Raw genomic sequence first — 56,928 nt, forward strand, 5'->3', positions numbered from 1 at the left:
CCCGCGCCCAAGTGCTGCTGCGCGCCGTGGCCAAGGTGATCAACCAGTTGCCGAACCGCATCTCAATCACCGGACACACCAGCGCGGCACCTGGCTCCAGCCGCGCCAGCGCCCCTGCGGACTGGACCCTGTCGTCCGAGCGCGCCAACGGCTCGCGTCTGGTGCTGCAAGGTTCGGGCGTCGATCCCGACCGGGTCTATTCGGTGGCGGGCAAGGCGGGGTCAGACCCGCTCTATCCGGACGATCCGACCCTGGCCGGCAACCGCCGCATCGCCATCGTGCTGTTGCGCGAGGCGCCGGTCCTGCCGTCGGACACCTCGCTGTGACCCGGCTCGGCTGCAACGCGAACAGGCTTGCAGCCGGAACACGGATGACGCCAAAACGCGCGATGAGCGTTGTGTCGTCGCAATATTGGCAAGATCGGATGCGGACCTGAGGCCGTGACCCAGCACGTACCGACCCGACAGCTTCGCTTCTTCATGACCTCGGTCGCGCCCTGCCCCTATCTGCCGGGCAAGACGGAGCGGAAGGTCTTCGCCAACCTCCCCTTCTCGGACGGCGCGCACGTCAATGACGAACTGACGCTGGCCGGTTTTCGCCGCAGCCAGAACATCGCCTATCGCCCGGCCTGTGAGGCGTGCGACGCCTGCGTTTCGGTGCGGCTGCCGGTGCCGGAGTTCGCCTTCACCCGTTCGCAGCGCAAGGTTCTGGCCCGCAACGCCGACCTGTCGCGCGACCTCGTAGAAGCGGAGGCGACGACCGAGCAGTTCCAGCTTCTGCGCCGCTACCTGACCACGCGCCATCCGACCGGCGGCATGAGCGACATGGGCTGGCTGGATTACGTCGCCATGGTCGAGGACACGGCCGTGCGCACCCATCTGATCGAATACCGTCTGCCCTCCACCGATGGCGGACCGGGCGATCTGGTCGCCGTAACGCTGACGGACCTGCTGAAAGACGGGCTGTCGATGGTCTACAGCTTCTATGATCCGACGATGGAGCGGCGCAGCCTGGGCCGGTTCGCCATCCTGGATCACGTACGGCAGGCCGCCATCGTCGGCCTGCCGTTCGTCTATCTCGGCTATTGGGTCCAGGGCTCGGCCAAGATGGATTACAAGGCCGACTTCCGTCCGATGGAAACCCTCGGCAAGCTCGGCTGGTCACGCCGCGACGCCTGAGGCGCCCTTCGCCGCAGCCGGTTCAAATCGTCATCGAAGCATCCTATGTGGGCGGCGACATTACGGAGCCGCGTCTTGCTGATTGTTCTTTCCCCGGCCAAGCGCCTCGATTTCACCGAAGCCGATGCGGCTATTCCCGGCAGTGACCGCCGATTCGTCGAAGATACAGCCAGCCTGTCCAAGACCGCCAAGCGCCAGACCAAGGCGGATCTGCGTCGTCTGATGGGAATTTCCGACGATCTGGCGACCCTGAACGCCGCGCGCTTCAAGGCATTCGATCCAGAATCCACAGAGGGCGTTCAGGCAGCCTTCGCCTTTGCCGGCGATGTGTATGAGGGCTTGCGAGCGCGCGAAATGGACGCCGACGCCTTGGCTTTCGCCCAGAATCATTTGCGCATCCTGTCCGGCTTTTACGGCCTGCTGCGTCCATTGGACCGGATCCAGCCCTATCGGCTGGAGATGGGCACGCGGCTGAAGACGCGTCGTGGGGCCAGCCTGTACGACTTCTGGGGCGACCGGATTTCCAAACAATTGAACGAAGACGCCGAGGGCCAGTCGGATCCGACGCTGGTGAATCTGGCCAGCCAGGAATATTTCGGGGCCGTCGATGCAAAGGCTTTGAAACTGCCTGTCGTCACGCCCCAGTTTCGGGAAGAGAAGAACGGCGAGAGCCGCATCATCTCCTTCTTCGCCAAGAAGGCGCGCGGGGCCATGGCGCGGTTCGCGATCGACGAACGCGTGGAACGGGTCGCCGACCTGAAGGCTTTCGACCGCGACGGTTATGCGTTCGACAAGGCCGCCTCGACCGACGCCGAGTGGATATTCATCAGATCGGGAAATTCTTGATCCCGACATCGACCTCCCGCTAATCTCGCCAAAACAAACGAAGGGGCGGATTCATGTCGCAAGAGCCTAAGGACTCCACGGGCGCCGACAGTCGGACGGCACGCGGTATCGGCGATCTGAAAGGGCAGGTCGCGGTCATCACGGGCTCGACCTCTGGCATCGGGCTGGCTCTCGCGCGCGCCGTGGCGGCAGGCGGCGGTGAAGTCGTTTTGAACGGCCTGGGCGACCCGGCGGAGATCGAGCGCACTCGCGCCGATCTGGAGGCCTCATCCGGCGTTCGCATCCTCTATCATCCGGCGGACATGACGCGCAGCGAGGAGATCGCCGACATGATCGCCTTCGCTCAACGCGAACTGGGACGCCTGGACATTCTAGTCAACAACGCCGGCATCCAGCACGTCGAATCCATCGAGAAATTCCCCACCGATCAGTGGGAGAAGATCATCGCCATCAACCTGTCATCGGCCTTCTACGCCACGCGCGAGGCGATCCCGATCATGAAGGCGCAGGGGCGCGGCCGAATCATCAACATGGCCTCTGCGCACGGTCTGGTGGCCAGTCCGTTCAAGTCCGCCTATGTCGCGGCAAAGCACGGCGTCATCGGCTTCACCAAGACCGCAGCGCTGGAACTGGCGCGCGACAACATCACCTGCAACGCAATCTGCCCCGGCTTCGTCGAGACGCCGATCGTGACCAAACAGATCGCGGATCAGGCGCGCACGAGAAACATGACCGAGGAGCAGGTGCTGACGGACGTGATCCTGGCGGCTCAGCCGACAAAGCGGTTCGTCACGACGGAGGAACTGACCGGCATCTTCCTCTACCTGGTCAGCGACCTCGGCGCCTCGGCCAACGGGGCCAGCTTCTCCATCGACGGCGGCTGGACCGCGCAATAGCAAAGGAAGACGGCGGTCATGGCGATTTTCAAGCGCAAGACCGCCGAAGCGGCGAACATCGTTCCCGCCGCTCCCGCCAGACGGCCCATATGCCTTGCGCTTCAGGGCGGCGGCGCACACGGCGCCTTTCAATGGGGCGTGCTGGATCGTCTGTTGGAAGACGATCGGCTTGATATTCGCGCGGTGTCCGGCGTCTCAGCGGGAGCGATGAACGGCACGGCCTTGGTGTCGGGCCTCGCGTCAGGGGATGGCCGCGCCGCGTTGGACAAGCTCTGGCGAGAGGTCAACCAGTCCGGCGGTCGCAACGTCTTCGGCGACAGCGCGATCTGGAATGCAGCGCGGACGCCCGACTGGATCAAGGACAACCCATTCTGGCGCGCGGGCGAGACTCTGGCGATGTCGATGAGTCCGTATGAATTCAATCCGCTGAACCATAACCCTCTGAAACGGGTTTTGCAGGCCTCGGTCGATTTCGGCGCCGTCCAGGCCTCGGACATCCGGCTTTTCGTCGCTGCCACCGCTGTGCGCCAGGCGAAAGCGCGCATCTTCCAGACGAATGAGATCAACGCTGATGTCCTGATGGCGTCGGCGTGCCTGCCCCATCTGTTTCAAGCCTTGGAGATCGACGGCGAGCCCTATTGGGACGGCGGCTATCTGACCAATCCGCCGCTGTGGCCGTTGACCGGAGACGACACGCCGGACGACGTCCTGCTGATCACGCTCAATCCGATGGTGCGCGACGAGACGCCGAAAAGCGCAGGCGACATCGTCGATCGGCTGAACGAGATCGTCTTCAACGCGCCGCTGGTCGCAGAACTGCGCGCCATCGCCCTGGCGGGTGAACTGATCGAACACGGGCAGTTGAAAGGCGGCGGCGCCGGACCTTATCGGCACGTCCGACTGCACGCCATTGAGGCGGACGGCTGGCTTTCGGACCTGTCGCTACGATCCAAGTTCAACACCGAATGGGGTTTCCTCAACGATCTGAAGGCGCGGGGACGTGCGGCCGCTGACGATTGGTTGAACGCGTGCGTGAGCAGCGTCGGACGCCAGTCCAGCGTCGATCTTCAGGCCCGCTTCGGCTAACCGACGAAGCCTGCGGCGCGTCGCAGACGGTCGTTGATGGCTTCACCCAGTCCCGTCGTCGGGATCGGCGACACGGCGATACCCGTCGGCCGTGTGCGGTCGGCCTCGCGCAGCAGTCGGAACAGATTGGCGGCGGCTTCGCGCAGGTCGCCCGACGGGCTCAGACTCCAGCGCGGCTCACCGGCGTCAGGGCCAAAGCCGAGCAGGATCTCGCCGTCACGCGCAGCGCCGGCCTCGATCCGAACCGGAGCATCCGGCGCGTAATGCAGGGTCAGTCGCCCGGGCGAACGATGCCCCTCTACGCCCTCTTCAATGGGACCGACGACCGCCTCGATCTCGGATCGGGTGATGGCGCCTGGACGCAGCAGGGCGACCCGTCCCCCCAGCACCGACACGACCGTGCTTTCCAGACCAACCTGGCAAGGCCCGCCATCGACAGCCGCTGAGACGGCAAAGCCCGTCTCTTCGACAGCATCTGTGAAGGTCGTCGGGCTCGGTCGGCCGGAACGATTGGCCGAGGGGGCCACGACCGGGCCGCCGAACGCCGCCAACACTTCCCCCGCCACCGGATGCGCCGGAACGCGGATCGCGACGCTATCCAGTCCGGCGCGCGCCAGATCGCAGACCCTGCGCGTGTCCAGGATTGGCGTGATCAGGGTGAAGGGTCCGGGCCAAAAGGCGTCCGCCAAGGCAAGTCCGAGCGCGCCAAGCTCGCCAATCTTGGCCGCCGCATCGGCATCGACGACATGGGAAATCAGCGGATTGAACTTCGGCCGCCCTTTCGCGGCGAAGATGGCGGCGACCGCCTCGGCATTGCTCGCGTCGGCGCCCAGTCCGTAAACGGTCTCGGTCGGCAGCAGGATCAGATCGCCGTTCGCCAGTGCCAGGGCGGCTTGCAGCGGCGTTTGGCTCACGGTCGGCGCGGGATGATCGGGATCATCCGGTGCAGCACATTGTCCCGATCAATGAATTGGTGCTTCAGCGCCGCGATCACATGCAGGGCGATCAAGACATAGAGACCCTTCACCGCCAGTTCGTGCAGCCCCATCAGGCTGCGCGCCGCTTCACGCCCGCCGCCGACGGGCAGCAGAGGCCAGGAGAAGAGGCCGAACCACTCGATCGCGCGCCCGCCCGCCGATGATGCGAGCCAACCGGTCATCGGAATGACGATCAGAGCCAGGTAGAACAGGACGTGCGTCGCGCGCGCCGCCACCTTCTGCCAGCGCGGCAAAACGGATGGCAGAGGAATCGCCGGATGCGCCAGACGCCATCCGATCCGCGCAAGGGTCAGCACCAGGATCGTCAGACCCAGCGACTTGTGCAGCATGACGAACTGGCCCGAAATCGGCCCTTCCGTATTCTCATGCGCGGTGATCAGCAGCACCTGCGCCAGAACGGCGGCGGCGATGCCCCAATGCATCAGCAGGGAAACGACCGAATATCGATTGCGGGGCTCGCCCATGTCTTCCCTTCCGCGACGGCACGGCGTCACCATGCATTCAGCCACTTTGCACTGAGACGGGGCGCGTCGCCAAGACGCTTGCAGCGACAGGCCCCGACGCGGCACTTAGGCCGCAAAGACGATTGAGGAAACCCATGACCTATCGCGCGCCCGTTCGAGACCTGGCCTTCACTCTGGAATCCGTCGCCGGCATGGCCGACGTGGCCGCAACCGGCGCCTTTCCCGACTATGACGCCGACGTCGCCGGGGCGGTTCTGGAGGCGGCGGGACAGTTTTCCGAAGAGGTGCTGGCGCCGCTGAACCGGATCGGTGATCAGAAGGGATCGACCTACGCCAACGGCGCCGTCACCGCCGCGCCTGGATTCGCCGACGCCTATCGCCAGTTCGCAGCCGGCGGCTGGACCGGGCTCTCGGCCTCGACCGAAGCGGGCGGACAGGCCCTGCCCAAGGCGCTGGAACTGGCGGCCTATGAGACCGTCCATGCCGCCAACATGGCGTTCGGCCTGTGCCCCATGCTGTCGCTGGCCTCGATCGAGGCGCTGGAGCAGGTCGGAACTGAAGAGCAGAAGGCCAAATATCTGACCAAGCTGGTCAGCGGCGAATGGACCGGCGCCATGGTGCTGACCGAGCCGGGCGCCGGATCGGACCTGGGTTCGCTGATCACCACGGCGACGCCGAACGGCGACGGGACCTATGCGCTGAACGGGCAGAAGATCTACATCACCTGGGGCGACCACGACGCGACCGACAATATCGTTCATCTCGTGCTGGCTCGCCTGCCGGACGCGCCCAAGGGCCCCAAGGGCATCAGCCTGTTCCTGGCGTCGAAGTTCGCGGTGAAGGAGGACGGCACGCTCGGCGACCGCAACGCCTTCCGCCCGGTCGGCGTCGAGCACAAGCTGGGCATCCACGCCTCGCCGACCTGCGTCATGAGCTATGAAGGGGCGACCGCCGAACTGGTCGGTCAGCCGAACCAGGGCCTGGCCCATATGTTTGTGATGATGAACGCGGCGCGCCTGGCGGTCGGCGTCGAGGGCGTCGGTATCGCTGAACGCGCCTACCAGCATGCCCTCGCCTATGCCTTGGACCGTCGTCAGGGGCGCTCGGTCTGGACCGGCGAGGCCAACGCCCCGATCTTTGACCATCCCGACGTGCGCCGGATGCTCAGCGTCATGAAGGCCAAGATTTCGGCGGCGCGCGCCGTGTGCCTGTCGACCGGCGTCGCCGCCGATCTGGCCCGCCACGCCGGGACCGACGAGGAACGCCGCCATTGGAAGGGACGCGAGGACCTGTTCACCCCGATCGCCAAGGCCTGGTCCACCGATATCGGCTGCGAGGTCGCCTCGATGGGCGTTCAGATCCACGGCGGCATGGGCTTCATCGAGGAGACCGGCGCGGCGCAATACTATCGCGACGCCCGCATCGCCCCGATCTACGAAGGCACCAACGGCATCCAGGCCATGGATCTGGTGGGTCGCAAACTGTCGATGGACGGCGGCGATTCTGCCAAGGCGCTGATCGCGGACATGAAGGTGACCCTGGTCGATCTCGGAAAGCTCTACAGCGGCAAACCGGTCGAACGGTTCGCCACCGCCATCGAGGCCGTCGAGGACGCGACCCTGTGGCTGCTGGATCAGAAGGCCGATCCGAACGCCGCGGCGGATGTGCTGGCGGCGGCCGACGCCTATCTGAAACTGCTGGGCGATGTGGCCGGCGGTTGGATGCTGGCCAAGGGCGCGCTGGCGGCCAAGGCGAAGCTGGACGCCAACGACGGCGATCCGGTCTGGCTGCAGGGCAAGCTGGACCTCTACGAAGTCTATGCCGCCAATGTGCTGGGCCACGTCTCCAGCCGTCTGGCGGCCGTGGGTCAGGGCGGCGACCTGCTGCGGCGCATGACGGTGGACGCGCTGGCCGGATGATCGGCTTGGCGTTTCTTCGTTTGACGTAGAGGGGGCCGGACCTTCAAGGTCCGCCCTTCAAACTAGCAGGGAGCGTCCGATGAATCGTCGGCAACTGATCGTCTCCACGGCGGCGACCGCCCTCGCCGTCTCGGCCTCCCCCGCGCTCGCCCGTCAGTCCACCGGATCCCCCATGCCTCAGCCGCCCGTCGCCAAGAAAATCCCTGTCGTCATCAAACAGCTGGGCCGCACCCGGACCGACGACTATCAGTGGATGAAGGACGACAATTGGCAGGCGGTCCTGCGCGATCCGACCCTGATCAAGGCCGAGGTCAAGGAACACCTGACCGCCGAGAACGCCTACCGCGAGGCCATGATGGCCTCCACCCTGCCCTTGCAGGAGACGATGTTCAGCGAGATGCGCGGCCGCATCAAGGAAGACGACAGCTCGGTTCCGGCGCCGGATGGCGGCTGGAACTACTATGTCGAATACCAGACCGGCGATCAGCACCCCCGCTACATGCGCGTCGAGCGTCAGGGCACCTGGATGGTGGATGGTCAGCCGGTGACGAAAAACTTCGTCATGGCGCCTACCCCTCAACTGCTGCTGGACGCCAACGAACTGGCCAAGGGCAAGGCCTATTCGGAAGTGTCGGCCGCAAGCCACAGCCCGGATCACACGCTGTTCGCCTTTGCCGAGGACGCCCAGGGTTCCGAGGTTCACAAGATCTACGTCAAGGACCTGGCGACCGGCGAGGTGCTGCCCGAGGTGATCGACAGCGCCACCGGCGACTTTGTCTTCTCGCCGGACAGCCAGTGGATCTTCTGGACTAACCGCGACGACAACGGCCGCCCGGACAAGATCTTCCGTCGTCCGGCGCGCGGCGGCGAGACCACCCTGGTCTATGAGGAAGCCGACGACGGCATGTTCATCGGCGTCGGTCGCACCGCCGACGACCAGTTCATCGTCATCGGCATCCAGAACCAGGAAACGTCGGAGGCGCGCTACATTCCCGCCGCGACTCCGACGGCCGAGCCCGTTGTGCTCGAGCCGCGGGTGGTCGCCATTCGCTATGACGTCGATCACTGGGGCGACCGCTGGGTGATCCGCACCAATGCGGACGAGGCCATCGATTTCAAGATCGTCCAGGCCCCGACCGCGACGCCGGCCAAGGCGAACTGGACCGATCTGGTGCCGCACACTCCGGGCCGCTTCATCGAAGGCCTGGACCTGACCAACGCCCATCTGGCGCGCCAGGAGCGTGCCGACGCCAACACCCGCATCATCATTCGCGACCGCGAAGGCGCCGAGCATGAGATCGCAGTCGACGAACCGGCCTTCGCCCTGTCGCTGGCCGGCGCCTCTGAATACGAGACGACGACCACCCGCTACACCTACAACTCGCCGTCTACGCCGACGCAGACGTTCGACTACGACATGGCGTCGCGCGAGCGGACCCTGCGCAAGACGCAGCAGATCCCGTCCGGTCACAACATCGAAGACTATGTGGTCGAGCGGCTGAACGCGCCCGCCTCGGACGGCCAGTTGGTGCCGGTCACGGTGCTGCGTCGCAAATCGACGCCTGTCGATGGTTCGGCGCCCCTGCTGCTCTATGGATACGGGTCCTACGGCATCCCCATGCCGGCCAGCTTCTCGACCAACCGGCTGTCGCTGGTCGATCGCGGCTGGATCTACGCCATCGCCCATATTCGTGGCGGGTCCGACAAGGGCTGGGGCTGGTTCCTGGACGCCCGGAAGATGACGAAGAAGAACACCTTCACCGACTTCATCGCCTCCGCCGAACACCTGATCGACAAGAAGTACGCCACGGCCGGAAACATCGTCGCTCAGGGCGGATCGGCGGGCGGTCTGCTGATGGGGGCCGTTAACAATATGCGGCCCGACCTGTGGGCCGGGATCATCGGTCAGGTGCCGTTCGTGGACGTGATCAACACCATGAGCGATACCTCCCTGCCGCTGACGCCGCCGGAATGGCCCGAGTGGGGTAACCCGATCGAGGACCCGGCCGCCTACGATTACATGATGAGTTACAGCCCCTACGATCAGGTCGAGCCGAAAGCCTATCCGGCGGTACTGGCGACGGGCGGTCTGTCCGATCCGCGCGTCACCTACTGGGAGCCGGAGAAGTGGGTCGCCAAGCTGCGACCCGCGACCACCTCGGGCAAGCCCGTGCTGCTGAAGATCAACATGGAGGCCGGTCACGGCGGCGCGGCCGGGCGGTTCGACTATCTGAAGGAAGTCGCCCACGACTACGCCTTCGCGGTCTGGGCCATCCATAAGGGCTGGGAGCCCGCATGAGCGGACTGACGGTTCGCGACGCCTGTTCCGACGACATTGCGGCGATCACGGCCATCTATGCCGAAAGTGTCGCCAACGGACGCGGCACCTTCGAGCTGGAGGCGCCCGACGAGACCGAGATGGCCGCAAGGCTCGCCGCCGTCCAGGCGCTCGGCCTGCCTCGCCTTGTGGTCGAGATCGACGGCGCGGTCGCCGGATACGCCTATGCCGGGCCGTTTCGCACGCGTCAGGCCTATCGCTACATGGTCGAGGACTCGATCTACGTCGCGCCATGGGCCAGGGGACGCGGTGTCGCCGGCGCCCTGCTCGATGCGTTGATCGTTCGGTGCGAAGCGATGGGTCTTCGTCAGATGGTCGCGGTCATCGGTGATGCAGAAAACGTCGGCTCAATCGCCCTACACCGCACGCGCGGCTTCAGCGACGCCGGCGTGTTCAAGGCGGCCGGCTGGAAGCACGACGACTGGCGCGACGTGGTGTTCATGCAGCGGGCGCTGGGCGATGGCGGCGCCACTGCGGCCGACGCGGCGGGTCTGCCGCTTGTCGACAAGAAGCCGCCGCGCTGACGCATTGCGACGCCGTGACCCGACGCCTATCCTGACGCCGTGAAGATCGTTCAATCCCTGTTGCTGTTGTTCGGCGCCCTGTCGGTGCTGGCGCTCGGCGCGGTCGGCGCCTCGGCGTCGCCGGCGACCGCCGCGCCCTGCCATCAGACGGGCCATGAGACAGGCCAGTCTTCGCCTGACCAGACCCCGAACCATACGCCCAAGGCCATGAAGACTATGATCTGCTGCGTCGCCTGCGTGGCGACGCCGACGTTGGATCCTGCTCCCATGTCCGGCCCAACTCTTTCCCCGTCGCGCGTCGCCGCGGTTCCGTCCGCCTTTCCGACCGGTCAATTGCTGACGCCCGAACCCGGACCGCCCCGCCTCCTGATCGTCTGACACACCTCGCGCCTCTCGGAAGGCGCACTCCGTCACGATCATCAGAGGAGGCCTTGAATGGCTATCCGCACTCTCGTCGGCGCCTGCGCCGGCGCTTCCCTGCTCGCCCTGGCACAGGCCGCGGCGGCGCAGGATCACTCTCACCATGCGTCGAGCAAGCCCACTGCCGATCCGCACGCGGGTCACGACATGCCCATGTCATCCGCCGAACCGATGACCGATCACGCCAGCATGGGTCACACGATGACCAGCCCGTATGGACCCTGGCCCATCAACCGCGACGCCTCAGGCACCGGTTGGCAACCCGATGCGGGCGAGCACGGCGGCATCCACACCGTCCGTGGCGACTGGATGGTGATGACCCACGCCATGCTGAACCTGGTCTATGACACCCAGTCTGGGCCGCGCGGCGGCGACAAGACCTTCGTCGCCGGCATGCTGATGACCTCGGCGCGCCGTGACTTCGACGACGGTTCGACGCTGAACCTACGCGCGATGCTCAGCCCCGACCCGCTGATGGGCAAATCCGGCTATCCGCTGCTTCTCGCGGCGGGCGAGACAGCGGACGGGGTCAATCCTCTGGTCGATCGCCAGCATCCGCATGATCTGTTCATGGAGCTGTCGGCCAGCTATTCGAAGCGCCTGTCCGACAAGGACAGCGTCTATGGCTATATCGGCCTGCCGGGCGAGCCCGCCTTCGGCCCGCCCGCCTTCATGCATCGCATGAGCGCGATGGACAGTCCCGAGGCGCCGATCACCCACCACTGGCTGGATTCGACCCATATCGTCTTCGGCGTGACCACCCTGGGCTGGGCGCACGACCGCTTCAAGATCGAGACCTCGGCCTTCAAGGGTCGCGAGCCGGACGAGGAGCGCTGGGGCATCGATTCACCTCGGCTCGACAGTTGGTCCGTTCGCGCCGCTTGGAACCCGAGCGACGAATGGTCGCTACAGGCCTCCTACGCCGATGTCTCGGCACCGGAACAACTTGAGCCCGACGAGGACGAGACGAAATGGTCGGCCAGCGCCATCCACACCCGCCGTCTGGGCGATGACGGCTGGTGGTCCTCGACCCTGGCTTGGGGCCGAAAGACCAATGACCACGGTGAATCGAAGGACGGCTGGTTGCTGGAATCGGCGGTCCATCCCAACGACCGCTGGACGATCTTCGCCCGCGCCGAGCGGATCGAGACGGATGAACTGGTTCCCGGCGTCGGCGGCGGCCATGGCCCGCTCTATACGGTGGGCAAGGCGTCCGTCGGTATTGTCCGCGACTGGCGGATCGCCGAACACGTCCGGTTCGGCCTCGGCGGTCTCTATGCCATGAATCGCGTGCCGACGGCGTTGGAGCCTCTGTATGGCGGCGATCCCGACGGGGCGATGCTCTTCGTGCGGCTGAAGATCGACTGATCTAGCTCAAGGCCTGTCCGGCTTCGGCCGGGCGGGCCGGCGGCTGGTCCAGAAGGCGCAGCGCTTCATAACCGACCAAGACCACGCCGAGCACGAGCATCAGCGCCCCGGCGATCAGAACCAGCCGAACGTGCCTATGCAGATGATAAAGCAACTCGCCGATCATCGACGGTCCCGCCGCATTCGGATCGTGCCAATTCGATCCGTTCCGGACAGTCTACTGCAAAACGCGGACCTGATGGAGTCTGTGCGAACCGCGTTCCGTCAGACCAGGCGGCTCTGCACCACGGCCGCGCCGATGAAGCTGGCGAACAGCGGATGCGGCGCGAATGGACGGCTCTTCAGCTCGGGGTGGTACTGAACGCCGATGAACCAGGGATGGTCCGGGCGTTCGACGGTTTCGGGCAGGACGCCGTCAGGCGAGAGACCGGCGAAGACCAGACCGCCCTTCTGCTCGATCGCCTCGCGATAGTTGATGTTGACCTCGTAGCGGTGGCGGTGACGTTCGCTGATCGCGGTTGAGCCGTAGATCTCGGCGATCTTGGACCCGGCTGTCAGGGTCGAGTCATAGGCGCCGAGCCGCATGGTGCCGCCCAGGTCGCCGCCCTGCTGACGCAGGACGCGTTGGTTGCCTTGGGTCCATTCGGTCATCAGGCCGACGACCGGCTCGGCGGTCGGGCCGAACTCGGTGGAAGAGGCCTTGGGATAGCCGGCCAGGTTCCGCGCCGCCTCGATCACCGCCATCTGCATGCCGAAGCAGATCCCGAAGTAAGGAATGTTGCGCTCACGGGCGAAGCGGGCCGCCTCGATCTTGCCTTCCGAGCCGCGCTCGCCGAAGCCGCCCGGCACCAGAACGGCGTGCGCGCCCTGAAGACGCTCCTCACAGGCCTCGGGATCGCCTTCGAAGGTGTCGGCCTCGACCCAGTCGATGTTGACCTTGACGTTGTTGGCCACGCCACCGTGATGAAGCGCCTCGATCAGGGACTTATAGGCGTCCTTGAGGACCGTGTATTTGCCGACCACGGCGATGGTGACCTCGCCGTCGGGCTGCAGGCGGCGACGCGCGATCTCCTGCCAGCCGGTCAGATCCGGCTCAGGCGCATCGTTGATGCCGAAATGCGCCAGGACCTCGCGGTCCAGACCCTCGCGGTGATAGTCCAGCGGCACGGCGTAAATATCGGCGGAGTCCATCGCCTGAATGACGCCGCTTTCGCGCACGTTGCAGAACTGGCCGATCTTGCGCTTTTCCTCGGCCGGGATCGGCTGCTCGCAGCGGCACAGCAGGATGTCCGGCTGGATGCCGATGGAGCGCAGTTCCTTGACCGAGTGCTGAGTCGGCTTGGTCTTCATCTCGCCGGCCGTCTTGATAAACGGCAGCAGCGTCAGGTGAACGAAGCAGCTCTGGCCGCGCGGCAGGTCCTGCCCAAGCTGGCGGATCGCCTCGAAGAAGGGCAGGCCCTCGATATCGCCGACCGTGCCGCCGATCTCGACCAGAACGAAGTCGACGTCTTCGCCCGCGTCCGTCAGGGCAGGCGTCAGGCAAAACGATTTGATCTGGTCGGTGACGTGCGGAATGACCTGCACCGTGGCGCCCAGATAGTCGCCGCGACGCTCCTTTTCCAGAATAGTCGAATAGATTCGGCCGGTCGTGATGTTGTCGGACTTGGCCGCCGACACGCCGGTGAACCGCTCGTAGTGGCCCAGGTCCAGGTCGGTCTCGGCGCCGTCGTCGGTCACGAAGACCTCGCCGTGCTGATACGGGCTCATCGTGCCCGGATCGACGTTCAGATAGGGGTCGAGCTTGCGCAGGCGGACCTTATAGCCGCGCGCCTGCAAAAGAGCGCCGAGAGCGGCGGAGGCGAGGCCTTTTCCTAGCGAGGAAACCACGCCGCCGGTGATGAACACATAGCGAGCCATGGGGGGACACCTTACTCCATGATTCGCGGCTCGGTCATGCCGCCGTCGAATCGAACTGTTGATCAAAAGAAGAAAGCGCGCCCTGCGGCGCGCTTTCTGAAACCTGGGTCTCTGTCTGAGCCTTACTGCGCGGGCTGTTGGGCCGGAGCCGGCGTCGTGGAAGCCGACGGCAAGCTGGCTTCCAGATCATCCAGCGAGGGCGTCGCCGGTTTGGTCGGCGCAGCGGGCTGCTGCTGGGCGGGCTGCTGCGTCTGGGTCTGCGGCGTCGTGGCCAACGAACCCACAGCGTCGGCGTCGATGCCGGACACCGAGGCGCGATCCATATTGCCGACGACGGTCAGAATGATCGTCAGGGCGAACAGCGCGGCCGCAAGCCACCAGGTGGTGACGGTCAGAAGATTGCCTGCCCCGCGTGCGGTCATGAAGCCCGACGGACCGCCGCCCATGCCCAGGGCGCCGCCCTCGGACTTCTGAAGCAGGACGATGCCCGTCAGCGCGATGGCGACGATGATGATGGCGACGAGCAGGATGGTCTGGAGCATGGCGTCATTCATGTGGGCGCGGATCTGCGCCGATCAAGCGGCGGCCTCTATCATCGAAGCGCGCCAGGGGCAAACGTCACGCGGCGGCGTTGACGATCGGCATGAAGTCCTCGGCCTTCAAGGACGCGCCGCCGACCAGCGCGCCGCCGACGTCCGGCGTAGCCAGAATGTCGCGCGCATTGTCCGGTTTGACCGAACCGCCATACAGAATGGGCGCGGTGCGAGCGCCCTCTCCCAGCTTTTCGACGATGGCGGCGCGCACGGCGGCATGAACTTCAGCGATCTGATCCAGAGTGGGGGTCAGGCCCGTCCCGATGGCCCAAACGGGTTCGTAGGCCACCGCGAAGTCGCGCTCGGCTAAGCTGGACGGCAGCGAGCCCGCGACCTGACCCGACACCACGGCGATGGCGTCGCCTGCTTCCCGCTGCTGCAAGGTTTCACCGACGCACACGATGGGCTCCAGCCCGGCAGCGATGGCGGCCTCGACCTTGGCGGCGACGTCCGCATCGGTCTCGCCGAAAGCCGAGCGGCGTTCGGAATGCCCCAGAATCACCACGGTCGCGCCGGCGTCGACCAGCATTTCGGCCGAGACAGAGCCGGTAAAGGCGCCGGCGGGCTTCTCGTGGCAGTCCTGACCGCCCACCGCCACGTCGCTGCCCGCCAGGGCGGACCTCATACGCTCGATCAGCGTCGCCGGCGGGCACAGCACCACACGGCATCCTTGCCCCGTCGTTCCGACGGCGTCCCTGATCGCCTCAGCCTGCGCCAAGGCGCTCGAAACGCCGTTCATCTTCCAATTGCCGACGATCATCTTCACGGATTGTTTCATGGCCGCCTGTCTAGAAGGCGAAAACCGCCAAGCCAAGAGGAGCCGCCGCAATCCGGACACGAAGCCATCCTTGCAGCGGCGGCCCCGCCCCGACTATACGCGACGATTGACGCCAATATCGGCCAGTCCCGGGTTTTCGAATGCTCACCGCCTTCCGCGCCTTCTCTCGATCCAAATGGGCGGCCGCCCTGCTTGTCCTGATCGCGATCAGCTTCGTGATCGTCGGCGCGCGGATGGACGTCTTCTCCAACCTTGGACCGAAACACGTCATCGACGCGGGCGACCGCTCGATGAACGAAGTCGAGTTCCGCACCGCCTTCGATCAGGTGCGTGAACGGTTGCAGCAGCAGGTCGGCCGTCCCCTGACGAACCAAGAGCTGGTTGCAGAAAACATCCACGTCCGCTTCCTGACCGAGCAGACGCAACAGCTGGGTTTCCTGAACTGGGCCTACAAGGCGGGCATCCGCCCGGGCAAGGAACTGATCGTCAAGCAAATCCGCCAGATCCCGGCCTTCTTCAACTCGGTCACCGGCCAGTTCGACCAGCAGGCCTATGAGGCGGCTCTGGCGCAACAGAACCTGACCCCCGCCATGCTGGAGCAGGACCTGCGCGATCAGTACGCGACGGAGCATTTCGGCGCCGCCGTCTTCGCCGGCGCCCGCGTGCCGCGCATCTATGGCGCGCTTCTGGCCGGTTCGGCCTTCGAAAGCCGCGACGGTCGTTGGTTCGAGGTGACCCCGGCGATGGCCGGTCAGATCCCCGCCCCGACCGACGCCCAGTTGAACGCCTTCATCCAGGAGAACGCCGACCGCCTGCGCGCGCCCGAGTTCCGCATGGTGTCGGTGGTTCTGTTCACGCCTGAGGCTTCGGCCAATGCGCCGATCTCGGAAGACCGCATCCGCGAGCGCTTCGAGTTCAAGAAGGACACACTGAGTAAGCCCGAAACGCGCTCGTTCGTCACCCTGACCGCACCGAACCGCGAGACGGCCCAGAAGATCGCCACCGCCCTGCGCGCGGGCCAATCGCCCGCCGACGTCGGCCGCGCCAACAACATCACGCCGGCTGCCTTCAACGAGACCCCCCGCTCGGCCATCGGCGACGCCGCGACCGCAGCCGCCGTCTTCGGCCTGCAAGCCAACCAGGTGTCCAATCCGGTCCAGGCCGGTGTCGGCTTCGCCGTCGCCAAGGTCACGGCCGTGCAACCCGCCGCGCCCGCCACACTGGACAGCGCTCGCGAGGAACTGATCCAAGAACTGCGCGCCGAGGACGTGAAGACCCAGACCTACGCCAAGGTTGAGAAGTACGAAGCCGCCCGCACGGCCGGTAAGAACCTGGCTGACGCGGCGCGTGAGGCCGGCGGTCGCGTCGTCGATCTGCCGCCCTTCACCAAGGACGGCAAGCTGCCGAACGGTCAGGCGCTGAACGCCCCGCCGCAAATCTTCGAGACGGCCTGGAGCCTGACCAAGGGCGGCGAAAGCGACGTCATCGACGCCGGTCAGGGCCAGTATTTCGCCGTGCGCGTCAACGACATCCGCCCGTCGGCCCTGCCGACCCTGGCCGAGGTGCGCGAGCCCCTGGCCGCCCAATGGGTCCAGCGGGAGACCATGCGTCGCCTGTCGGCCAAGGCCGAAGAGCTGACGACCCGCGTGCGCAACGGCGAGGACATCGCCGCGGTCGCCCGCTCGGTCAATGCGCCGCTGACCGTGCGCACCGGCGTCATCCGCAATCAGCAGACCCAGGAAGCCCTGGGTCAGGGCGTGCTTCAGGGCCTGTTCGGCCAGTCCAAGGGCCAGGCCTTCTCGCAGCCCGCGTCGCAGACCGCCTATGTGGTCGGTCGCGTCGACAACGTCCGCGCCGCCAATCCGACCGTAGCCGGTCCGCTGGCCGAGCAGGTCCGCCCGCGCCTGACCCAGGAATTGGTGCAGGCCATGGTCGAATCGTCGGTCTCGGCGGGCGCCCAGCGCTCCAAGGCCAAGAACGACCCGGCCCAAGCACTGTCGGCCCTGGGTCTGTCGGGTGGAGCAACGCCCGCCGCACCGGCGCAATGACCGACGACGCCACGCGCGACATCACGTTCGACGCCTTCGCCGCCGGCCTTTCGGCGGGTCGGCCGCAGGTCCTGGTTCGGCGGGTCATCGACGACCTGGAAACCCCGGTCTCGGCCTACCTCAAGCTGGGGCGCGACCGGCCGTACGCCTGTCTGCTGGAATCGGTCGAGGGCGGCGCGGTTAAGGGTCGCTACTCCATCCTCACGCTGGATCCTGATGTGGTCTGGCGTTGTCGCTCCAACGCGGCGGAACTGTCGCGCGGGTTCGCCATAGCGGAGGGTCGCTTTACGGCTGAACCGCTGCCGGCGCTGCAATCCCTGCGCGCGCTTATCGCGGCGTCGAAGTTCGATCTGCCGGAGGGATTGCCGCCGATGGCCGCCGGCCTGTTCGGCGTCTTCGGCTATGACATGGTGCGACTGCTGGAGCCGCTGGGCGCGCCAAACCCTGACCCGCTCGACCTGCCCGACGCTGTGCTGACACGGCCGTCGCTGGTGGCCATCTTCGATTCGGTCCGCCACGAGATCGTTCTGGTATCGGCCGCCTATCCCGACGCCGGCATCTCCCCGCAAGAGGCGTTCGACGCCGCGACGGCGCGGCTGGACGCGTTCGAGACGGCCTTGCGCGAACCCCTGCCCGTTCGCGCCGCTCCGCAGCAAACGCCGCCTCCCGTCTTCACCTCGCCTGTGGACGAGCCGGCCTTCGCCGAGATGGTCGCCAGGGCCAAGGACTACATCGGCGCCGGCGACATCTTCCAGGTCGTGCTCAGCCATCGGTTCTCAGCCCCGTGGACGGACGATCCCTTCGCCTTCTATCGCTCGCTGCGTCGCCAGAATCCGTCGCCCTATCTGTTCTATCTGAACTTCGAAGGCTTCCAGCTCGCCGGCTCCAGCCCCGAGATCCTGGTTCGGCTCAAGGACGGAGAAGTGACGATCCGGCCACTGGCCGGAACCCGCATGCGCGGCGCGACGCCAGAAGCGGACAAGGCGCTGGAAGTCGAACTGCTCGCTGATCCAAAAGAGCTTGCCGAGCATCTGATGCTGCTGGACCTGGGCCGCAACGATGTGGGGCGCGTCGCGGCGCCCGGCACGGTTGAAGTCACCGAGAGCTTCGTCGTCGAGCGCTACAGCCAGGTCATGCACATCGTTTCCAACGTGCGCGGCAAGGCTGACCCCAGGCTGGATGCGGTGGACACGCTGCTGGCCGCCCTGCCCGCCGGGACCCTGTCGGGCGCGCCCAAGGTGCGCGCGATGGAGATCATCGACGAACTGGAAAGCGAAAAGCGCGGCGTCGGTTACGGCGGCGGCGTCGGCTATATTTCAGCCGGCGGCGAGGCGGACATCTGCATCACCCTGCGCACCGCCCTTTTCGCCGACGATCGGATCTTCGTTCAGGCCGGGGCCGGCGTCGTCGCCGACAGCGATCCTGCGGCCGAATATGCCGAGACCCAGCACAAGGCGCGCGCGCCGATGCGGGCGGCGGAAGACGCCTGGCGCTTTCGGACCGGCAATCGCTAGCGCGAAATCGTCATTACCGGGTCGTTGAACTGCACGCCCGGCCCGATAATGACGACGCCCGCCATCAAAACCGCCGCAGTCGCTGCGAGCGCGGCTGCCCCAAGCGCGGCGACGGGGTTGGGCGCGGGTTCGACCACGACCAGCTTCGCCTTGGCGGCGGCGATCTTGGCGGCGATGTCTTTTTCAGCGGCGAGTTTCACACGCCCAGTCCTAGTCCCGTCGAGTTAAAATGCGCTTTAAAGCCGCGCCGGCTTGGCGCGGACGCGCGTCACGCCTAGAAGCCAAGCCATGATCCTCGTCGTCGATAACTACGACAGCTTCACCTACAATCTCGTCCACTACCTCGCGGAGTTGGGCGCGCCGACGCATGTCGTGCGCAACGACGACCTGACGGTGGACGAGGCGTGGGCGCTGAACCCCGCCGCCGTTCTGCTGTCGCCCGGCCCGTGCGCGCCCGATCAGGCCGGCATCTGTTTGCCGTTGATCACGACAGCGCCAGCGTCGATGCCGATCCTAGGCGTATGTCTGGGTCATCAGGCCATCGGCCAAGCGTTCGGCGGCGACGTCATCCGCGCCAAGATCCTGATGCACGGCAAAACCTCGCCGATCCTGCATAAGGGCCAGAGCGTCTTCGCCGGCCTGCCCTCGCCCTTCACCGCCACACGCTATCATTCGCTGGCGGTCAAGCGCGAAACCCTGCCCGACGACCTGGAGGTCACCGCCTGGACCGCCGACGGGGAGATCATGGGTCTGCAGCACCGTACGCGCCCGATCCACGGCGTTCAGTTCCACCCGGAATCCATCGCCACCGAGCACGGTCACGACATGCTGGCCAACTTCCTTGATATCGCCGGCGTAAAGCGCCTCGCGGCCGCCTGACCATGGGCGACGGGTTCAAGCCGATCCTCGCCCGACTGGTCGAGGGCCATTCCCTGACGTCCCAGCAGGCGCACGACTTCTTCGCCGCCTGCCTGCGGGGCGAGCCCACGCCTTCCCAGGTCGCAGCCGCCGTCACCGCCATGCGGATGCGCGGCGAGACCGTGGACGAGATCGCCGCCTTCGCGGGCGCCATGCGTGAAGCCGCTCTGACGCTGGATCATCCCTATGAGGTGATCGACACCTGCGGCACCGGGGGCGACGGTCAGCACACCTACAATATCTCCACCGCCGCAGCCCTGGTTCTCGCCGGCGCCGGTCTGAAGGTCGCCAAGCACGGCAATCGGGCGATGTCTTCGAAATCAGGCTCTTCCGACGTCTTGTCGATCCTGGGCGTGAACCTGATGGCGTCGCAGGCGCAGCAGAAAAAGGCGCTGGATGAGGCCGGTATCTGCTTCCTGTTCGCGCCCGCCTATCACGGGGCGATGCGTCATGTCGGGCCGGTGCGAGCCGAGATCGGTTTTCGCACCGTCTTCAACCTGTTGGGACCGCTTTCGAACCCGGCGTCTGCAAGACGACAGGTCATGGGCGTCTATGATCCGCGCCTGCTGGAGCCGCTGGCCGAGGTGCTGGGCCGGCTTGGCGCCACCCGGGCCTGGACCGTTCACGGCCAAGGCCTGGACGAACTGGCGACTTCCGGCCCCACGGACGTCGCCGAATGGAAGGATGGCGCGGTTCGTCGCTTCCAGGTCACGCCCAAGGACGCCGGCCTGCCGCGGGCCTCTATCGCAGACATTCGCGGCGGCGACGCCGAAGAGAACGCCGTCGCCCTGCGCGCGCTTCTGGCCGGCGCGGCCGGACCCTACCGCGACATCGTGCTGCTGAACGCCGCCGCCGCCCTCGTGGTGTCCGATCGCGCGGCCGATCTGGCCGACGGCGCCGCGCTCGCGGCTGGCGCCATCGACGACGGTCGAGCCGCCGAGGCGCTGGATCGCCTGGCCCGCATCACCTCCACGCCGCTGGAAAGCGAAGAGCCCGCATGACCGACGTTCTGGATCGTATCGCCACCTACAAGCGCGAGGACGTCGCCGCCCGCAAGGCTGCGACCTCACAGGACGCGATCGAAGCCCTGGCCCGCGCCGCATCTGCCCCGCGCGGCTTTCGCGCCGCCTTGGAGCGCGTCGGAGAGGAAACCGGTCGTCCCGCCCTGATCGCCGAGATCAAGAAGGCCAGCCCGTCCAAGGGCCTGATCCGGCCCGATTTCGATCCGCCGGCCCTGGCCCGCGCCTATGAGGCCGGCGGTGCGGCCTGTCTGTCGGTGCTGACCGATGGCCCCAGCTTCCAGGGCGACGACGCCTATCTGGGCCAGGCCCGCGAGGCCGTCGCCCTGCCCTGCCTGCGCAAGGATTTCCTTGTCGATCCCTGGCAGGTCGCCGAAAGCCGCGCCCTGGGCGCCGATTGCATCCTGATCATCTTGGCCATGGTCGATGACCGGTTGGCCGCCGAGCTGCTTTCGGAAGCCGAACGCTTTGGCATGGACGCGCTGATCGAGACGCACGACGAGGACGAAATGGCGCGCGCCTGTGCGCTAGGCGGCGATCTGGTGGGGGTCAATAATCGCTCGCTGCGCACGTTCGAGGTCGATCTGGAAACCACGGAGCGGCTGTCGATGCTTAGCCCCGTTCGCGCTCTGCTGGTCGCCGAGAGCGGCATTTTCACGCCCGACGACGTGGCGCGCGTCTCGGCTGCCCATGCCCAGGCGATCCTGGTCGGCGAGAGCCTGATGCGGCAGGCCGATGTCGAGGCGGCGACCCGTCAGTTGCTGGCGGTCTAGGTCTGCGCGCGGCGGCAAGCCGCGCCGTTAAGTTGACATTAGCAAGGAACACTTACAGAACATCGACAAATGTTCACGGCCCGTTCCGATTCGTCGGCGGGCGCATGAGGGCCTGGCGATGCTCACGCGCAAACAGCACGAACTGCTGATGTTCATCCATGAACGCATCCAGGAGACCGGCGTCTCCCCTTCGTTCGACGAGATGAAGGAGGCGCTCGATCTGGCCTCCAAGTCCGGCATTCACCGGCTGATTACGGCGCTGGAGGAACGCGGCTTCATCCGCCGCCTCGCTCACCGCGCCCGCGCGTTGGAAGTCACGAAACTGCCCGAACAGGCGACGGCCGGCGCGCCGCGCGGTCGCGCCGGGTTCAAGCCCGACGTCATCGAGGGCGGCGGCGGTGTCCGACCTTCGGCCCCGATGGTGGCCAACGACACCCGCGAGCTGCCGCTGATGGGCAAGATCGCCGCCGGCACGCCGATCGACGCAATCGAGCATGAAACGGCGCGCTATCCGGTCCCGGAATCCATGCTGGGCTCGGGCGAGCACTACTTGCTGGAGATCGAAGGCGACTCCATGATCGAGGCCGGCATCCTGAACGGCGACATGGTGGTGATCAAATCGACCGACAACGCCGCCTCCGGTGAAATCGTGGTGGCTCTGGTCGAGGGCGAGCAGGCGACGCTGAAACGCCTCCGCAAGAAGGGCGCCTCGATCGCGTTGGAACCCGCCAACCGCAACTACGAGACCAAAATCTACGGCTCGGATCAGGTCGCGGTGCAGGGCAAGCTGGTCGGCCTCATGCGCCGCTATCACTGACGTCCGGATCGGACTGACGCGTCCAGGGGCGGTCGCCGCGAACGTCGGCCGTCCACACTGCGCGCCATCGATTCGGCTCGTCAGAGCTGACGCGCCACAACTCCACCGCCCCGCCCCGCGCAAAGTCCACGCTGTCCAAGACAAGTCGATCCTGACAGGCGCTCGGGATCGACGAGACGACGGCGCGGACGCTGACGACGGGCGCTGCGCGGCATAACGCCTCCATCTGATCTGAGCTCGGCGACTTCCGCCCCCACCAGATTGCAACGGGCCCGGCCTCATCGGCTTCCGGTCGACAGGAAAAGCGGTCGCAGACCCAGCCTGTCTCCGAGCGATCCGTCATGGCCAGCCCCCGTCGTCGCGACCAGAGATCCACCGCAAACTCACGTACGCCAGGCCGGACGACGACGGCCGCCTCATCACGGTGAAAGGCGGCGTTGGTTCCGCCATCGCCAAGCCAGAGGTCCGGCGTCGGTTCACGCGGCCAGATCAGGACGGCGGCTGCAAAGGGCAGTCCCAACCAGCGCAGGCGGCCTTGCCACAAACAGACGAACAACACGCCCAGGAACGCGACCGGCAGGACATAATTTGGTGCGCTGGCGACCGTTCTGACCGCGCCGGGCAATCCCGCCGTCCAGGCGCCGATGGCCAGCATCAGATCGACGCCCCATCCCGCGACCGCCAGGAACGGTCCCCCCAACCCCAAAGGCTCAAGCGCTGCGCCCAAGGCCAGGGCTGGCATCAGGATGAAGTCCGCCACGGGCGACGTGCCGAGATTGGCGAGCAGTCCGTACATGGCGGTGCGGTTGAAATGCTGCATAGCGAACGGTCCCGTCGCCAATCCTGCGACGACGCTGGCCGCCACAGCCGCCGTCAGCCACCCGCCCAGCCGTTGGACTGCCAGGATCGGCCAAGGCGCGGATATTTCGCGCGGGCGCTTCGGCCAAGCCTCGACCAGGGCGACCAAGGCCGCAGTCGCCGCGAACGACATCTGGAAACCCGGCGTGACGATGGCTTCAGGCTGTATGGCCAAAACGATGAAGGCCGCCACAGCCAGGCCATGCATGGTCACCGCCTGTCGATCCAGCAGGATGGCCAGAAAGGCGATGGAGGCGGTGGTGGCGGCCCGCTCGGCCGGGGGCGGCGCGCCCGACACCACCAGATAGACCCCGACCGCCGTCAGGCCCGCCAAGGCCGCGACCTTCTTGCCGTGAACCCGCAAGGCCAACCAGGGCCAGGCCGCCACGCCCAGCCGCACGGCGAAGAAGACGAAACCGCCGACGATCGCCATATGCAGCCCTGACACCGAAAGGATGTGCGCCAGGCCGGAATCGCGCATCACATCCATGTCCTCCTGACTGATCCAGGTTTCGTGGCTGGTCGTCATGGCGGCGGCGATCCCGCCGGTCCGTTGGCCGAGCCTTGCCACGATCCGCTCGGCCAATGCGAAGCGCGCGGCGTTCACCACCATTTCAAGTCGAAGTCGCCACGGCGGCGGGGCAAGCTCGGCCGTACGCGTGTCGCCCAAGGCGAACGCAACGCCTCCCATCCCCTGAAAGAAGGCGTTGCGCCCGAAATCGTAGGCCCCAGGGCTGGCCGGCGCAGGCGGCGGATTCAGAATGCCGAACAGGCGGATCGCTTCGCCGGGCCGCGGCGGGTCGCCCCGCACCGTCGCCCGCAGGCGCACCGGCGTCTGTTCGGGCGTCAGTCCGCGAATCCAGACCGGCGCGATCACGACCCGCGCTCCTTGCTGACCCGGGCTGTCGACATCGACGACCCAGGCTTCGATCACGGTCGGTTCGCTCAGGGCGGGCGCGATCGGCGCAGCGACGGCTTCGGTGCGCACCTTGGCCGCCGCCAGCCCGCCTGTAACGCAGGCCAGAATCAAGAGCAGCCAGGTCAGGCGCCGCGATCCGCCGCGCCGGCGCGCCACGACCCACAGCCCAAAGGCCAAGGCGGCGCCCAGCAACAAGGGCCACAAGACCGGCTCGGCTCGCAGCGCGAAATAGATGCCGCCGCCCGCGCCGAATGCGACCGGCGCCCATAGCCGCCATCTCAGGGTCTGGGCGGCGACCTCGGCGTCCAGCCAAGCGCGCAATCGCGCGGCGGGGGTAGGTTTTGCCGCATCGGGGCGTATAAGGGCCTCGCTTACGGACCCCTCCCCCATGACCTCACCTTCCTCGACTGTCGTCACCCGCTTCGCCCCCTCGCCGACAGGCTATCTGCATATCGGCGGGGCGAGAACCGCTTTGTTCAACTGGCTGTACGCCAAGAGACACGCTGGGCGTTTCCTGATCCGCGTTGAGGATACCGACCGCGAACGCTCGACCGATGAGGCGGTGAAGGCCATTTTTGACGGCCTGAGCTGGCTGGAGCTGTTCGCCGACGACGAGCCGGTGTTTCAATTCAGCCGAGCCGACCGCCACCGCGAGGTGGTCGATCAACTGCTCGAAACCGGCCACGCCTACCGCGACTTCAACTCGGCCGAGGAAACCGGTCGTCTGCGCGATGAGGCCAAGGCGGAGAAGCGCACTTTCGAATCGCCCTGGCGCGACCGCGAGCCGACCGTGGACGACCTGGCCCTGCCGCACGTCGTGCGCTTCCGCCGGCCAAAGGCGACGACGGTCATGGTGGCCGATGAGGTCCAGGGCGACGTGAGCTGGTCGACCGAGGACCTGGACGATCTGGTGCTGCTGCGTTCGGACGGCGCGCCGACCTATAATCTCGCCGTCGTTGTGGACGACCACGACATGGGGGTGACCCACGTCATTCGCGGCGACGACCATCTGAACAACGCCGCGCGTCAGAGCCTGATCTACGATGCGCTGGGCTGGACGCGTCCGACCTTCGCCCACATCCCCCTGATCCACGGACCGGACGGCGCCAAGCTGTCGAAGCGTCACGGCGCACAGGCGGTGCATGAATACGCCGAGATGGGCTACTTGCCCGAGGCCATGCGCAACTATCTGGCCCGCCTGGGCTGGTCGCACGGCGACGACGAACTGTTCAGCGACGCCCAGGCCATCGAATGGTTCGACCTCGCCGGCATCGGCAAGGCGCCGGCCCGCCTGGACTTCGACAAGCTGGCCCATGTCAATTCGCACTGGCTGCGCCTCGCCGACGACGAGCGGCTCGCCAAGCTGACGCTGGATGCGCACCTGCAGAAGGGCCACGCCCTCGCAGAGGCGGACGAAGCCCGGCTTCAGCGCGCCATGCCTTTCGTCAAGGATCGCGCCAAGACGATCCTCGATCTGGCCGACCAAACCGCTTTCGTACTGAAATCTCGCCCGCTGACGCTGGACGACAAGGCGAAGGCGCTATTGTCGGGTGAAACCTTGGAGCGCCTCACCCGTCTGCGCGAACGGCTGTCCCTGTTCCAATCCTGGGATGTTTTTGCGCTGGAAGCCGAGCTCAAGGCCTTTGCGGAATCCGAGGGCGTTGGGTTCGGAAAAATCGGCCCGCCGATGCGCGCAGCGCTTACCGCAGGGTCAACATCACCTGATATTGCACGAACTTTGTCGGCTCTTGGGCGCGACGAAAGTCTCGGGCGCTTGGATGATGCGCTGCAACAGACTAAGTGATCACCCACAAACCAAAAAGCGGCCGACGCCTCCCCGCGCCTGGACGTGTGATGCAAAGGGGCATTCATGACTGAACAAGCCAAACCCGCCGGCTCGGCGACCCTGTCCTTCGAGGACAAGACGATCGAGTTGCCGGTCCTTTCGGGCTCCACCGGCCCGGACGTCATCGACATCCGCAAACTCTATGCGGGAACGGGCGCCTTCACCTTCGATCCCGGCTTCACCTCGACGGCGGCCTGTGAATCGGCCCTGACCTATATCGACGGCGACGCTGGCGTGCTGCTGCACCGCGGCTATCCGATCGACCAGCTGGCGTCGAAGTCGAACTTCGTCGAGGTCTGCCACCTGCTGCTACACGGCGAACTGCCGACCGCCGCCCAGTACGAGAAGTTCGAAAACAGCATCACCACCCACACGATGCTGCACAGCCAGTTCGATCGCTTCTTCGAAGGCTTCCGCCGCGACGCCCACCCGATGGCCATCATGGTCGGCACCGTCGGCGCCCTGTCGGCCTTCTATCACGACAGCCTGGACATCCACGATCCGATCCAGCGCGACATCTCGGCCATTCGCCTGATCGCCAAGATGCCCACGATCGCGGCCCGCGCCTATAAATACCACATCGGCCAGCCGTTCGTTTCGCCGCGCAACGACCTGTCCTACGCCGAAAACTTCCTGCGCATGTGCTTCGCCGTTCCGGCCGAGGACTATCATGTCGATCCGGCCCTGGTTCGCGCCATGGACCGCATCTTCACCCTGCACGCCGACCACGAACAGAACGCCTCGACCTCGACCGTGCGTCTGGCCGGTTCGTCGGGCGCCAATCCGTTCGCCTGTATCGCCGCCGGCATCGCCTGCCTGTGGGGCCCGTCGCACGGCGGCGCCAACGAAGAAGCGCTGACGATGCTGAAGGAAATCGGCACCCCGGACAAGATCCCGGAGTTCATCCAGGGCGTGAAGGACCGCAAGTACAAGCTGATGGGCTTTGGCCACCGCGTGTACAAGAACTACGATCCGCGCGCCAAGGTCATGCAGCAGTCGGCCTATGAAGTGCTGGCCGCCACGGGCCGCGAGAACGACCCGCTGTTCCTGGTCGCCAAGGAACTGGAGAAGGTCGCCCTGTCGGACGAATACTTCACCTCGCGCAAGCTGTTCCCGAACGTCGACTTCTATTCGGGCATCACCCTGTCGGCGATGGGCTTCCCGACCACCATGTTCACCGTTCTGTTCGCCTTGGCCCGCACCGTGGGCTGGATCTCGCAGTGGCAGGAAATGATGGCCGATCCGTCCCAGAAGATCGGTCGCCCGCGTCAGCTCTACACGGGCCCGACCCAGCGCGATTACGTGCCGATCGAACAGCGCGGCTGAGACGAAAGCTGAAATGCAAAACGCCGGGGAGACATCCCCGGCGTTTTTCTTTGTCGTCAGACCAGCTTCAGATCCGCGAAACGGGCAGCCAAGTCGTCCAGATCGCGGTGCATATGCGCCACGCCGATCGCAGCAGCCCCCAGAGCCACGTCGTCGCCCTCGACGGCCATGGACAGGGCCAGGCTTTGGTCGATCGCGCCCATGGGCTGGGCGGCCCTGCCTTGAGACAGCGCCTTGAGTTGCTCCACCGCCCGCTCCGCGTCCTGCGACCAGGGATCCAACCGTGCGCCGGCGCCCTCGGCCTGGAAACCGCGCCCCAGGATGACGATGTCGCTGCGCACGCGCCAGAAGGCGCGCACAAGCGCGGCTCGATCCGCCGTCTCGCGTTGCGGGCCGGGCAGATCGATGACGTTCTTGGCGGCCTGACCCAATGCATCCAGCCGCCGCTTCAGATCGGCATGACGACGCGAAATCTCGGACGCATCCTCCGGGACGGCCTTTGAGACCAAAGCCAGCAGCACCGCCGCTTCGCCCGCCGCCTCGCGCGCCTGAAGCTTGAAGGACTGCCTGGCATGGCGCGGAAACATGGCCAGGATCGCCAGAACCCCCACGCCGCTGCCGACCAGGATTTCCATCACCCGATCCAGCGCGAGAGACGCCGGCCCCTCTGCGCCGGTCCCGCCGGCGATGACGATGGTCGCCGTCACGGGCGCGACCTTCAGCCATGGCCGCCCGGTTGCAAAGAAGGCCAGCAGCCCCGCCGAGACGGCGATGCTCAGGGCCATGCTTTCCAGGCCCGGCGGACGAAGGAAGGCGAAGACCGCCCCCGCCAGCGCCCCGGTCGCCGTGCCGATGGCCCGGTCCCGCGCAACGGTCAGGACGCCGCCACCGACGCTCGCCTGAATGACGACGATGGCGGAAATCACGCTCTAGTAAGGGTGCGGCAGGTTCAGCCAGGTCGCGAGATAGAGCGCGGCCATCGCGCCGACCGCCATCTGAAGCGCGGCGCGGACCTCGGCCGCACGTCGCGGACTGAGCGCCCGCGCCATCGTCAGCTCGCCGACTTCTCGGCGATGACCTTCAGCACCGCGTCGGCAGCCAGTTCGGATGGGTCCGGTCCTCCGCGTCCCATCAGCTCCAATGCCGCCGTCTGGCGACGCGCCTGTTCGGCCGCCAAGGCCGGGTCGGCCAGCAGCCGCCCGACCGCCGCCGTCAGAATGGCCGGGGTCGCCTCCTGCTGGATGAATTCAGGCGCGATCCGGTCGTCAGCCGCGACATTGAACAGGGTGATATGTTTGGCGGTCACGAACCGCTTCATCAGCTGATAGCTGAGCCCGTCGATCTTGTAGGCGATGACCATCGGCGCGCCCGCCAGCGCCAGTTCGGTCGACACGGTGCCGCTGGTGGCCAGGGCGACGGTCGCGGCGCGCATGGCGTCATACTTTTCGGCTTCGTCGACCAGGTGAACGCGGAAGGGCCAGGCGGCGACGCGGCCTGCAACATCGTGAGCGACGGTTCCCGCGGCGACCACGGCGACTTCCAGGCCGGGGTTCGTGGTCTTCAGTTTTCTGACCGTGGCCTCATAGACGGGGCCCATTCGGGTGATCTCGCTGGGCCGGCTGCCGGGCAGCACCAAGAGAAGCTGCGCATCGGCGGCGATCCCACGACGCGCGCGGAACGCTGCGCCGTCCGCAGCGTCGACATTCACATGGAGCGCCGATGATCCGACCACGGTGGTCGGCAGGCCCTCGCGCTCGAACCAGGGCGCATCAAAGCCATAGAGGGCAAGAAGATGATCGACGGCGCCCGCCAAGGTCTTGGCCCGGCCCGGCCGCGAGGCCCAGACCTGAGGCCCGACGTATTTGATCAGCGGCAGGTCCGGGCGCGCGGCCCGGATCGCCTTGGCCACACGGATAGTAAAGCCCCAACTGTCGATCAGCACCACGGCGTCAGGCTTTTCCTGCTCGGCCAGCGCCGCCGTCTGCTCGACGCGCCGCTTGACCTTGCCATAGGCGCGCAAACCCTCGATCCAGCCCAAGATCGACAGTTCGGCGATGTCGAACGGGCTGACCACGCCTTCGGCCGCCATCTTTGGCCCGCCGACGCCGACAAAGGCCACATCGTCTCCTAACCGCGCCTTCAACGCCTTGGCCAGACCGGCGCCCAGCGCATCGCCAGAAGCCTCCGCCGCCACCAACATGATCTTCAGCGGGCGGCTCACCGATCCTCGCCCCAGACGAACAGGCTTAGACGGTTCGCCGTCTCGACGATGGCCGCGCGATCAATCAGGATCAAACGTCCCGCCACGCCGCCGATGCCCGCCAGACCCGCTGCCGCCGCCATTTCGACGGTGCGCGGCCCGATCACGGGCATATCGACGCGCAGATCCTGGATCGGCTTGGGCGCCTTGCCGAGCGCGCCCCTCGGGCTATCAACCGCTCCACGCAAGTCGGCGGGCAGGCCAGCCACGCGGGTCAGCATGGCGTCCGTGCCTTCCTGCGCCTCAACCGCAAGGACCAGGCCGTCACAGACGACGGCGCCCTGCCCGATATCGAGTTCGCCTGATTTTTCGGCGACATGCAGCGCCTTCTTCAGATCGGCTAGCTGCTCCTCGGTCGGCGCTACGGCGCCCAGCGCGCCTGCGCCAAGCGTGTCGCCGCCCAGAATGTCGTCGGCGCCCTCGACGGCGAAGCCTTCGGTCTCGAATACCGACAGGATCTTGCGCAGCAGGGCGTCATCGCCTTTGGAAGCGGCAGCGACAATGCCCGGCAACAGAGTCGCCCCCTTGAAGTCAGGTTTCAACGTCTTGAAATCCGGCCGATTGACGATGCCCGCCAGACACACGGTCGTGCAGCGCTCGGCCTTCAACGCCTTCAGGATCGCGCCGATCTGAGCCATGCCGAACTCGGCGCCGGGCCAGCGCGCCAGATGCTCGTCAGCAAACCCCGCCAGACGGATCACGAAAACCGGCCGCCCGAGCGTATCGCAACGCGCCGCCACAGCCGCCGGCAGATCGCCGCCGCCTGCGATCAGACCCAGCTTTCCAGCCGCGCTCATTCCGCGTTGGGCAGGCACAGCGGACGCCGCCCGCCGTCGCGGATGAAGGCGATGATCTCCATGATCTCGGGGAGGTCGGCATAGCGTTCCGCCACGCCATCGATCCGACCGGCGAACTCGCCGTCGCCCTCGAACAGATCGCGATAGGCTGCAAGCAGACGCCGCACCTGATCCTTGCCGTAGCCCTTGCGCTTAAGGCCGATCAGATTCAGCCCACGCAGCCGCGCATGATTGCCCCAGGCCGAGCCATAGGGGATGACGTCGCGCGTCACCGCCGCTAGACCGCCGATGATCGCGCCCTGCCCGACGCGGCCGTTCTGGTGCACCGCGCACAGTCCACCCAGGAACACCTTGTCCCCGACTTGAGCATGACCGCCGAGAGTCGCGTTGTTGGCCATGACCACATTGTCGCCGACGACGCAGTCGTGACCGATATGGGCGCCGGTCATGAACAGATTGTTCGAACCCACGACCGTCACGCCCGTCCCCTGCGGCGTGCCTCGATTGAAGGTGCAGTGCTCGCGGATCAGGTTGTTCTCGCCGATCTCCAGCCGAACCGTCTCACCCTTGTAACCATTGTGCTGCGGGTTGCCGCCAATGACTGCGAACGGGTGGATGACCGTCCCGGCCCCGACCGTCGAGTCCTGCTGCACCACGACATGGCTGACCAGGCGCACATTGTCGCCCAGCACCACATTCGGCCCGACTGTGCACCATGGGCCGACCTCGATCCCCTCGCCCAGGGTCGCCGTTGCGTCGATCACAGCGGTAGGATGAACGGTCATCAGGCCGCCGGCCCAGGCGCTGGAGTGGGCACAGTCACGACCATCGCCATGAACTCGGCTTCGGCCGCCAGCTTGCCGTCGATGAAGGTCTCGCCCCGGAACTTGTAGGCGTCGCCCCGCGCGCGGATCACCTTGACCTCCATGCGCAGTTGGTCGCCGGGCCTCGCGGGCTTTCTGAAGCGAACCCCGTCGATCGACATGAACATGATGACCTTGTCGGCCACGGCGACGTCCAGCGTCTTGGACATCAACAGTGCGCCGGTCTGGGCCATGGCCTCCACGATCAGCACGCCGGGCATGACCGGATCGATTGGGAAGTGCCCCGGGAAGAAGGGCTCGTTGTGGGTGACGTTCTTGATGCCGACGATCGACGTCGCGGGCACGAAGTCTTCGGCCTTGTCCACCAGCAGGAAGGGATAACGGTGCGGCAGCCGCCGCATCACCTCGGCGTAATCGATCTTGCCTTCGACGGCAGTCGTGTCGCTCATCCCTATGATTCCTTTGGAGCCTTCTTCGATGAGGCCTGTTTGGCGAGCCAGACCGTCTCGCGCAAGAACTGTCGGATCGGACGCGCCGGATAACCCGACCAGGTCTCGCCGGCGGGAACATCGGCCAGCACACCGGCCCCGGCCGCGACACGCGCGCCCTCGCCGATGGTGATGTGGTCTCCGATCCCCGCCTTGCCGCCGAAGATGACATTGTCGCCCACGGTCACCGAGCCCGAGATGCCGGTATTGGCGACCAGCAGGCAGTTGCGGCCGATGACGCAGTTGTGGCCGACCATGACCAGATTATCGATCTTGGTGTTCTCGCCGATGACCGTGTCGTCATAGGCGCCGCGGTCGATGCAGGAGTTGGCGCCCACCGTCACGCCGTCCTGAAGGATGACGCGGCCCAGTTGGGGAATATCCATGACGCCCGCCGCTGTCCCCGTGGCGCCAAAACCCGCTTCGCCGATCCGGGCGCCGGCATACAGCTTCACCCGGTCGCCGATCAGCGCGAAGGCCACGCTGACGTTGGCGCCAATCACGCAATCACGACCAATCTGCACGCCAGGCGCGATGACGCTGTTGGCGCCAATGCGGGACCCTCGACCGATGCGGACGCCCTGCCCCAGGATCGCGCCGGGTTCGACCACGACGCTGTCGTCCTCGCCCGCCTCGTCGCGGGTGATCGCTTTTTCCAGAAGTATGGGCCGATGCAGCGCCAACGACGCCTTGGCCCAGGCGGCTTGAGGCGTGCGCGAGATGATGACAGCGGCGGACGACGGCGCGGCGTCCTTGGCCTCAGCCGGCACGATAACGCAGCCGGCCTGTGTCGTCGCCAGCGCGGCGGCGAACTTGCGGTCGCCTAAGAACGCGATCGCGCCCCCGTCCGCAGAGGACAAGGGCGCGACGGAGGCGATCATGCGATCCCCGCCCCGGTCGACCTCGCCGCCGATCTGCGCCGCCAGATCGGCGACGCTGAGGGGCGACAGGGTTTCGAAAAAGCGGGGATCGGGCATTGACGACTTAGTTGGCGGCGGCCGGTTGAGCCTGCGTCTGAGCCGGTACGGCCATACGGTTGAAGCTCAGGGTCGGCAGGGCCGTGTTCAGGCGCTGGATCGCCAGGTCGGTGACGTCCATGGCCGGGTTCATCATGAAGACGCTCTCGCGGTCCAGCAGCAGGCCGCAGCCCTTCTCTTGATACAGGGCGGTCAAGATCGGCGAGACAGCCTCGGTGATGGCCTGACGCTGCATGCCCAGGGTGTAGCGCAGCTCGTTTTCACGGGTGGCTTCCAGCTGTTGGGCTTCTTGCGCGCGCTGCTGCAGGGCCTGACGGCGCTGTTGCAGTTGGTCGGCCGGCAGGCTCGAACCCGAGGCTTGCAGTTGCTGCGCGTCCGACTGGATGGACGTGGCGTAAGGTTGCAGTTCGCCCTGAACTTCCTGGGCCAGCTGTTGCATGCGGGCTTCCACGGCCTGACCGGCCGACGACTGGGCCAGCAGACGCGCGTTGTAATAGACGCAGACGCCGGGGATGACCGGGCCGGGGTTGGCGGGAGCGCCGGCCTGTTGCGCCGAAGCGGCGGTGGCGATGAGCGAAGCAGCGGCGGTCGCCGCGATAATCAGAGCTTTCATGGTGTTTCCTCGTGCGGTCGAAAAAGCCGCGATTAGAACTGAGTGGAGGTCGAGAAGCGGAAGGATTCCGTCTTGTCGTAATCTTCCTTGGAAAGGACCTTGGAGATGTCGAAGCGGATCGGACCCATTGGCGACTTCCAGTGGATGCTGACGCCAGCCGATGCGCGCAGCGACAGCTCATCGGCAATATTGGTGTTCACCGTTCCGGTGGACGTCAGCTTGTAGCGGTCATCCAGCACCCCCAGCGTACCGACATCGGCGAACAGCGAGGTCTTGATGCCGTATTGCTCGGGCAGATAGTTCGGCACGGTGAGCTCGACCGTGCCGATGGCGTAGAAGTTGCCGCCCAGGGCATCGGTCGTATTCAGATCGCGCGGCCCCATACCGGCTGTCTCGAAGCCGCGGAAGCTGTTGCCGCCCTTGAAGAAGCGGTCGTTGATGCGGATCGGGTCACCGTTCCAGCCGCTGACGTAGCCGGTCGAACCCTGAACGCTGACGACCCAGGCTGGCGTGATGCCATAGTACCAGCTCGCATCAGCCTCGGTCTTCACATAGTTCACGTCGCCGCCCAAACCCGCGAGGTCCTGACGCAGCGAACCGGCCCAGCCGCGTGTCGGACGGATCGGATCGTTGGTGTAGTTGACCTGAAGCGTGTAGCCCGCCGACGAGTTGATGAAGCTGCCGATCTGGTCACACAGCGCCGAGGATCCCTGGCCCACGCCCGAGCAGAAGCCCGTCGGCACGATGATCTCGTCGGACTTCAGGAAATAGCGCGTGCTCAGCAGCATATTTCCGTTCAGCGGATAGGACAGACGCAGGCCCGCGCCGGTCGAGCGATAATCGTATGACGAGTACTGGCTCAGGTCATAGCGCGAGTGGAACAGGTCGAAGCCGGCGCGCAGGTCACGGCCGAGGAACTTCGGCTCGGTGAAGCGGAAGTCGACCTGCTGGCGCAGCGAGCCCCACTCCAGACGGGCGACCACGTTCTGGCCGCGCCCACGGAAGTTCCGCTCCGAGATGCCCAGATTGACGGTGAAGGAGTCGACGGAGCTAAAGCCCGCGCCGACGGACAGTTCGCCGGTGGGTTGCTCTTGGACATTGACGTTGATGATCGAGCGGTCCGGCGCGCTGCCACGCGTTTCCTCGACCGTCACGTCCTTGAAGAAGCCCAGGGCGCGCAGGTTGTTGCGCGAGCGCTCCATCAGGGCGCGGTTGAAGGCGTCGCCCTCGGTCAGCAGCAGTTCGCGGCGGATCACCGGGTCGATCGTGCGGGTGTTGCCGACCACATTGATGCGATCGATATAGACGCGCTGGCCCTCGGACACGTTGAAGGTCACATCGACCGTGTCCGTCTCCGGATTGGCCTTATACGTCGGATTGATCTCGACGAAGGCATACCCGGCCGATCCCGCCGCGAACGTCAGGGCGTCGACCGCCTGTTCGATCTTGTCGCTTTCGTACAGTTGGCCTTCCCGGATCGGCACGAGGGCCTTCAGGAAGTCGGCGTTCAGCCGGTCGTTCTGGGTGACGACCTTGATCTCACCGAAGTTGTACTTGTCGCCTTCGTTCAGCGTCAGCGTCAGCTGGAACGCCTGATCGTCAGGCTGCAGTTCGGCGACCGAGGACACCACGCGGAAGTCGTAATAGCCGCGGTTGGTGTAGAACTTCCGCAACTGCTCCTGATCGTATTCCAGGCGGTTGGGATCGTAGTTGTCGTTGTTGGAGAAGAATTTCCACCAGGTCGACTTCTCTGTGACCATCACGCCGCGCACGTCGCGATCCGAAAACGCCTCGTTGCCCAGCACGTTGATGGCGCTGATGCCGGTCTGCGGACCTTCATTGATCTCGAAGATCACATCGACGCGGTTCTGTTCCAGCTGGACCAGCTTGGGCGTCACAGTCGCAGAGATGCGGCCTTGCAGGCGATACAGTTCGACGATGGCGCCGACGTCCTCCTGGACCTTGGCGCGGGTATAGATGCCGCGCGGCGCCAGCGTCACTTCCTTGGTCAGCTTGTCCTTCGACAGCGCCTTGTTTCCCTCGAACACCACCTGGTTGATGATGGGGTTCTCGACGATCTGGACGATCAGGTCGCCGTTCTGGATGCCCAGTTGCACATCGGCGAACAGGCCCGTGCGCGACAGGGTGCGCACCGCGACGTCCAGCACCGAGGCGTCGACCGCGTCACCGGGACGGATCGGCAGATAGGATAGGACCGTCGTCTGGTCGATCCGCTGCGCGCCCTGAACGATGATGCGGTTGATCGTGATCGTCTGCGGCGCAGCGATCTCGACGCGCGGTTCGGCGGCGCTCGCCGGGGCCGTCTGGACCGGCGCAACAGGCGTCGTCGTTGGCGCAGTTTGGGCCGGCGCGGTCTGCGCCAGCGCGGGTGCGCCCAGACCGGCGGCGACCGCCAAAGCCAGCAGGCTGGAGCGGGCGCTCAGTCGAACGGCGGCGCGAGAGGTCATGTCATTCATTCGGGAAACCGTCGGGGGCTGGCGTCGGCTCACGAGACGAGCCCGCCGAGGAATTGGAAGATATTGAGCTTCTGTAGGTCGTTCCACGTTGCGAACAACATAAATCCCGCCAAAAGCGCAAGGCCTGCACGATAGCCCATCTCCTGGAACCGCGCCGACACAGGCTGTTTCGCCACAGCCTCATAGCCGTAGAAAAGCAGATGCCCGCCGTCGAGGACCGGAATGGGAAGCAGATTTAGAAAGCCGATTCCGATCGAAAGTATGGCGGCCAAGGTTGTCAGCGTCAGGATCAGGTTGATCGCCATGGCGCCCGGCGCTGGATTGGCTTCGACCGCAGCCGTGGTCAGCGAGCCTGTCGCCTTGGCCATGCCCAGCGGACCGCTGAACTGATCGCCCGACTCGCGGCCTGTCGCCAGACGTCCGAGGTAGGTCAGGGTCGAGCCGATGACGTCGGCCGTTTGGCGCGCTCCCTCGGCGACAGCCTCGACGGGGCCATAGCGCACGTGGCGGACATCGCCGGCCGACGAGCCCAGCCCCAGGCCGATGCGGCCGACCTTGACGCGTCCGGCGATGGGGTCGTTTTCCTCGCGACGTTCCGGCGTCGCGACCAGTTCGACAGGACGCCCGGCGCGCTCGACCGTGAAACGCACGGGATCGCCGGTCGAAAGCATGACGGTGCGGGTGACCGCGCTGCCGTCCTTGATGGCCTTGCCGTTCACCTCGGTGATCAGGTCGCCGACCTGGAATCCGGCGGCGGCGGCCGGCGATCCGGCCTGGACCTGAGCCACACGCGCAGGGCGCAGGGACACGCCGACGGCCATGAAGACGACGGCGAAGATAGTGATGGCGAGGATGAAGTTGGCGAAGGGCCCGGCCGCGACGATCAGGGCGCGCTGCCATACCGGCTTGAAGTGGAAATAATCGCGCTCGGCGCCCGGTCCACGTTCGGCGACCACGCGGCGGCGCAGTTCGTCCAATCCGGCCCGATCAGGCACGCTGGACGCATCCAGATCGCCCGAGAACTTCACATAGCCGCCCAGCGGCAGCCAGCCGAGACGCCATTCGATGCCGTGACGATCGGTGCGGCTGGCCACGGCCTTGCCGAAGCCGACCGCGAACCGATCCACCTTCACGCCAAAGGCGCGCGCGACAAGGAAGTGACCCAGTTCGTGGATGGTGACGATGAAGGTCAGCACCAGCAGGAACGAGGCGATGGAGATCAGGACCTGACCCAGGACGCCCAGCATTCGAAAATCGTCTCCCCTGGCCTGCTGTCAGGCCGCATTCGCAAGGCCGGCGATGACGCTTTCGGCCATTCGACGCGTCTCGGCGTCGACCGAGAGGGCCGCGCCGCAGGCGTCTCCAGAACCGAAAGCCATCCCCGCTTTCGTCGCACGCTCAAGGGTTTCGGCGACGACTGCGGCAATATTGAGAAACGCCAGCTTGCGGTCAAGGAAGGCGAAAGCGGCGACCTCGTTGGCGGCGTTGAACACGGCGGGCGTCGCGCCGCCCGCCTTCAGGGCCTGACGCGCCAGATCGAGAGCGGGAAAGCGCGTCAAATCGGGCGCTTCGAACGTCAGCCGCCCCAGAGCGGCCAAATCCAGCTTGGGCGCCGGCCACGCGATCCGATCCGGCCAGGCCAGGGCGCAGGCGATCGGCGTACGCATATCCGGCGGTCCCATCTGGGCCAGGGTCGAACCATCCACATATTCCACAAGGCTGTGGATGATCGATTCGGGGTGGACCACGACGTCGATCCGATCCTGCGGCATATCGAACAGATAGGCCGCCTCGATCATCTCCAGGCCCTTGTTGGCCATGGTGGCGCTGTCGACCGAAATCTTGGCGCCCATGCTCCAGTTGGGGTGGGCGACGGCCTGTTCCGGCGTAATGGCGACCATCTGATCGCGCGGCGTATTGCGAAAAGGCCCGCCCGATGCGGTCAGGATCAGCTTGGCCACCCGCTCAGGCGCTTCGGCCGGAAACACCTGGAAGATGGCGGAGTGTTCGGAATCGACGGGGATCAAGCGCCCCCCTGCCCGCTTGACCCGTTCGATCAGGGCAGGGCCGCAGCAGACCAGGCTTTCCTTGTTGGCCAGCGCCAAGGTCGCGCCCGTTCCCGCCGCCGCCCAGGCGGACTTCAGACCCGCCGCTCCGACGATGGACGCCATGATCCAGTCGGCAGGTCGCGTCGCCGCCTCAACGATGGCGGCGTCACCGGCGGCGACAGCGACGTCCGTGCCGGACAAGGCGTCGCGCAGTTCGTCCAACCGCGCAGGATCCGCCGTCACGGCCAGTGTGGGCCGCCAACGTTTGGCCTGCTCGGCCAGTTTGGCGATGTTGGATCCGCCCGTCAGGGCCTCGACCTCGAACGCCCCTGTGCCCGTCGCCTCGGCTTGAGTCATCAGGTCCAGTGTGGAGGCGCCGACCGATCCGGTCGCGCCAAGCACAGTGATGCGACGCCGGATCATGCCCCACGCTCCAGCATCAGGACGATCAGTCGGCCAGCCGCGACGACCACGACCGCGAACATCAGGCCATCGACGCGGTCCAGCAAGCCGCCGTGGCCCGGAATGGTGTTCCCCGCATCCTTGACCCCGAACCGTCGCTTCAGCGCGGATTCCCACAGGTCGCCCGCCATGGTCGCCAAGGCCGCGGCAAAGCCCAGCACTGCCCCCCAGACGACGCTCAAGGCCCCCATATTGACCCAGGCCGTCATGACGGCGCCCGCAACCGCGCCGGCCGCAACGCCGCCGATGAACCCGGACCAGGTCTTGTTCGGCGAGAAGCGCGGCCACAGCTTGGGTCCGCCGAAGGTGGATCCCGCCAGATAGGCCACGATGTCGGCCGACCAGGCGACGGCGAAGACCAGCACGGTCCAGTGCAGCCCGATCAAACTGTCGACATCGCGCAGCCAGATCAGCAGGACCGAAGGCCAGCCGAGATAGAGCACGCCATAGGCGGCATCCAGCGCCTCCTGCCCTCGGCTGCGGGCATAGACTCCGGCCGCGACCGCGCCGAACACCAGCATGATGAAGGCGACGGACATGGCCCCGAAATGGGCGCTGATCACCGCCGTCACGACGCCGAAGCTGACCGCGCCGCCCATGACGCGGCGCGCATGCGGCGCACTCATCGCCGCCCATTCGAACGCCAAGACGACGCTGGCGACGATCATCAGCGTCAGGAACCACACGCCGCCGCCCCACGTCGCAGCGACGGCGGCGGGCGCCAGCACGACGGCGGACGCAGCCCTGAGGGCGATATCCCGACCCTTGACCGCCATCAGGCCGTCGCGCGCTCAGGCGCGATCACGCGCCCGCCGAAACGGCGATCGCGCTGACCAAAGGCCGAAATCGCCTCGGCCAAGGCCTTTGGGCCGTAGTCGGGCCACAGAATGTCCTGAAAAACGAGCTCGGCGTAGGCAGCCTCCCACAACAGGAAGTTCGACAGTCGCTGCTCGCCTGACGTGCGCACGATCAGATCAAGCGGCGGCGAGCCCGCGGTCGCCAGGCCCGACGTCAGGATCGCCTCGTTGAAAGGCTCGACCGTCTCGCCCGCCAGCACCCGCTCCATATGGCGGCGCGCCGCGTCCACGAGATCCGCGCGACCTCCGTAGTTGAAAGCGACCTGTAACAGGAAGCGGTCATTATGGGCGGTCTGAGCCTCGGCCCGTTCGATGATGGCGGCGATGTCGGCCGGCAGTCCTTCGCGTCGCCCCAGAATCTTCAGCCGGACGCCGGCCTTGGTGAGGCGGGCCAGATCGCTGGCGACGTAGGACCGCACCAGCCCCATCAGGTCCGACACCTCGTCCTCAGGTCGGCTCCAGTTCTCGGTCGAGAAGCCGAACACCGTCAGGCAATCGATGCCCAGATCCGGCGCCGCCTGGATCGTGCGCTTCAGCGCCTGGACGCCCTCACGATGGCCCAGGGCCCGCGGCAGGCCGCGCGCCTTCGCCCAGCGTCCATTGCCGTCCATGATGATGGCGACGTGGCGCGGGCCGTCCTGACCCTGCTTGTCTGGGCTTTGCCCTGAAGGCGCGGCGCGGTCTGCCGTCATCTGTCGTGCGATCCCTTCCGGACCCAGCCGTTTCGCCTCAGACCTGCATGATCTCTTGTTCCTTGGTCTTCAAGGTCTCGTCGATGCGCTTGATGGCCGCGTCGGTGTCCTTCTGGACCTCGGTCTCCATCTTCTTTTGCTCGTCCTGGCTGATCTCGCCGGCCTTCTCGGCCTTCTTCAGGTCGTCGTTGGCATCGCGGCGAACGTTGCGAACCGAGATCTTCTGCTGCTCGGCGTATTTGCCGGCCAGCTTGACCAGGTCCTTGCGGCGTTCCTCGGTCAGGGGCGGTACGGGAATGCGCAGGGTCTGGCCGTCCACGATCGGGTTCAGGCCCAGATTGGCGTTGCGGATCGCCTTTTCGACGGCGACCACCATGCCCTTGTCCCAAACGCTGACGCTGATCATGCGCGGCTCGGGCACGCTGATGGCGGCGACTGCGGTCAGGGGCGAGGCCGAGCCATAGGCTTCGACCCGCACGGGCTCCAGCAGACCGGCGTTGGCGCGGCCGGTGCGCAGACCGCTGAACTCTTCCTTCAGTGCGGCGACGGAGCGATCCATGCGGTCGCGATAGGTCTTGAGGTCAGGCTTTGCCATGGTCTTGGTCTCTCTTGTCTTTCCTGGTCAGGCGAACGTTCAGGCGACGTCCTGAATGACCGTGAACGTGCCTTCGCCGGTCAGGGTCCGGCGCAGCGAATTGTCTTCCCGAATGGAGAAGACCACGATCGGTATGCCCGTGTCGCGCATCATGGCGATGGCCGAGGCGTCCATGACGCGCAAATCCTTGGCCAGCACATCCTGATAGGACAGGGTCTCGTAACGCGTCGCGTCGGGATCCTTCTTCGGGTCGGCGGTATAGACCCCGTCCACGCTGGTGCCCTTCAGCAGGGCGTCGCAACCCATTTCGGCCGCACGCAGCGCTGCGCCCGAGTCCGTGGTGAAGAACGGTGCGCCCACGCCGGCGGCGAAGATCACGACCCGGCCCTTTTCCAGATGCCGCAGAGCGCGACGGCGGATGTAGGGTTCGGCGATGGCCGCCATTGGGATGGCGCTCTGCACGCGGGTCGAGACGCCGATCTTCTCCAGCGCCGATTGCATGGCCAGGGCGTTCATGATCGTCGCCAGCATGCCCATATAATCAGCCTGGGCGCGCTCCATGCCGGCCGCCGCCTTGGACAGACCGCGGAAGATGTTGCCGCCACCGATGACCAGACAGATTTCCACGCCCTCGGCCGCGACGTCCGCGACGGCCTTGGCTACAGCATCGACCGTCTTCATATCGACGCCAAACGACTGGTCGCCCATCAGCACCTCGCCCGACACCTTCAGCAGGACGCGTTTGTAGCGGAAGGTCGAGGGGGCGTCGGGCATGCGGGAAGGTCCGTTTGACTGCGGCGCCATTGAATCAGGCGGCTTCTTATAGACGAAAGGCGCGCCGGCCATCAAAGCCGAACGCGCCCCTCTGATACAAAACCCTCACGAATGAGGGGAATGTTTTTTAGTTGCCGCCCATCATGGAAGCGACTTCCGACGCGAAGTCGGGGCCTTCGACCTTCTCGACGCCTTCACCCAGCGCCAGGCGGACGAAGCCGGCCAGGTGCAGGTTGGAGGAGCCCAGTTCCTTGGCCGAGTTGGCGACCAGTTGCTCGATGGTCACGTCCGGATCCATGACGAACGGCTGCTTGGACAGCACCACGTCCTTCTGGAACTTGTTGATCTGACCTTCCACGATCTTGGCGATCATGGCTTCCGGGCGACCTTCTTCCTTGGCCTTTTCGGTCAGAACGGTGCGTTCCTTCTCGATGGCGGCGGGGTCCAGGTCGTCGGTGTTCAGCGACAGCGGCGCGGTGGCGGCAACGTGCATGGCGATCTTGCGGCCCAGTTCGCGAAGCGCGGTCTTGTCGCCCTCGCCTTCCAGCGCGACCAGCACGCCGATGCGGCCGACGCCCGGCGAAACCGCGTTGTGGACGTAGGTCGAAACGACGCCTTCCGAAACCGACAGGCGGGCGGCGCGGCGCAGTTGCATGTTTTCGCCGATGGTGGCGATCATGTTGGTCACTTCGTCCTGGACCGTCTTGCCGGCTTCCAGTTCGGCGCCGTGCAGGGCCTCGACCGAGTGGTGCTCCAGACCCAGTTGGGCGAACGACTTGGCGGCGTTCTGGAACAGCTCGTTGCGGGCGACGAAGTCGGTTTCGGCGTTGAACTCGATGGCGGCGGCGACTTCGCCCTTGCCGTCTTCCTTCGACGCCACGGCGACCAGACCCTCAGCGGCGACGCGGTCGGCCTTCTTGGCGGCCTTGGACAGGCCCTTGGCGCGCAGCCAGTCGATTGCTGCTTCGATGTTGCCGTCGTTTTCGACCAGCGCCTTCTTGCAGTCCATCATGCCGACGCCCGAACGCTCGCGAAGCTCCTTCACGAGGGCGGCAGTGATCTCGGCCATGTTCTTCTCCTTGGGGGATTTCGTATGTGGGAACGGCCGGACTGATTTAGCCCGGCCGTGTGTCAGTTCGTCAGGCGGCGCTCAAGAACGCGAACGCCGCCCGGCGGGCGATCAGCCCTCGGCCTTCTCGGTTTCGGCAGCCGGCTCAGCAGCGGCTTCCAGTTCGGCAGCGGCGCCTTCCGTGCCGGCCGGCGCGGCTTCGGCTTCAGCCTTGGGGGCCGAGGCTTCACGCAGCATCGGCTCGACCGGAGCTTCCGAAGCGCCCAGGTCGATGCCCGAGGCCGAGGCGCCGGCGGCCAGACCGTCCAGGACGGCGTCGGCGATCAGGTCGCAGTAGGTCTGGATGGCGCGGGCGGCGTCGTCGTTGCCGGGGACCGGATAGGTGATGCCGTCCGGGTCCGAGTTGGTGTCAAGGATGGCGATGATCGGGATGTTCAGCTTGCGAGCTTCCTGGATCGCGATCGCTTCCTTGTTGGTGTCGATCACGAACATGATGTCCGGGATCGAACCCATGTCCTTGATGCCGCCCAGCGACAGCTCAAGCTTGTCCTTCTCGCGCTGCAGGTTCAGCAGCTCTTTCTTGACGCGGCCTTCGCCGCCGTTTTCCAGAATGCCTTCCAGCTCACGCAGACGAGCGATCGAGCCCGAAACGGTGCGCCAGTTGGTCAGCGTGCCGCCGAGCCAACGGTTGTTCATGTAGTACTGGGCGCAGCGCTTGGCGGCTTCGGCGACCGGCTCTGCGGCCTGGCGCTTGGTGCCGACGAACAGAACGCGACCGCCCTTGGCGGCGACTTCACGCACGGCCACCAGAGCCTGGTGGAACAGCGGCATCGTCTGCGACAGGTCAATGATGTGGATGTTCGAGCGCGAGCCGAAGATGTAGCGGTCCATCTTCGGGTTCCAGCGGTGCGTCTGGTGGCCGAAGTGGGCGCCTGCTTCAAGCAGGGTGCGCATCGAGAATTCAGGCAGAGCCATGATCGTTCAGTCCTTTTTCCGATCAAACGTGGCGCGGGGGATTAAAGGCCTGAAGACCCTCGGAATGGTGCGGATCGGGATGTCTCCCCGAAGCGCGCCTCTCCCGCGTTGCGAAATGCGGGGGCCATTTAGGCCGGATGGGCCGCAATAGCAAGCGCAGCCCTGCAAATGCGGAAAAAGCGGCCCCTTTCGGGACCGCCTTTGGTCAGCAATGCAACGGCTGCTTTTACTTCATCGCGTCCAGCAGGGTCCGGGCACGGTCGCGGTGTGCAGTGACGGGCGTCACAAGCTCGCGCGCCAGGGTGGCCAAGGCGGGCGCTTCGGTGTTGTCGGCAAAGCCGTTCAGCAGCGTCAGCGTCTCGTTGTGGGCGGCGACTTGTTGGTCCAGATAGACCTTGTCGAAGTCGTCCGGCGTCGCGGCGTTCAGATTGTCGATCAGGCCCTTGCGGCGTTCGTCCAACGTCGTGGGGATGGCGACGTTCGGCGCAGCGGTCGCCTGAGCGGCGGCCAGTTTCTCGCCGGCGGCGGTGTGATCCTTGGTGATCATGGCGGCCAGAGCCTTCACGTCCGCATTCTTGGACTTGGCTGCGGCGATCTTGGCGGCTTCCAGCTCATACATGTTGCCGGTGCCCAGGCCGGTGACGAAACCGTCGACGGTGTTGGCGCCCATGGTCATGGCCGAGGTCTGGCCCACGACGCCGGACGTGGCGTCTTGGGTGGCGTTGACCGCTTCGCCGGTGTTCTGGGCGGCGCTGTCGCCACCCTGGTTGCAGGCGGCGAGAAGGGCCAGCGAGGCGACGCTGGCGATGGCGAGATATTTCATTGGAACAGTCTCCCTATGGACTAACCAAACACATCACGCGTCCGTGAGGTTCCGAAAAATCAAAAGCTTGACCATATCCGAGAGGGCTTAGGCGTCCTCCAGCATAACGACGCCCGGCGCTGACTTCAGCGCGCCGCGCAGGGCCCCGTCCAGGCGATAACGACCAGGAATCTTGACCTCCACCTCGCGCCCTTGATCGAGGCCTGCGATCATCAGCGACACCTCCCCGCCCTTGCCGATCGCGCCTGATCGCGCGCGTTCCAGCCGCGCCTTCAGCGCCTCGGCGTCAGCGCTGCGAGCCGAGACATGGATCCGAAGGCCGATGTTGGCGTCGTCCAGCAGATTGTCCATTTGCGAGGCGTCGTCTCCGAAGAAACGCACCTCCCCCTCCGACGACTTGGCGCGCACGCGCACCATGACCGAGGCGCCGGGCTCCAGCACCTCGCGGCATTTGCGCAGTTGTTCGGGCGGGAACAGACATTCGAACTCGCCGGTCGGATCCGAGAAGGTCACGAAGGCGAACTTCTCGCCCGTCCGCGCGCTGGCCCGCTCCTGTTTGCGGCGCACGACGCCGGCCATCTGGAATGCCTCGTGGCCGGACTCAGCCAGCGGAATCGCTTCGGCGACGAAGGTGACGCGCTTGCGCTTCAGGGCTGAGGTCATCTCGTCTAGCGGGTGGCCCGACAGATAGAAGCCGACCGCCGACAGTTCGTGATCCAGCCGCTCCGGACCGACCCAGGGCTCGACGCTCTTCAGCCGCGGGCGCGCGGCATGGGCCTGATCGCCGCCGAACAGCGACACCTGCGACGAGGCGCGTTCGGCCGCCACGCTCTGGCAATAGGCCATCAGAACGTCGGCCTGTTCCAGCAACTGACGCCGGTTGGTGTGGATGCTGTCGAAGGCGCCGGCCTTGGCCAGACCTTCAAGTGCGCGCTTGTTCACGCTGCGCGGATCGACGCGCTCAAGGAAATCGAAGATGTCGGCGAACCGCCCGCCCGTCTCGCGCACCTCGATGACGTGTTTCATCGCCTCGAGACCCACGTTTCGGATCGCGCCCAGGGCGTAGAGCACCGCCCCCTTGTCGTCGTCCCAGGCCACGTCGAAGTCGGCAGACGAGCGATTGATGTCGGGCGCCAGGACCGGCACGTCGAACCGTTTGGCGTCCTGATAGAAGACCGCCAGCTTGTCGGTGTTCGACAAGTCCAGGCTCATGGACGCCGCGAAGAACTCGACCGGCTGATTGGCCTTCAGCCACCCCGTCTGGAACGAGATCAGGGCATAGGCGGCGGCGTGGGACTTGTTGAAACCATAGCCCGCGAACTTGGCCACCAGGTCGAAGATGGAGCCGGACTGCGCCTCCGGCACGGCCTTCTCGGCGGCGCCCTTGACGAAGCGGAGGCGCTGGAAATCCATCTCCTCCTTCTTCTTCTTGCCCATGGCCCGGCGCAGCAGGTCGGCCTCGCCCAGGCTGTAGCCCGCCAGGACCTGGGCGATCTTCATCACCTGTTCCTGGTAGATGATGACGCCGTAGGTCTCGGTCAGCACCTCTTTCAGGCTGGGGTGCAGGTAATCGACCTCGGCGCGCCCGAACTTACGGTCGATATAGGTGTCGATCATCTCCATCGGCCCCGGCCGATAAAGCGAAATCAGGGCGGTGATCTCTTCGATGGAGCCGCAGCGCATCTTGCGCAGGGTGTCGCGCATGCCCTGGGATTCCAGCTGGAACACCCCGACCGTCTGGCCAGAGGCCATCAGCTCATAGGTGCGCGCGTCATCCAGCGGCAGGCTGTTCCAGTCCTTGGCTGCGCCGCGCCGTTCGAGATAGCCGCGCGCCCGATCCAGCACCGTCAGCGTCTTCAGGCCCAGGAAGTCGAATTTCACCAGACCCGCCGGCTCGACCCATTTCATGTTGAACTGGGACGCCGGAATGGTGGAGCGCGGATCCTGATACAGCGGCACCAGTTCCGTCAGCGGCCGGTCGCCGATGACGATGCCGGCGGCGTGGGTCGAGGCGTTGCGGTAAAGCCCCTCCAACTCCAGCGCGGTTTCCAGCAGGGTCTTCACCGCCGGCTCGGCGTCACGCGCCTCCTTCAGGCGCGGCTCGATGTCGATGGCCTGGGCCAGCGTGACGGGCGCGGCCGGGTTGTTCGGCACCATCTTGCAGAGCCGGTCGACCTGACCCAGCGGCATCTGCAGCACACGGCCCACGTCGCGCAGCACGGCGCGCGCCTGCAAGGTGCCGAAGGTGATGATCTGGGCCACCCGGTCCTTGCCGTAGCGGTCCTGCACATAGTCGATCACCTCTTCCCGCCGCTCCTGGCAGAAGTCGATGTCGAAGTCGGGCATGGAGACCCGTTCGGGGTTCAGGAATCGCTCGAACAGCAGGCCGAACCGCAAGGGATCCAGATCGGTAATGGTCAGGGACCAAGCGACCAGCGACCCGGCGCCGGAGCCCCGCCCCGGCCCCACCGGAATGCCGTGGGTCTTGGCCCATTTGATGAAGTCCGACACGATGAGGAAGTAGCCGGGGAAGCCCATCTGCTGGATGATCCCGACCTCCCATTCCAGGCGGGTCCAGTATTCCTCTTCGGGAACGGCCGGCGTGACCTCGGTCAGGCGGACTTTCAGCCCCTCGCGCGCCTGGTGGGCCAGTTCATCGGCCTCGGAGCGCCCGGCCCCGGTGTCGAAACGCGGCAGGATGGGCGCGTGAGTATTGACCAGGAAGGCGCAGCGGCGCGCGATGTCGATGGTGTTGTCGCAAGCCTCGGGCAAGTCGGCGAACTGCTCGCGCATGACGGCGGCGGGCTTGAACCAGTGTTCGCCGGTGATGCGGCGGCGATCCTCCTGGCCGGTGAAGGCGCCATCGGCGATGCACAGCAGGGCGTCGTGCGATTTCGCCTGCCCCGCCTTAGCGTAATAGACGTCGTTGGTGGCGACCAGCGGCACGTCGTTGGCATAGGCCCATTCGACCAGCCCCGGCTCGGCGCGCTTTTCATCCTCCAGCCCGTGGCGTTGCAGCTCGACGTAGAAGCGGTCGCCGAACGCCGCCCTCATCGCCGCCAGAGCAGCGGCGCCTTCGGCCTTCTTGCCTTGGGCGAACAGCGGATCGACCGGGCCGTCCGGGCCACCGGACAGCAGGATCAACCCTTCGGAGCGGGCGACGACCTGTTCCCAGGCCACGCCCGGCTCGGCCATTTCTCCGGCGTCCAGATAGGCGGATGACGACAGGGCGCACAGGTTCAGCCACCCGGCTGTATCCTGGGCCAGCAGAACCACGGTCGGCACCTTGGCCCAGCGGGCATTGATCTGGCCGCCGATCCCGAAGACCGGCAGGGCGCAGGCCACGATCGGTTGAACGCCCGCATCCTTCGCCGTCTGGCTGAACTCCAGCGCGCCGAACAGGTTGGCCCGGTCCGCCACCCCGACCGCCGGCATTCCGGAGTCGGCCGCCAGCTTGCCGACCTTGGCCGCCTTGATCGCGCCTTCCAGCAGCGAATAGGCCGAGCGGACCCGCAGATGGACAAAACCCTGACTGTTCACCGGCTCGTTCACGCCTTCTTCGACCCTGGCCCGCTGAAGAGCCCTACTCTATCCTGAGTCTCATATCGGGTGGCGTGCGGCCATCGCAAACCGGTCGCCCCACAGATCGGCTGTGGATCGCTGGCTTCAGACGGTCCTCGAAAAAACACCGTCTAAAGTGTCTAATTCGTCTGATCTCAGGCGGTGACGCTGATCGCCACGGTCCAGACCATCCATACGAAACCGCCGCACGACGCCAGCGACAGCATATCCCTCATCAAACGCGGCATGACTTTGGCTCCGAGACATCCGATATGTTCTACTAATGTTCTATGTTAGCGTTTTGTTCCGGTCAAGTCGTTCTCGGTGAAACCGTTTGCGCGTCGCCGTCGTAGTCATTGCAACAGGAGATGAGACCATGTTCCTTCGCACGACCGCCCTCGCCGCCGTTGCATCCTTAACCGTCGCTGCGCTGGCGATCGGCGCGCCCCTGGCCCGTCGGGCCGAGGCGCAGACGGCGCTTCAGACCGCGATTTTTGCTGGCGGCTGCTTCTGGTCGGAGGAGAAGGCCTTCGACGACGTGCCGGGGGTGCGCTCGGCCGTGTCCGGCTTCGTCGGCGGCCATACCGCCAACCCCAGCTATGAGCAGGTGGTGCGCGGCGGCACTGGCCATATGGAGGCGGTGCAGGTGACCTTCGATCCGCGCGTGGTCAGCTATCGCACCCTGGTCGATCGCTACTGGCGCACCATCGACCCGACCGATCCGAACGGTCAGTTCTGCGACCAGGGCCCGTCCTATCGATCCGCCGTCTTTGCGACAGCGGCCCAACGCGCGGACGCCGTCGCCTCGCGCGATGCGGCGATGCGTGTGTTGAGGAAGAGCTTCACCACGCCGGTCGTCGGCGCCCAGCGGTTCTGGCCGGCGGGTGAGGAGCATCAGAACTACGCCAAGCGCCACGCCGCCAGCTATCAGGCTTACCGGATCGGATGCCGCCGCCCCGAACGCCTGCGAGCGATCTGGGGCGACGCCGCCGTCAGTTGATCAGTAAGCGTGGCTTTGAGCTTCGCGCTGTTCCAGATGACCATCCTTCAGGGCGAAGACGCGGTCCATATGGCCAGCCAACTCCATATTGTGGGTGGCGATCAGGGCGGCGACACCCGTGGTCTTGGCCAGGTCGCGTAGGGATTCGAACACCGACTGGCTGGTGGTCGGATCCAGATTGCCGGTCGGCTCGTCGGCCAGCAGCAGGCGCGGGCCGTTGGCCAGCGCGCGGCCGATGGCGACGCGCTGCTGTTCACCGCCGGACAGCTGGGCCGGTTGGTGCGTCAGGCGTTCGCCCAACCCCAGGGCCGTCAGCGTGACCTCGGCGCGTTTGCGCGCCTCGTCCTGGGCCACCCCGGCGATCCGCATCGGCAGGGCGACATTGTCGCGCGCGTCGAACTCAGGCAGCAGGTGGTGGAACTGATAGACGAAGCCGATCCGGCCCAGGCGCAGACGCGTGCGGGCGCGCTCGTCCAGATCGCCGACCTGTTCGCCGTCGATGGCGACCGTGCCGCTGGTGGGTTTCTCCAACAGGCCGGCGGCGTGCAGCAGCGACGACTTGCCCGAGCCCGACGGTCCGATCAGTCCGACCAGTTCGCCCGGATAGACGTCCAGATCCACGCCCTTCAGCACGGTCAGGCCGCCTTGGGCGGTGTTGTAGGTGCGGGTCAGGCCGCGCACCGAAAGGATGGGAGCCTTACTCATAGCGGAGCGCCTCTACGGGATCGATGCGAGACGCGTTCCAGGACGGCGGCAGGCTGGCGATACAGCTCATCAGCAGGGACCAGAAGGCCACCCAGGTCACGTCCACCGGATCGACCAGGGCCGGGATGGCGTCCAGCATATAGACGTCGGAATCGAACAGCTTGGTCTGCAGCACGAACTCCAGGAAATGCTGGATCGAGCCGATGTTCCAGCAGAACAGCAGCCCCAGAATCAGGCCCGCGATGGTGCCCGCGACCCCGATCATGGCGCCGGCCATGAAGAAGACGCGCAGGATCGCCGAGGGGCTGGCGCCGATGGTGCGCAGGATGGCGATGTCGCGGCCCTTGTTCTTCACCAGCATGACGATGCCGGAGATGATGTTCATGGCGGCGATGGCGACGACGAGGCCCAGGATGATGCTCATGGCCACGCGTTCGACCTTCAGCGCGCCATAGAAGGCGGCGAGGCGCTCGCGCCAGTCGCTGACGACCGAGCCGGGACCGGCGGCGTCGCGGATGGCGGCGGTCAGGGCGCCGACCTGATCGGGATCATCGACCTTGATTTCGATCGCGTCCCAGACCCCTTCCTTGCCGAAGAAGAGCTGCTGCTGCTCCAGAGGCATGAAGATGAAGGCGCGGTCATAGTCGGCGGCGCCCGAACGGAACAGGCCGCCGACGAAATAGGTCTTCTCAAGTCCGCCGAGATTGCCGAAGGCGCTGTCGGCCCCGGTCGGCGAATACAGGGTCACCGGATCGCCGACGCGCAGGCCCATGGAATTGGCCAGGGCCGCGCCGACCAGAATGCGGTCGCCGCCATAGGGCCCCTTGCCGAAGCTGGCGCGTTCCTGCGGGCTTAGACTGTCGAAGACATACTGGGTCTTGGCCAAATCTTCAGGGCGGATGCCCTTGGCGATGGCGCCGGTCGTATAGCTGCCGACGCGGATCAGGCTTTGCGCCTCGTTCAGCGGACTGGCGCTGGCGACGCCCGGCACGGCCTGAATGCGCTTCAGCGCGGCTTCGCGATCCGGCGAGGTCAGGACCTGCCCCTGCACATACATGTGGCCGTTGAACGCCAGCATGCGGCCCAGCAGCTCACTGCGGAAGCCGGACATGATGCTCATCACGCTGATCAGCACGGCGACGGCCAGCATGATGCCGATGAAGCTGATCACAGCGATGGTGGCGACGCCGCCTTCCTTGCGCTTGGCGCGCAGGTAGCGCAGGGCCAGGCCGATCTCCCACGAGGAGAAGGCGCCGGACGGACGAGACGGCAGGCTCAAGCGGTCAGCCTTTCGATAGCTTCGGCGAGCGGCACGGAGACCTTCTCGCCAGTGGCGCGACGTTTCAGTTCGACCACGCCGTCCGCCAATCCCTTCGGACCGATGGTCAGCTGCCACGGCACGCCGATCAGGTCAGCGGTTGCGAACTTGCCGCCGGGACGTTCGTCGGTGTCGTCGTAGAGGACGTCCTTGCCAAGCTTTTCAAGCTGGGCCACCGCGTCTTCGCAGGCGGCCGAGACGGCCTCGTCATTGGCGCGCAGATTGATCACGACCACGTCGAAAGGCGCGACCGCATCGGGCCAGATGATGCCGCCGGCGTCGTGGCTCGCTTCGATGATGGCCCCCAACAGGCGCGACACGCCGACGCCATAGCTGCCCATGTGGACCTCGGCGTCCTGCCCGTCGGGCCCGGCGACCTTGGCCTTCATCGGGGCGGAGTATTTCGTGCCGAAGTAGAAGATGTGGCCGACCTCGATGCCGCGCGCCGACAGGCGGTCGCCCTCGGCGGTCTTGGCCTCGAACTGCGACGGATCGTGCATCTCTTCGGTGGCGGCGTAGAGGGCGGTGCGTTCGTCGAAGACGGCCTGGACGGCTTCCGGGCTGAAGTCGTCGCCGGGCGCGGGCATCTCGACCAGCTTGCGGTCGCAGAAGACCTCGCTCTCGCCGGTGTCGGCCAGGACGATGAACTCGTGGCTCAGATCGCCGCCGATGGGGCCGGTGTCGGCGCGCATCGGCACGGCCTTCAGGCCCATGCGGGCGAAGGTGTTCAGATAGGCGACGAACATGCGGTTGTAGGCGACGCGGGCCGCGGCCTCGTCCACGTCGAACGAATAGGCGTCCTTCATCAGGAACTCGCGCCCTCGCATCACGCCAAAGCGCGGACGGCGCTCGTCGCGGAACTTCCACTGGATGTGAAACAGGTTCAGCGGCAGCGACTTGTAGGACTTCACATAGGCCCGGAAGATGTCGGTGATCATCTCCTCGTTGGTCGGTCCGTACAGCAGCTCGCGCTCATGCCGGTCGGTGATGCGCAGCATCTCGGGGCCGTACGCGTCATAGCGGCCGCTCTCGCGCCACAGATCAGCCAATTGCAGGGTCGGCATCAGCAGTTCGACGGCCCCGGCCCGCATCTGCTCTTCGCGCACGATCTGCTCGATCTTGCGCAGAACTTTCAAACCCAGCGGCAGCCAGGCGTAGATGCCGGCGGCCTCCTGCTTGATCATGCCGGCGCGCAGCATCAGCTGGTGCGAGACGATCTGGGCGTCCGAAGGAGCTTCCTTCAGCGTGGGCAGGAAAAAGCGCGACAGGCGCATGGTCGGGAATCCTAGGCGTAGAGACGGAACAAGGCTTTAGCCGCTCGGACGGGGCGAAAGCTAGGCCGATGCGTCGTTTAGACAGCCGGGCCGCTGGCGAAGTTCGGCAGGGGCAGCCAGCCCGTGAAGATCAGCACCATCACGAAGACCCAGACCAAGGCCGAGACCCAGGTGGTCGTCAGGAACTTCTTCTTCAGATTGGGCGTCTTGGGCGCGCCCCATTGTGAGCCGTCGGTCGGCGGCTCGTGCGTCTCGCTGGCCGTGCCCAGCGGCAGAACGGCGAACAGCACCGTCCACCAGGCGATGATGTAGATGCCGACCATGGTGAAGACGCCGATGGGCATGACGGACCTCTAGGGATGGGGCCGGCCGACGCCGTAGCGGGCCGCCAGATAGGGAGCGATGGCGTGATCCTGAAGAAACCGCCGGCCGGTCGTTTCGCTGACCTCGGCCTCGGGCCAATCCAGCTCGCCGTCCAGGATCAAGATGGGGCAGCTTTGATGCGCCTCACCGACTTGGTCGATGACCGGCTGGCGCGGGCGCGGATGGTCCAGATAGACGACGTCCAGCGCGTCGCGAAGCTGAGGATAGAAGGCCAGGACACCCTCTATATACGCCCCGGGCGGGCAGAACCACGGACCGCCCTGGTGGTCGTGCCAGTCGGGGTTCAGCAGGAAGAGTCGCTCGGTCATCGGCGTGGATATATCCGAGTTGAGGCCGTCGGCGCGACCGCTATTCGCATGATGCGCCAAACCCCGGCGCCCGTAGCGCCAGAAGGATCGAAGAGCGCGCCTGCTGCGTGATCGCCCCGGCGCCTTGCAGCACGCAGCCGACCGCCGTGTTCGAGTTGGGCGCCAGAAGGCCGTAGGTCAGACCTTCCTGCGCAAGCCGCGCCTGGGCGCCCTTCAACGTTTCGACGGCCGTCGCGACTTGCGCCGGGTCATTGGTGATGCGCGTCATCTCGTGCAGCGCCTCGCCCGAGCTTGGAAAGTCATAGGCGTTCGGATCGAACGGCGCGATCTCGGCCGACAGTCGTTCGGGATGAATGTCGATGCCGAACTTGGCGTTCTGACTGGCGGAGAAGGCGATGGCCGGTCCGTTCTCAGGCACCACCAGAATATAGGCATGGCGCGGAAACAGCAGATATTGCGCCATGAACTTGGTCACCGGCACCAAAGGCATCCCGTCCGGTCCCAAGGCGTGGGCCCCGACATAGACGCCCGACGGCACACTGCGCGCATCGATTCGGCCGTTCAGCTTCAGGATGCGATCGACCATGACGTGGTCGAGCAAAAACACGCCGTCCTCCGCCTCGCGCTCCAGATAGGCATGGATGGCGGCGGTGTCGGGCGCTGGTCCCAGATCGCGGCCATAGACGGTCGGAAAGGCGGTCGGCGACATCGGCTGGCCGTCGGGCGGGCTGAACCACAGCACGCGCAGCTCGTGAACCGTACGCGCCAGGGGGTCTTCGCCCCGGAACGTCGACAGGCTGAGCATCAGATTGACGACGGCGAACAGGGCGACGAAGCCGACCAGCGCCTGCCCTGCAATCACCGCCCACCGCCGCCAACCGCGCAGCGGATGACGGGCGTGCCGAATCCGCTCCAGCAGGCGGCGCGCACGGGCAGGCTTTTTCGACATGCGTTTCCCCGACCGTTCAGGCGCACGACAAATGCGCCCGAACGGTCAAGGTTGCATTAGACGCGCAGGACGACCGTCTCAACGATTGGACGACGATCCCAGATCTGCTGGCTGGCCTTTTTCAGCACGCGGGCGACGGCCTGTTCGATGACCATTTCGTCGTCCAGCGCATCGCCCTTAAGGCCCTTCACCACCTGTTCGACGCGTTCGGCCAGCTTGTCCAGCGCATCGCCGAGCGGCGTGGCCGTATCACCGGGCAGGCCGACGCTGCGGATGTCGATGTCGCTGGCGATGCGACCGCGCTTATCCAGGGCGAAGCTGACGATCAGCACGCCGTTTGTCGAGGCGTGACGACGCTCCTTCAGGGCCTCGCCTTGCTCGGTCACTAGCATGCCGCCGTCGACGTACAGGCGACCGTTCGGCACCTCGTCGATGATCTTGGCTGGGCCAGGGGCCAGGCGGACCATGTCGCCGTTGCGCGGCGTCACCGTTTCGGGAACGCCCATATCCTTGGCCAGGTTGGCGTGTTCCAGAAGAAAGCGACGCACGCCGTGGGTCGGCACCGCGATCTGCGGCCGAGCCCATTCGTACATCTGCTTCAGCTCGTCACGGCAGGGGTGGCCCGAGACGTGGATGCCCGGGTGATCCTTCTCGGTATAGAGACGCACACCGCGATCCGCGAGGCGGTCCTGCAGATTGCCGATCGCCAGTTCGTTGCCGGGGATCTGGCGCGACGAGAAGATGCAGTGGTCGCCCAGACCCAGTTTCACGACCGGGTGGGTGCCGTCAGCGACGCGCGACAGCGCCGCCCTCGCCTCACCCTGGCTGCCGGTGCACAGATACAGGATCTGATCGGCGGGCCAGACGCGGGCCTCCTCGTCCGACAGGAAGGGCTTCACGTCCTTCAGCATGCCGACGTGCTTGGCCGCCGCTGTGATCCGGTGCATCGACCGGCCGGCCAGGGCCACGCGACGCCCGCAGGCCTCGGCCGCACGGATCACGCTGTCCATACGGGCGACGTTGGAGGCGAAGCAGCCGACCGCAACACGCCCCTTCAGGCTGGCGATCAGCTTGGAGATGGCGACGGCGACATCGCCTTCGGACCCGGCGACGCCCGGCACGAAGACATTGGTCGAATCGCAGACCATGGCCAGCACGCCTTCGTCGCCCAGGGCGCGGATGACGGGAGCATCGGTCTTGGTGCCGATCACCGGCTGGTCGTCGATCTTCCAGTCGCCGGTGTGGAACACCATTCCCAGCGGCGTATCGATGGCCAGGCCGCTGGGCTCGGCGATCGAGTGGGTCATGTTGACAAAGGTCACGCCGAACGTGCCGATGTCCACGGTCCCGCCCAGCGGCACCTCGATCAGTTCGACCTCGTCCAGAATGCCGCGCTCGCGCAGCTTGTCGCGGATCAGATAGGCGGTGAAGGGCGTGGCGTAGATCGGCGCCTTGATGCGCGGCCACAGCCAGCCCAGGGCGCCGATGTGATCTTCGTGCGCGTGGGTCAGCACGATGCCCTTGATATTCTCACCCTCCAGGAAGGTGGGATCGGGCACGATCACATCCACGCCGGGCGTAGACAGGTCGCCGAAGGTGACGCCGACGTCGACGATCAGCCATTCACGGTTCGCCTCAGGGCCGAAGCCATAGGCGTTCAGGTTCATACCGACCTCGTCCGAGCCGCCCAGCGGCAGGAAAACGAGTTCGTCTTGGGTTTGCTTTTTCATTCAATCAGTCAAATGGGCGTTACGACGCCAGATTTCGAGGAGGCCGCGAATAGTCAGGTCGGGATCGAAGTGATCGATGCTGTCGGTCGCGCCTTCGAACAGGCTGGCGACCCCGCCGGTGCCGACGACGGTCATGGGCTTGCCCCACTCCGCCTTGATGCGCCCGACCAAGCCTTCGATCAACGAGATATAGCCCCAGAAAACGCCAGACTGCATGGCCTCGACCGTGCCCTTGCCGATGACGTTCTCGGGTTTCTGAATGGCGATGCGCGGCAGTTTGGCCGCCGCTTCGTGCAGGGCCTGAAGCGACAGATTGATGCCGGGCGCGATCAGACCGCCCTCGAAGGCGCCATCCCCCGAGACGATGTCGAAGGTCGTCGCCGTGCCGCTGTCGATCAGCAGAAGGTCGCCGGGATACGTCAGCGAGGCGCCCACGGCGTTCACGAGACGATCGGCGCCCGCCTCGCTAGGTTTGGCGATCCGCACCTCGATGCCCAGTTCGGCGTTCTCGCCGATGACCAGAGGCTCGATGTTCAGATAGCGCCGCGCCAGATTGCGCAGGTTGAAGATCGACTGCGGCACGACGCTGGAGATGATGCAGCCGCCGAGCGCGTCGAACTTCAGCCCCTTCATCACCATCAGCTGGTTCAGCCAGACGGCGTATTCGTCGGCCGTGCGGCTGGCCTCGGTCGCGGCGCGCCACTGCGCGATCCAATCCGTGCCGTCATGGACCGCGAACAGCGTATTGGTGTTGCCCTGCTCGATGGCGAGAAGCATCAGGCGGCTTTCCCGAAGAAGACATCGCCCGCGGAAATCAAACGCACGGAGCCGTCGGCCAGACGCAGACGCAAGGCGCCGTCCGGCTCCACGCCCTCGGCCAGGCCTTCCAAAGTTTCATTGTCCAGTCGCGCCACGCAGGGGCCGTTCAGCCCCGTCAAACGGCTGGTCCAGGCGTCGAGCACGGGCTCGAAGCCCATCGTCTGCCAACGCCCCCACCAGACGGCGAAGGTTTCGGCCAGGATTTCGGCGGCGGCCTCGATCGGCGGGACATAGGCCAGGTCGGCGCGCAGACGTTCGGCAACCGAGGTCGCCCCCCGCTCGGTGCCCTCGGGCGCATGGGCCAGGTTCACGCCGATGCCGACCGCCAGCCAGAGGTCGCCGTTCGCGTGCCGGCCGGATTCGACCAGGATGCCCGACACCTTGACCCCGTCCAGCAGGACGTCGTTGGGCCATTTGATCGAAACGAGCGCGGGCGAGACGAAGACGTCCAGCAGGTCTGCGACGGCCAGGGCCGCGATGAAGGTGGCCTGGGCCGCCTCCGCCGCCGACTTGGGCGTGGTGATCAGAAGGGTGGCGGCCAGATTGCCCTGATCGGTGTCCCACTTGCGACCCCGCCGACCGCGGCCAGCGGTCTGGCGCCGTGCCACGATCCAGCGCGGGCCCGCCTCTCCGGCCTCGGCAAGACGGCGCGCCTCGGCGTTGGTCGAGTCGATCTCGTCGAGGATGACCAGAGGGACGGGCGCCAACGCCCTACCCGTTCCCGAAGCCGGCGCTCGCAGCCTTGGTCAGCGGCTCCAGCCAGGTCAGACCGATGATCACCAAGGG

Annotated in this window: 55 protein-coding genes (2 of these 55 running past the window's edge); 19 read left to right on the forward strand and 36 right to left on the reverse strand. The window is 66.0% G+C overall.

Going from position 1 to position 56,928, the window contains the following annotated elements; all coding sequences use genetic code 11:
* The 5 genes from A4249_RS06075 to A4249_RS06095 all read left to right on the forward strand — a co-directional run.
* Positions 1–326, forward strand: partial view of a flagellar motor protein MotB gene (locus A4249_RS06075; RefSeq protein WP_055753623.1) — the final stretch only. 565 nt of this gene lie to the left of the window's left edge; 326 of the gene's 891 nt are visible here — the last part of the coding sequence; its start codon lies off the left edge, out of view; its stop codon occupies positions 324–326.
* Positions 327–440: 114 nt separating this feature from the next.
* Positions 441–1,178, forward strand: a complete 738-nt coding sequence (locus A4249_RS06080) for an arginyltransferase (protein WP_066551582.1) — start codon at positions 441–443, stop codon at positions 1,176–1,178.
* A 75-nt stretch (positions 1,179–1,253) separates the two neighbouring features.
* Positions 1,254–2,024, forward strand: a complete 771-nt coding sequence (gene yaaA / locus A4249_RS06085; RefSeq protein WP_066551583.1) for a peroxide stress protein YaaA — start codon at positions 1,254–1,256, stop codon at positions 2,022–2,024.
* A 53-nt stretch (positions 2,025–2,077) separates the two neighbouring features.
* Complete coding sequence (locus A4249_RS06090; protein ID WP_066551584.1) at positions 2,078–2,920, forward strand: 3-hydroxybutyrate dehydrogenase; 843 nt, start codon at positions 2,078–2,080, stop codon at positions 2,918–2,920.
* A gap of 18 nt (positions 2,921–2,938) precedes the next feature.
* Entirely contained in the window at positions 2,939–4,006 is a 1,068-nt protein-coding gene (locus A4249_RS06095) for a patatin-like phospholipase family protein (RefSeq protein ID WP_082854083.1), read from the forward strand.
* Here A4249_RS06095 and A4249_RS06100 read toward each other — a convergent pair.
* Positions 4,003–4,920, reverse strand: a complete 918-nt coding sequence (locus A4249_RS06100) for an L-threonylcarbamoyladenylate synthase (RefSeq protein WP_066551585.1) — start codon at positions 4,918–4,920, stop codon at positions 4,003–4,005. The two genes, A4249_RS06095 and A4249_RS06100, sit on opposite strands and share 4 nt — an antisense overlap.
* Positions 4,917–5,468 (reverse strand): cytochrome b, encoded by a 552-nt coding sequence (locus tag A4249_RS06105; RefSeq protein WP_066551586.1) that lies wholly within the window; start codon positions 5,466–5,468, stop codon positions 4,917–4,919. Before A4249_RS06105 ends, A4249_RS06100 begins: the two co-directional genes overlap by 4 nt.
* A 134-nt stretch (positions 5,469–5,602) precedes the next feature.
* Between A4249_RS06105 and A4249_RS06110 the strand changes: the two genes are divergently transcribed.
* The 5 genes from A4249_RS06110 to A4249_RS06130 all read left to right on the forward strand — a co-directional run bounded on the left by A4249_RS06110 (position 5,603) and on the right by A4249_RS06130 (position 12,037).
* The gene (locus A4249_RS06110) at positions 5,603–7,387 is read left to right on the forward strand and encodes an acyl-CoA dehydrogenase (RefSeq protein ID WP_066551587.1); all 1,785 of its coding nucleotides are present in this window, start codon (positions 5,603–5,605) and stop codon (positions 7,385–7,387) included.
* A 79-nt stretch (positions 7,388–7,466) separates the two neighbouring features.
* On the forward strand, positions 7,467–9,686 hold the full coding sequence (locus A4249_RS06115; protein ID WP_066551588.1) for a S9 family peptidase: 2,220 nt from the start codon (positions 7,467–7,469) through the stop codon (positions 9,684–9,686).
* On the forward strand, positions 9,683–10,249 hold the full coding sequence (locus tag A4249_RS06120) for a GNAT family N-acetyltransferase (RefSeq protein ID WP_066551589.1): 567 nt from the start codon (positions 9,683–9,685) through the stop codon (positions 10,247–10,249). The genes A4249_RS06115 and A4249_RS06120 overlap by 4 nt, the downstream gene beginning before the upstream one ends.
* Positions 10,250–10,288: 39 nt before the next feature.
* On the forward strand, positions 10,289–10,627 hold the full coding sequence (locus A4249_RS06125; RefSeq protein ID WP_066551590.1) for a hypothetical protein: 339 nt from the start codon (positions 10,289–10,291) through the stop codon (positions 10,625–10,627).
* 57 nt (positions 10,628–10,684) lie between these two features.
* Entirely contained in the window at positions 10,685–12,037 is a 1,353-nt protein-coding gene (locus tag A4249_RS06130) for a hypothetical protein (protein ID WP_066551591.1), read from the forward strand.
* Position 12,038: 1 nt separating this feature from the next.
* Here the strand turns inward: A4249_RS06130 and A4249_RS16760 are convergent, their stop codons facing one another.
* From A4249_RS16760 to tpiA, 4 genes are all read right to left on the reverse strand, one after another.
* Positions 12,039–12,203, reverse strand: a complete 165-nt coding sequence (locus tag A4249_RS16760; protein ID WP_165116665.1) for a hypothetical protein — start codon at positions 12,201–12,203, stop codon at positions 12,039–12,041.
* Between the two features lie 98 nt (positions 12,204–12,301).
* Positions 12,302–13,954, reverse strand: coding sequence for a CTP synthase (locus tag A4249_RS06135; protein WP_066551592.1), 1,653 nt, complete (start codon positions 13,952–13,954; stop codon positions 12,302–12,304).
* 122 nt (positions 13,955–14,076) lie between these two features.
* Positions 14,077–14,496, reverse strand: coding sequence for a preprotein translocase subunit SecG (gene secG / locus A4249_RS06140; protein ID WP_442854495.1), 420 nt, complete (start codon positions 14,494–14,496; stop codon positions 14,077–14,079).
* Positions 14,497–14,572: 76 nt separating this feature from the next.
* Positions 14,573–15,325 (reverse strand): triose-phosphate isomerase, encoded by a 753-nt coding sequence (gene tpiA / locus A4249_RS06145; protein WP_066551594.1) that lies wholly within the window; start codon positions 15,323–15,325, stop codon positions 14,573–14,575.
* Between the two features lie 140 nt (positions 15,326–15,465).
* Here tpiA and A4249_RS06150 point away from each other — a divergent pair, with 140 nt between their 5' ends.
* Entirely contained in the window at positions 15,466–17,373 is a 1,908-nt protein-coding gene (locus A4249_RS06150) for a peptidylprolyl isomerase (RefSeq protein ID WP_066551595.1), read from the forward strand.
* A complete protein-coding gene (gene trpE / locus A4249_RS06155; RefSeq protein ID WP_066551596.1) occupies positions 17,370–18,887 on the forward strand; it encodes an anthranilate synthase component I in 1,518 nt (505 codons plus the stop codon). The genes A4249_RS06150 and trpE overlap by 4 nt, the downstream gene beginning before the upstream one ends.
* On the opposite strand, the gene A4249_RS06160 is transcribed toward trpE, so the two are convergent.
* Positions 18,884–19,087, reverse strand: a complete 204-nt coding sequence (locus A4249_RS06160) for a peptidoglycan-binding protein (RefSeq protein ID WP_066551597.1) — start codon at positions 19,085–19,087, stop codon at positions 18,884–18,886. The genes trpE and A4249_RS06160 overlap by 4 nt on opposite strands.
* 88 nt (positions 19,088–19,175) lie before the next feature.
* On the opposite strand from A4249_RS06160, the gene A4249_RS06165 reads away from it, so the two are divergent.
* The 4 genes from A4249_RS06165 to lexA all read left to right on the forward strand — a co-directional run bounded on the left by A4249_RS06165 (position 19,176) and on the right by lexA (position 22,414).
* Complete coding sequence (locus A4249_RS06165; RefSeq protein WP_066551598.1) at positions 19,176–19,766, forward strand: anthranilate synthase component II; 591 nt, start codon at positions 19,176–19,178, stop codon at positions 19,764–19,766.
* Between the two features lie 2 nt (positions 19,767–19,768).
* Positions 19,769–20,806, forward strand: coding sequence for an anthranilate phosphoribosyltransferase (trpD, locus tag A4249_RS06170; RefSeq protein WP_066551599.1), 1,038 nt, complete (start codon positions 19,769–19,771; stop codon positions 20,804–20,806).
* The gene (gene trpC / locus A4249_RS06175) at positions 20,803–21,597 is read left to right on the forward strand and encodes an indole-3-glycerol phosphate synthase TrpC (RefSeq protein ID WP_066551600.1); all 795 of its coding nucleotides are present in this window, start codon (positions 20,803–20,805) and stop codon (positions 21,595–21,597) included. The genes trpD and trpC overlap by 4 nt, the downstream gene beginning before the upstream one ends.
* A 118-nt stretch (positions 21,598–21,715) precedes the next feature.
* Positions 21,716–22,414 carry a transcriptional repressor LexA gene (gene lexA / locus A4249_RS06180; RefSeq protein ID WP_066551601.1) on the forward strand — a complete coding sequence of 233 codons (699 nt, stop codon included), beginning with the start codon at positions 21,716–21,718 and terminating at the stop codon, positions 22,412–22,414.
* On the opposite strand, the gene A4249_RS06185 is transcribed toward lexA, so the two are convergent.
* Complete coding sequence (locus A4249_RS06185) at positions 22,395–24,512, reverse strand: ComEC/Rec2 family competence protein (protein ID WP_082854084.1); 2,118 nt, start codon at positions 24,510–24,512, stop codon at positions 22,395–22,397. The two genes, lexA and A4249_RS06185, sit on opposite strands and share 20 nt — an antisense overlap.
* 67 nt (positions 24,513–24,579) lie before the next feature.
* Between A4249_RS06185 and gltX the strand changes: the two genes are divergently transcribed.
* Both gltX and gltA read left to right on the forward strand, forming a co-directional pair.
* Positions 24,580–25,995, forward strand: coding sequence for a glutamate--tRNA ligase (gltX, locus tag A4249_RS06190; protein WP_066551603.1), 1,416 nt, complete (start codon positions 24,580–24,582; stop codon positions 25,993–25,995).
* Between the two features lie 66 nt (positions 25,996–26,061).
* The gene (gene gltA, locus A4249_RS06195; RefSeq protein WP_045811199.1) at positions 26,062–27,363 is read left to right on the forward strand and encodes a citrate synthase; all 1,302 of its coding nucleotides are present in this window, start codon (positions 26,062–26,064) and stop codon (positions 27,361–27,363) included.
* A 56-nt stretch (positions 27,364–27,419) separates the two neighbouring features.
* Here the strand turns inward: gltA and A4249_RS06200 are convergent, their stop codons facing one another.
* The 18 genes from A4249_RS06200 to dnaE all read right to left on the reverse strand — a co-directional run bounded on the left by A4249_RS06200 (position 27,420) and on the right by dnaE (position 47,646).
* The gene (locus A4249_RS06200; protein WP_066551604.1) at positions 27,420–28,289 is read right to left on the reverse strand and encodes an FUSC family protein; all 870 of its coding nucleotides are present in this window, start codon (positions 28,287–28,289) and stop codon (positions 27,420–27,422) included.
* Positions 28,290–28,414: 125 nt separating this feature from the next.
* Positions 28,415–29,584 carry a lipid-A-disaccharide synthase gene (gene lpxB / locus A4249_RS06205; RefSeq protein ID WP_066551605.1) on the reverse strand — a complete coding sequence of 390 codons (1,170 nt, stop codon included), beginning with the start codon at positions 29,582–29,584 and terminating at the stop codon, positions 28,415–28,417.
* On the reverse strand, positions 29,581–30,420 hold the full coding sequence (lpxI, locus tag A4249_RS06210) for a UDP-2,3-diacylglucosamine diphosphatase (protein WP_066551606.1): 840 nt from the start codon (positions 30,418–30,420) through the stop codon (positions 29,581–29,583). The genes lpxB and lpxI overlap by 4 nt, the downstream gene beginning before the upstream one ends.
* Complete coding sequence (gene lpxA, locus A4249_RS06215; protein WP_066551607.1) at positions 30,417–31,205, reverse strand: acyl-ACP--UDP-N-acetylglucosamine O-acyltransferase; 789 nt, start codon at positions 31,203–31,205, stop codon at positions 30,417–30,419. The genes lpxI and lpxA overlap by 4 nt, the downstream gene beginning before the upstream one ends.
* The gene (gene fabZ, locus A4249_RS06220) at positions 31,205–31,699 is read right to left on the reverse strand and encodes a 3-hydroxyacyl-ACP dehydratase FabZ (RefSeq protein WP_055753514.1); all 495 of its coding nucleotides are present in this window, start codon (positions 31,697–31,699) and stop codon (positions 31,205–31,207) included. The genes lpxA and fabZ overlap by 1 nt, the downstream gene beginning before the upstream one ends.
* A complete protein-coding gene (gene lpxD, locus A4249_RS06225; RefSeq protein ID WP_066551608.1) occupies positions 31,696–32,709 on the reverse strand; it encodes a UDP-3-O-(3-hydroxymyristoyl)glucosamine N-acyltransferase in 1,014 nt (337 codons plus the stop codon). Before lpxD ends, fabZ begins: the two co-directional genes overlap by 4 nt.
* 7 nt (positions 32,710–32,716) lie before the next feature.
* Positions 32,717–33,322, reverse strand: a complete 606-nt coding sequence (locus A4249_RS06230; protein WP_055753512.1) for an OmpH family outer membrane protein — start codon at positions 33,320–33,322, stop codon at positions 32,717–32,719.
* Positions 33,323–33,354: 32 nt separating this feature from the next.
* A complete protein-coding gene (bamA, locus tag A4249_RS06235) occupies positions 33,355–35,799 on the reverse strand; it encodes an outer membrane protein assembly factor BamA (RefSeq protein WP_156494642.1) in 2,445 nt (814 codons plus the stop codon).
* A gap of 29 nt (positions 35,800–35,828) precedes the next feature.
* Positions 35,829–37,046: a M50 family metallopeptidase gene (locus A4249_RS06240; protein ID WP_066551609.1), complete on the reverse strand. Its 1,218-nt coding sequence runs from the start codon at positions 37,044–37,046 to the stop codon at positions 35,829–35,831.
* Positions 37,047–37,073: 27 nt separating this feature from the next.
* Positions 37,074–38,270 carry a 1-deoxy-D-xylulose-5-phosphate reductoisomerase gene (dxr, locus tag A4249_RS06245; protein ID WP_066551610.1) on the reverse strand — a complete coding sequence of 399 codons (1,197 nt, stop codon included), beginning with the start codon at positions 38,268–38,270 and terminating at the stop codon, positions 37,074–37,076.
* Positions 38,267–39,085, reverse strand: a complete 819-nt coding sequence (locus A4249_RS06250; protein ID WP_066551611.1) for a phosphatidate cytidylyltransferase — start codon at positions 39,083–39,085, stop codon at positions 38,267–38,269. Before A4249_RS06250 ends, dxr begins: the two co-directional genes overlap by 4 nt.
* Positions 39,085–39,777: a polyprenyl diphosphate synthase gene (gene uppS / locus A4249_RS06255; protein WP_231868805.1), complete on the reverse strand. Its 693-nt coding sequence runs from the start codon at positions 39,775–39,777 to the stop codon at positions 39,085–39,087. Before uppS ends, A4249_RS06250 begins: the two co-directional genes overlap by 1 nt.
* A gap of 118 nt (positions 39,778–39,895) precedes the next feature.
* Positions 39,896–40,453: a ribosome recycling factor gene (gene frr, locus A4249_RS06260; protein WP_055809105.1), complete on the reverse strand. Its 558-nt coding sequence runs from the start codon at positions 40,451–40,453 to the stop codon at positions 39,896–39,898.
* Positions 40,454–40,492: 39 nt separating this feature from the next.
* The gene (gene pyrH / locus A4249_RS06265; RefSeq protein WP_045811327.1) at positions 40,493–41,227 is read right to left on the reverse strand and encodes a UMP kinase; all 735 of its coding nucleotides are present in this window, start codon (positions 41,225–41,227) and stop codon (positions 40,493–40,495) included.
* Between the two features lie 127 nt (positions 41,228–41,354).
* Positions 41,355–42,296, reverse strand: a complete 942-nt coding sequence (gene tsf / locus A4249_RS06270; protein ID WP_055753506.1) for a translation elongation factor Ts — start codon at positions 42,294–42,296, stop codon at positions 41,355–41,357.
* A 111-nt stretch (positions 42,297–42,407) separates the two neighbouring features.
* On the reverse strand, positions 42,408–43,271 hold the full coding sequence (gene rpsB, locus A4249_RS06275; protein WP_017503967.1) for a 30S ribosomal protein S2: 864 nt from the start codon (positions 43,269–43,271) through the stop codon (positions 42,408–42,410).
* Positions 43,272–43,497: 226 nt separating this feature from the next.
* Positions 43,498–44,094, reverse strand: a complete 597-nt coding sequence (locus A4249_RS06280; RefSeq protein WP_055809100.1) for a DUF4142 domain-containing protein — start codon at positions 44,092–44,094, stop codon at positions 43,498–43,500.
* A gap of 87 nt (positions 44,095–44,181) precedes the next feature.
* The gene (gene dnaE, locus A4249_RS06285) at positions 44,182–47,646 is read right to left on the reverse strand and encodes a DNA polymerase III subunit alpha (RefSeq protein WP_082854085.1); all 3,465 of its coding nucleotides are present in this window, start codon (positions 47,644–47,646) and stop codon (positions 44,182–44,184) included.
* Between the two features lie 385 nt (positions 47,647–48,031).
* On the opposite strand from dnaE, the gene msrA reads away from it, so the two are divergent.
* A complete protein-coding gene (gene msrA / locus A4249_RS06290) occupies positions 48,032–48,655 on the forward strand; it encodes a peptide-methionine (S)-S-oxide reductase MsrA (protein WP_066551612.1) in 624 nt (207 codons plus the stop codon).
* Here msrA and A4249_RS06295 read toward each other — a convergent pair whose 3' ends face one another.
* From A4249_RS06295 to nuoN, 10 genes are all read right to left on the reverse strand, one after another.
* Positions 48,656–49,360 (reverse strand): ABC transporter ATP-binding protein, encoded by a 705-nt coding sequence (locus tag A4249_RS06295; protein ID WP_066551613.1) that lies wholly within the window; start codon positions 49,358–49,360, stop codon positions 48,656–48,658. It abuts the gene before it with no gap.
* Positions 49,353–50,639 carry a lipoprotein-releasing ABC transporter permease subunit gene (locus A4249_RS06300; protein ID WP_082465008.1) on the reverse strand — a complete coding sequence of 429 codons (1,287 nt, stop codon included), beginning with the start codon at positions 50,637–50,639 and terminating at the stop codon, positions 49,353–49,355. The genes A4249_RS06295 and A4249_RS06300 overlap by 8 nt, the downstream gene beginning before the upstream one ends.
* Positions 50,636–51,952, reverse strand: a complete 1,317-nt coding sequence (proS, locus tag A4249_RS06305) for a proline--tRNA ligase (protein ID WP_066551614.1) — start codon at positions 51,950–51,952, stop codon at positions 50,636–50,638. The genes A4249_RS06300 and proS overlap by 4 nt, the downstream gene beginning before the upstream one ends.
* 77 nt (positions 51,953–52,029) lie before the next feature.
* Complete coding sequence (locus tag A4249_RS06310; protein WP_055753501.1) at positions 52,030–52,296, reverse strand: DUF1467 family protein; 267 nt, start codon at positions 52,294–52,296, stop codon at positions 52,030–52,032.
* Positions 52,297–52,305: 9 nt separating this feature from the next.
* Positions 52,306–52,644 (reverse strand): DUF3088 family protein, encoded by a 339-nt coding sequence (locus A4249_RS06315; protein WP_066551615.1) that lies wholly within the window; start codon positions 52,642–52,644, stop codon positions 52,306–52,308.
* A gap of 40 nt (positions 52,645–52,684) precedes the next feature.
* On the reverse strand, positions 52,685–53,593 hold the full coding sequence (locus tag A4249_RS06320) for a hypothetical protein (RefSeq protein WP_066551616.1): 909 nt from the start codon (positions 53,591–53,593) through the stop codon (positions 52,685–52,687).
* Positions 53,594–53,649: 56 nt separating this feature from the next.
* Entirely contained in the window at positions 53,650–55,323 is a 1,674-nt protein-coding gene (locus A4249_RS06325; protein WP_055753498.1) for a ribonuclease J, read from the reverse strand.
* A complete protein-coding gene (locus tag A4249_RS06330) occupies positions 55,324–56,103 on the reverse strand; it encodes a type III pantothenate kinase (protein WP_066551617.1) in 780 nt (259 codons plus the stop codon).
* The gene (locus A4249_RS06335; RefSeq protein ID WP_082503565.1) at positions 56,100–56,849 is read right to left on the reverse strand and encodes a biotin--[acetyl-CoA-carboxylase] ligase; all 750 of its coding nucleotides are present in this window, start codon (positions 56,847–56,849) and stop codon (positions 56,100–56,102) included. Before A4249_RS06335 ends, A4249_RS06330 begins: the two co-directional genes overlap by 4 nt.
* Positions 56,850–56,853: 4 nt before the next feature.
* A protein-coding gene (gene nuoN, locus A4249_RS06340) for an NADH-quinone oxidoreductase subunit NuoN (protein WP_066551618.1) crosses the window boundary here: on the reverse strand, positions 56,854–56,928 show its end. 1,368 nt of this gene lie beyond the right edge of the window; only the last 75 of its 1,443 coding nucleotides appear in the window; the start codon falls outside the window, past its right edge; the stop codon is at positions 56,854–56,856.

The sequence above is a fragment of the Brevundimonas sp. GW460-12-10-14-LB2 genome, from assembly GCF_001636925.1.
GTDB classification, from domain to species: domain Bacteria; phylum Pseudomonadota; class Alphaproteobacteria; order Caulobacterales; family Caulobacteraceae; genus Brevundimonas; species Brevundimonas vesicularis.

Excerpts from the sequence above, each read along its gene's own strand:
- A4249_RS06090 (WP_066551584.1), top strand. The coding sequence starts at position 2,078 with ATGTCGCAAGAGCCTAAGGACTCCACGGGCGCCGACAGTCGGACGGCA.
- A4249_RS06095 (WP_082854083.1), top strand. The coding sequence starts at position 2,939 with ATGGCGATTTTCAAGCGCAAGACCGCCGAAGCGGCGAACATCGTTCCC.
- A4249_RS06105 (WP_066551586.1), bottom strand. The coding sequence starts at position 5,468 with ATGGGCGAGCCCCGCAATCGATATTCGGTCGTTTCCCTGCTGATGCAT.
- A4249_RS06110 (WP_066551587.1), top strand. The coding sequence starts at position 5,603 with ATGACCTATCGCGCGCCCGTTCGAGACCTGGCCTTCACTCTGGAATCC.
- A4249_RS06115 (WP_066551588.1), top strand. The coding sequence starts at position 7,467 with ATGAATCGTCGGCAACTGATCGTCTCCACGGCGGCGACCGCCCTCGCC.
- A4249_RS06120 (WP_066551589.1), top strand. The coding sequence starts at position 9,683 with ATGAGCGGACTGACGGTTCGCGACGCCTGTTCCGACGACATTGCGGCG.
- A4249_RS06130 (WP_066551591.1), top strand. The coding sequence starts at position 10,685 with ATGGCTATCCGCACTCTCGTCGGCGCCTGCGCCGGCGCTTCCCTGCTC.
- A4249_RS16760 (WP_165116665.1), bottom strand. The coding sequence starts at position 12,203 with ATGATCGGCGAGTTGCTTTATCATCTGCATAGGCACGTTCGGCTGGTT.
- A4249_RS06135 (WP_066551592.1), bottom strand. The coding sequence starts at position 13,954 with ATGGCTCGCTATGTGTTCATCACCGGCGGCGTGGTTTCCTCGCTAGGA.
- secG (WP_442854495.1), bottom strand. The coding sequence starts at position 14,496 with ATGCTCCAGACCATCCTGCTCGTCGCCATCATCATCGTCGCCATCGCG.
- tpiA (WP_066551594.1), bottom strand. The coding sequence starts at position 15,325 with ATGAAACAATCCGTGAAGATGATCGTCGGCAATTGGAAGATGAACGGC.
- A4249_RS06150 (WP_066551595.1), top strand. The coding sequence starts at position 15,466 with ATGCTCACCGCCTTCCGCGCCTTCTCTCGATCCAAATGGGCGGCCGCC.
- trpE (WP_066551596.1), top strand. The coding sequence starts at position 17,370 with ATGACCGACGACGCCACGCGCGACATCACGTTCGACGCCTTCGCCGCC.
- A4249_RS06165 (WP_066551598.1), top strand. The coding sequence starts at position 19,176 with ATGATCCTCGTCGTCGATAACTACGACAGCTTCACCTACAATCTCGTC.
- trpD (WP_066551599.1), top strand. The coding sequence starts at position 19,769 with ATGGGCGACGGGTTCAAGCCGATCCTCGCCCGACTGGTCGAGGGCCAT.
- trpC (WP_066551600.1), top strand. The coding sequence starts at position 20,803 with ATGACCGACGTTCTGGATCGTATCGCCACCTACAAGCGCGAGGACGTC.
- lexA (WP_066551601.1), top strand. The coding sequence starts at position 21,716 with ATGCTCACGCGCAAACAGCACGAACTGCTGATGTTCATCCATGAACGC.
- gltX (WP_066551603.1), top strand. The coding sequence starts at position 24,580 with ATGACCTCACCTTCCTCGACTGTCGTCACCCGCTTCGCCCCCTCGCCG.
- gltA (WP_045811199.1), top strand. The coding sequence starts at position 26,062 with ATGACTGAACAAGCCAAACCCGCCGGCTCGGCGACCCTGTCCTTCGAG.
- lpxI (WP_066551606.1), bottom strand. The coding sequence starts at position 30,420 with ATGAGCGCGGCTGGAAAGCTGGGTCTGATCGCAGGCGGCGGCGATCTG.
- lpxA (WP_066551607.1), bottom strand. The coding sequence starts at position 31,205 with ATGACCGTTCATCCTACCGCTGTGATCGACGCAACGGCGACCCTGGGC.
- lpxD (WP_066551608.1), bottom strand. The coding sequence starts at position 32,709 with ATGCCCGATCCCCGCTTTTTCGAAACCCTGTCGCCCCTCAGCGTCGCC.
- A4249_RS06230 (WP_055753512.1), bottom strand. The coding sequence starts at position 33,322 with ATGAAAGCTCTGATTATCGCGGCGACCGCCGCTGCTTCGCTCATCGCC.
- bamA (WP_156494642.1), bottom strand. The coding sequence starts at position 35,799 with ATGAATGACATGACCTCTCGCGCCGCCGTTCGACTGAGCGCCCGCTCC.
- A4249_RS06240 (WP_066551609.1), bottom strand. The coding sequence starts at position 37,046 with ATGCTGGGCGTCCTGGGTCAGGTCCTGATCTCCATCGCCTCGTTCCTG.
- dxr (WP_066551610.1), bottom strand. The coding sequence starts at position 38,270 with ATGATCCGGCGTCGCATCACTGTGCTTGGCGCGACCGGATCGGTCGGC.
- A4249_RS06250 (WP_066551611.1), bottom strand. The coding sequence starts at position 39,085 with ATGGCGGTCAAGGGTCGGGATATCGCCCTCAGGGCTGCGTCCGCCGTC.
- uppS (WP_231868805.1), bottom strand. The coding sequence starts at position 39,777 with ATGGACGGCAATGGACGCTGGGCGAAGGCGCGCGGCCTGCCGCGGGCC.
- frr (WP_055809105.1), bottom strand. The coding sequence starts at position 40,453 with ATGGCAAAGCCTGACCTCAAGACCTATCGCGACCGCATGGATCGCTCC.
- pyrH (WP_045811327.1), bottom strand. The coding sequence starts at position 41,227 with ATGCCCGACGCCCCCTCGACCTTCCGCTACAAACGCGTCCTGCTGAAG.
- tsf (WP_055753506.1), bottom strand. The coding sequence starts at position 42,296 with ATGGCCGAGATCACTGCCGCCCTCGTGAAGGAGCTTCGCGAGCGTTCG.
- rpsB (WP_017503967.1), bottom strand. The coding sequence starts at position 43,271 with ATGGCTCTGCCTGAATTCTCGATGCGCACCCTGCTTGAAGCAGGCGCC.
- A4249_RS06280 (WP_055809100.1), bottom strand. The coding sequence starts at position 44,094 with ATGAAATATCTCGCCATCGCCAGCGTCGCCTCGCTGGCCCTTCTCGCC.
- msrA (WP_066551612.1), top strand. The coding sequence starts at position 48,032 with ATGTTCCTTCGCACGACCGCCCTCGCCGCCGTTGCATCCTTAACCGTC.
- A4249_RS06295 (WP_066551613.1), bottom strand. The coding sequence starts at position 49,360 with ATGAGTAAGGCTCCCATCCTTTCGGTGCGCGGCCTGACCCGCACCTAC.
- proS (WP_066551614.1), bottom strand. The coding sequence starts at position 51,952 with ATGCGCCTGTCGCGCTTTTTCCTGCCCACGCTGAAGGAAGCTCCTTCG.
- A4249_RS06310 (WP_055753501.1), bottom strand. The coding sequence starts at position 52,296 with ATGCCCATCGGCGTCTTCACCATGGTCGGCATCTACATCATCGCCTGG.
- A4249_RS06315 (WP_066551615.1), bottom strand. The coding sequence starts at position 52,644 with ATGACCGAGCGACTCTTCCTGCTGAACCCCGACTGGCACGACCACCAG.
- A4249_RS06320 (WP_066551616.1), bottom strand. The coding sequence starts at position 53,593 with ATGTCGAAAAAGCCTGCCCGTGCGCGCCGCCTGCTGGAGCGGATTCGG.
- A4249_RS06325 (WP_055753498.1), bottom strand. The coding sequence starts at position 55,323 with ATGAAAAAGCAAACCCAAGACGAACTCGTTTTCCTGCCGCTGGGCGGC.